54 protein-coding genes, 5 tRNA genes, 1 pseudogene and 1 other annotated feature are annotated in these 53,336 nt (G+C 39.6%); of the genes and pseudogenes, 42 read left to right on the plus strand and 18 right to left on the minus strand.

Annotated features, from left to right (window positions below; translation table 11 throughout):
- From CFS04_RS12035 to CFS04_RS12070, 8 genes are all read left to right on the plus strand, one after another.
- On the plus strand, positions 1–662 hold a 662-nt coding region (locus CFS04_RS12035; protein ID WP_255377792.1), incomplete at its 5' end, for a hypothetical protein.
- An 11-nt stretch (positions 663–673) separates the two neighbouring features.
- A complete protein-coding gene (locus CFS04_RS12040; RefSeq protein WP_088810938.1) occupies positions 674–1,057 on the plus strand; it encodes a hypothetical protein in 384 nt (127 codons plus the stop codon).
- 403 nt (positions 1,058–1,460) lie between these two features.
- On the plus strand, positions 1,461–1,937 hold the full coding sequence (locus CFS04_RS12045; protein ID WP_159457910.1) for a hypothetical protein: 477 nt from the start codon (positions 1,461–1,463) through the stop codon (positions 1,935–1,937).
- Positions 1,938–2,211: 274 nt separating this feature from the next.
- Positions 2,212–2,502 carry a hypothetical protein gene (locus tag CFS04_RS12050; RefSeq protein WP_088810940.1) on the plus strand — a complete coding sequence of 97 codons (291 nt, stop codon included), beginning with the start codon at positions 2,212–2,214 and terminating at the stop codon, positions 2,500–2,502.
- 106 nt (positions 2,503–2,608) lie between these two features.
- Positions 2,609–2,956: a dihydroorotate dehydrogenase (quinone) gene (locus CFS04_RS12055; RefSeq protein WP_088810941.1), complete on the plus strand. Its 348-nt coding sequence runs from the start codon at positions 2,609–2,611 to the stop codon at positions 2,954–2,956.
- 375 nt (positions 2,957–3,331) lie between these two features.
- Positions 3,332–3,763: a hypothetical protein gene (locus tag CFS04_RS12060; protein ID WP_088810942.1), complete on the plus strand. Its 432-nt coding sequence runs from the start codon at positions 3,332–3,334 to the stop codon at positions 3,761–3,763.
- A gap of 140 nt (positions 3,764–3,903) precedes the next feature.
- Positions 3,904–4,335, plus strand: coding sequence for a hypothetical protein (locus tag CFS04_RS12065; protein WP_088810943.1), 432 nt, complete (start codon positions 3,904–3,906; stop codon positions 4,333–4,335).
- A gap of 232 nt (positions 4,336–4,567) precedes the next feature.
- Positions 4,568–4,822, plus strand: a complete 255-nt coding sequence (locus CFS04_RS12070; RefSeq protein WP_088810944.1) for a hypothetical protein — start codon at positions 4,568–4,570, stop codon at positions 4,820–4,822.
- Between the two features lie 402 nt (positions 4,823–5,224).
- On the opposite strand, the gene CFS04_RS12075 is transcribed toward CFS04_RS12070, so the two are convergent.
- From CFS04_RS12075 to CFS04_RS12085, 3 genes are read right to left on the minus strand one after another with little or no spacing between them, the layout of a single operon-like run.
- A complete protein-coding gene (locus CFS04_RS12075; RefSeq protein ID WP_088810945.1) occupies positions 5,225–5,698 on the minus strand; it encodes a GNAT family N-acetyltransferase in 474 nt (157 codons plus the stop codon).
- 13 nt (positions 5,699–5,711) lie between these two features.
- Entirely contained in the window at positions 5,712–6,947 is a 1,236-nt protein-coding gene (locus CFS04_RS12080; protein ID WP_088810946.1) for an ABC transporter permease, read from the minus strand.
- Positions 6,940–7,842, minus strand: a complete 903-nt coding sequence (locus CFS04_RS12085) for an ABC transporter ATP-binding protein (protein ID WP_088810947.1) — start codon at positions 7,840–7,842, stop codon at positions 6,940–6,942. Before CFS04_RS12085 ends, CFS04_RS12080 begins: the two co-directional genes overlap by 8 nt.
- A gap of 189 nt (positions 7,843–8,031) precedes the next feature.
- Here CFS04_RS12085 and CFS04_RS12090 point away from each other — a divergent pair, with 189 nt between their 5' ends.
- Positions 8,032–8,670 carry a GntR family transcriptional regulator gene (locus CFS04_RS12090; RefSeq protein ID WP_088810948.1) on the plus strand — a complete coding sequence of 213 codons (639 nt, stop codon included), beginning with the start codon at positions 8,032–8,034 and terminating at the stop codon, positions 8,668–8,670.
- Between the two features lie 44 nt (positions 8,671–8,714).
- Here the strand turns inward: CFS04_RS12090 and CFS04_RS12095 are convergent, their stop codons facing one another.
- The 7 genes from CFS04_RS12095 to CFS04_RS12125 all read right to left on the minus strand — a co-directional run bounded on the left by CFS04_RS12095 (position 8,715) and on the right by CFS04_RS12125 (position 11,129).
- A complete protein-coding gene (locus tag CFS04_RS12095) occupies positions 8,715–9,797 on the minus strand; it encodes an FAD:protein FMN transferase (RefSeq protein ID WP_088810949.1) in 1,083 nt (360 codons plus the stop codon).
- A gap of 73 nt (positions 9,798–9,870) precedes the next feature.
- Positions 9,871–10,524, minus strand: coding sequence for a phosphatase PAP2 family protein (locus CFS04_RS12100; protein ID WP_159457909.1), 654 nt, complete (start codon positions 10,522–10,524; stop codon positions 9,871–9,873).
- Between the two features lie 66 nt (positions 10,525–10,590).
- Positions 10,591–10,663: transfer RNA gene (locus tag CFS04_RS12105), tRNA-Lys, on the minus strand.
- A 5-nt stretch (positions 10,664–10,668) separates the two neighbouring features.
- Positions 10,669–10,743, minus strand: a tRNA-Gln gene (locus CFS04_RS12110).
- A gap of 4 nt (positions 10,744–10,747) precedes the next feature.
- Positions 10,748–10,831, minus strand: a tRNA-Tyr gene (locus tag CFS04_RS12115).
- Positions 10,832–10,842: 11 nt separating this feature from the next.
- Positions 10,843–10,916 (minus strand) — tRNA-Thr (locus CFS04_RS12120).
- 141 nt (positions 10,917–11,057) lie between these two features.
- A tRNA-Glu gene (locus CFS04_RS12125) sits at positions 11,058–11,129 on the minus strand.
- Positions 11,130–11,394: 265 nt separating this feature from the next.
- Here CFS04_RS12125 and CFS04_RS12130 point away from each other — a divergent pair.
- The 16 genes from CFS04_RS12130 to glmS all read left to right on the plus strand — a co-directional run bounded on the left by CFS04_RS12130 (position 11,395) and on the right by glmS (position 33,105).
- Positions 11,395–13,224 carry an APC family permease gene (locus CFS04_RS12130; RefSeq protein ID WP_088810951.1) on the plus strand — a complete coding sequence of 610 codons (1,830 nt, stop codon included), beginning with the start codon at positions 11,395–11,397 and terminating at the stop codon, positions 13,222–13,224.
- Between the two features lie 418 nt (positions 13,225–13,642).
- Positions 13,643–13,891: a hypothetical protein gene (locus CFS04_RS12135; RefSeq protein ID WP_088810952.1), complete on the plus strand. Its 249-nt coding sequence runs from the start codon at positions 13,643–13,645 to the stop codon at positions 13,889–13,891.
- A gap of 170 nt (positions 13,892–14,061) precedes the next feature.
- The gene (locus tag CFS04_RS12140) at positions 14,062–15,036 is read left to right on the plus strand and encodes a LacI family DNA-binding transcriptional regulator (RefSeq protein WP_088810953.1); all 975 of its coding nucleotides are present in this window, start codon (positions 14,062–14,064) and stop codon (positions 15,034–15,036) included.
- A gap of 230 nt (positions 15,037–15,266) precedes the next feature.
- Entirely contained in the window at positions 15,267–16,652 is a 1,386-nt protein-coding gene (locus CFS04_RS13190) for an immunoglobulin-like domain-containing protein (RefSeq protein WP_088810954.1), read from the plus strand.
- A gap of 134 nt (positions 16,653–16,786) precedes the next feature.
- Positions 16,787–18,544 (plus strand): glycoside hydrolase family 13 protein, encoded by a 1,758-nt coding sequence (locus CFS04_RS12150; RefSeq protein WP_088810955.1) that lies wholly within the window; start codon positions 16,787–16,789, stop codon positions 18,542–18,544.
- A 182-nt stretch (positions 18,545–18,726) separates the two neighbouring features.
- A complete protein-coding gene (locus tag CFS04_RS12155) occupies positions 18,727–19,986 on the plus strand; it encodes an extracellular solute-binding protein (RefSeq protein ID WP_088810956.1) in 1,260 nt (419 codons plus the stop codon).
- 65 nt (positions 19,987–20,051) lie between these two features.
- Positions 20,052–21,359: a sugar ABC transporter permease gene (locus tag CFS04_RS12160; protein ID WP_088810957.1), complete on the plus strand. Its 1,308-nt coding sequence runs from the start codon at positions 20,052–20,054 to the stop codon at positions 21,357–21,359.
- Positions 21,359–22,210 (plus strand): sugar ABC transporter permease, encoded by an 852-nt coding sequence (locus tag CFS04_RS12165; RefSeq protein WP_088810958.1) that lies wholly within the window; start codon positions 21,359–21,361, stop codon positions 22,208–22,210. The genes CFS04_RS12160 and CFS04_RS12165 overlap by 1 nt, the downstream gene beginning before the upstream one ends.
- Positions 22,211–22,234: 24 nt before the next feature.
- A complete protein-coding gene (locus tag CFS04_RS12170) occupies positions 22,235–23,035 on the plus strand; it encodes a DUF1189 family protein (protein ID WP_088810959.1) in 801 nt (266 codons plus the stop codon).
- Positions 23,036–23,046: 11 nt separating this feature from the next.
- The gene (locus tag CFS04_RS12175) at positions 23,047–25,305 is read left to right on the plus strand and encodes a glycoside hydrolase family 65 protein (protein ID WP_088810960.1); all 2,259 of its coding nucleotides are present in this window, start codon (positions 23,047–23,049) and stop codon (positions 25,303–25,305) included.
- 185 nt (positions 25,306–25,490) lie between these two features.
- Complete coding sequence (gene cdaA, locus CFS04_RS12180; RefSeq protein ID WP_088810961.1) at positions 25,491–26,312, plus strand: diadenylate cyclase CdaA; 822 nt, start codon at positions 25,491–25,493, stop codon at positions 26,310–26,312.
- Positions 26,309–27,649 (plus strand): YbbR-like domain-containing protein, encoded by a 1,341-nt coding sequence (locus tag CFS04_RS12185; RefSeq protein ID WP_088810962.1) that lies wholly within the window; start codon positions 26,309–26,311, stop codon positions 27,647–27,649. Before cdaA ends, CFS04_RS12185 begins: the two co-directional genes overlap by 4 nt.
- Before the next feature lie 175 nt (positions 27,650–27,824).
- The gene (glmM, locus tag CFS04_RS12190) at positions 27,825–29,174 is read left to right on the plus strand and encodes a phosphoglucosamine mutase (RefSeq protein WP_088810963.1); all 1,350 of its coding nucleotides are present in this window, start codon (positions 27,825–27,827) and stop codon (positions 29,172–29,174) included.
- Between the two features lie 64 nt (positions 29,175–29,238).
- Positions 29,239–30,069, plus strand: a complete 831-nt coding sequence (locus CFS04_RS12195; RefSeq protein ID WP_159457907.1) for a hypothetical protein — start codon at positions 29,239–29,241, stop codon at positions 30,067–30,069.
- Positions 30,070–30,246: 177 nt separating this feature from the next.
- A complete protein-coding gene (locus tag CFS04_RS12200; RefSeq protein WP_088810986.1) occupies positions 30,247–30,858 on the plus strand; it encodes a DUF5105 domain-containing protein in 612 nt (203 codons plus the stop codon).
- Between the two features lie 438 nt (positions 30,859–31,296).
- Positions 31,297–33,105 (plus strand): glutamine--fructose-6-phosphate transaminase (isomerizing), encoded by a 1,809-nt coding sequence (gene glmS / locus CFS04_RS12205; protein ID WP_088810965.1) that lies wholly within the window; start codon positions 31,297–31,299, stop codon positions 33,103–33,105.
- Between the two features lie 31 nt (positions 33,106–33,136).
- Here glmS and CFS04_RS12210 read toward each other — a convergent pair whose 3' ends face one another.
- Both CFS04_RS12210 and CFS04_RS12215 read right to left on the minus strand, forming a co-directional pair.
- Positions 33,137–33,343: a YdiK family protein gene (locus CFS04_RS12210; protein ID WP_088810966.1), complete on the minus strand. Its 207-nt coding sequence runs from the start codon at positions 33,341–33,343 to the stop codon at positions 33,137–33,139.
- A gap of 9 nt (positions 33,344–33,352) precedes the next feature.
- Positions 33,353–34,036, minus strand: a complete 684-nt coding sequence (locus tag CFS04_RS12215) for a CPBP family intramembrane glutamic endopeptidase (protein ID WP_088810967.1) — start codon at positions 34,034–34,036, stop codon at positions 33,353–33,355.
- A 206-nt stretch (positions 34,037–34,242) separates the two neighbouring features.
- Between CFS04_RS12215 and groES the strand changes: the two genes are divergently transcribed.
- The 12 genes from groES (at position 34,243) to rplT (ending at position 45,075) form a co-directional block, all read left to right on the plus strand.
- On the plus strand, positions 34,243–34,527 hold the full coding sequence (groES, locus tag CFS04_RS12220; RefSeq protein ID WP_007475470.1) for a co-chaperone GroES: 285 nt from the start codon (positions 34,243–34,245) through the stop codon (positions 34,525–34,527).
- A gap of 30 nt (positions 34,528–34,557) precedes the next feature.
- Positions 34,558–36,186, plus strand: coding sequence for a chaperonin GroEL (groL, locus tag CFS04_RS12225; RefSeq protein ID WP_088810968.1), 1,629 nt, complete (start codon positions 34,558–34,560; stop codon positions 36,184–36,186).
- 206 nt (positions 36,187–36,392) lie between these two features.
- On the plus strand, positions 36,393–36,632 hold the full coding sequence (locus CFS04_RS12230; protein ID WP_088810969.1) for a hypothetical protein: 240 nt from the start codon (positions 36,393–36,395) through the stop codon (positions 36,630–36,632).
- Positions 36,633–36,928: 296 nt separating this feature from the next.
- A complete protein-coding gene (locus CFS04_RS12235; protein WP_088810970.1) occupies positions 36,929–37,465 on the plus strand; it encodes a PRD domain-containing protein in 537 nt (178 codons plus the stop codon).
- A 56-nt stretch (positions 37,466–37,521) separates the two neighbouring features.
- A complete protein-coding gene (locus tag CFS04_RS12240; protein WP_088810971.1) occupies positions 37,522–37,920 on the plus strand; it encodes a VOC family protein in 399 nt (132 codons plus the stop codon).
- A gap of 72 nt (positions 37,921–37,992) precedes the next feature.
- On the plus strand, positions 37,993–39,561 hold the full coding sequence (locus tag CFS04_RS12245) for a PucR family transcriptional regulator (RefSeq protein ID WP_088810972.1): 1,569 nt from the start codon (positions 37,993–37,995) through the stop codon (positions 39,559–39,561).
- A gap of 131 nt (positions 39,562–39,692) precedes the next feature.
- Positions 39,693–40,973: a cytosine permease gene (locus CFS04_RS12250; protein WP_088810973.1), complete on the plus strand. Its 1,281-nt coding sequence runs from the start codon at positions 39,693–39,695 to the stop codon at positions 40,971–40,973.
- A gap of 17 nt (positions 40,974–40,990) precedes the next feature.
- Complete coding sequence (locus CFS04_RS12255; RefSeq protein WP_088810974.1) at positions 40,991–42,094, plus strand: DUF917 domain-containing protein; 1,104 nt, start codon at positions 40,991–40,993, stop codon at positions 42,092–42,094.
- Complete coding sequence (locus tag CFS04_RS12260; protein ID WP_088810975.1) at positions 42,087–43,637, plus strand: hydantoinase/oxoprolinase N-terminal domain-containing protein; 1,551 nt, start codon at positions 42,087–42,089, stop codon at positions 43,635–43,637. Before CFS04_RS12255 ends, CFS04_RS12260 begins: the two co-directional genes overlap by 8 nt.
- A gap of 92 nt (positions 43,638–43,729) precedes the next feature.
- Positions 43,730–43,871, plus strand: a sequence feature (ribosomal protein L20 leader region).
- A gap of 68 nt (positions 43,872–43,939) precedes the next feature.
- A complete protein-coding gene (infC, locus tag CFS04_RS12270) occupies positions 43,940–44,455 on the plus strand; it encodes a translation initiation factor IF-3 (RefSeq protein ID WP_088810987.1) in 516 nt (171 codons plus the stop codon).
- Positions 44,456–44,477: 22 nt separating this feature from the next.
- Positions 44,478–44,678 carry a 50S ribosomal protein L35 gene (rpmI, locus tag CFS04_RS12275; protein ID WP_007477029.1) on the plus strand — a complete coding sequence of 67 codons (201 nt, stop codon included), beginning with the start codon at positions 44,478–44,480 and terminating at the stop codon, positions 44,676–44,678.
- 37 nt (positions 44,679–44,715) lie between these two features.
- Positions 44,716–45,075, plus strand: coding sequence for a 50S ribosomal protein L20 (gene rplT / locus CFS04_RS12280; RefSeq protein ID WP_007477027.1), 360 nt, complete (start codon positions 44,716–44,718; stop codon positions 45,073–45,075).
- A gap of 40 nt (positions 45,076–45,115) precedes the next feature.
- Here rplT and msrA read toward each other — a convergent pair whose 3' ends face one another.
- The gene (msrA, locus tag CFS04_RS12285) at positions 45,116–45,682 is read right to left on the minus strand and encodes a peptide-methionine (S)-S-oxide reductase MsrA (RefSeq protein ID WP_304441197.1); all 567 of its coding nucleotides are present in this window, start codon (positions 45,680–45,682) and stop codon (positions 45,116–45,118) included.
- Positions 45,683–45,727: 45 nt separating this feature from the next.
- Positions 45,728–45,934: pseudogene (locus tag CFS04_RS13165) on the minus strand (bacteriocin immunity protein); the annotation flags it as partial.
- A 201-nt stretch (positions 45,935–46,135) separates the two neighbouring features.
- Between CFS04_RS13165 and CFS04_RS12290 the strand changes: the two are divergent.
- Positions 46,136–47,335: an MFS transporter gene (locus CFS04_RS12290; RefSeq protein WP_088810977.1), complete on the plus strand. Its 1,200-nt coding sequence runs from the start codon at positions 46,136–46,138 to the stop codon at positions 47,333–47,335.
- A gap of 227 nt (positions 47,336–47,562) precedes the next feature.
- Here CFS04_RS12290 and CFS04_RS12295 read toward each other — a convergent pair whose 3' ends face one another.
- On the minus strand, positions 47,563–48,318 hold the full coding sequence (locus CFS04_RS12295) for an exodeoxyribonuclease III (RefSeq protein ID WP_088810978.1): 756 nt from the start codon (positions 48,316–48,318) through the stop codon (positions 47,563–47,565).
- Between the two features lie 87 nt (positions 48,319–48,405).
- Here CFS04_RS12295 and CFS04_RS12300 point away from each other — a divergent pair, with 87 nt between their 5' ends.
- Entirely contained in the window at positions 48,406–48,933 is a 528-nt protein-coding gene (locus CFS04_RS12300; protein WP_088810979.1) for a DUF1697 domain-containing protein, read from the plus strand.
- Between the two features lie 26 nt (positions 48,934–48,959).
- Positions 48,960–50,186, plus strand: coding sequence for a peptidase T (gene pepT / locus CFS04_RS12305; protein ID WP_088810980.1), 1,227 nt, complete (start codon positions 48,960–48,962; stop codon positions 50,184–50,186).
- 89 nt (positions 50,187–50,275) lie between these two features.
- On the opposite strand, the gene CFS04_RS12310 is transcribed toward pepT, so the two are convergent.
- Positions 50,276–50,638 carry a MerR family transcriptional regulator gene (locus tag CFS04_RS12310; RefSeq protein WP_088810981.1) on the minus strand — a complete coding sequence of 121 codons (363 nt, stop codon included), beginning with the start codon at positions 50,636–50,638 and terminating at the stop codon, positions 50,276–50,278.
- Between the two features lie 71 nt (positions 50,639–50,709).
- On the opposite strand from CFS04_RS12310, the gene CFS04_RS12315 reads away from it, so the two are divergent.
- Positions 50,710–51,087 carry a carboxymuconolactone decarboxylase family protein gene (locus CFS04_RS12315; protein ID WP_179946393.1) on the plus strand — a complete coding sequence of 126 codons (378 nt, stop codon included), beginning with the start codon at positions 50,710–50,712 and terminating at the stop codon, positions 51,085–51,087.
- A gap of 68 nt (positions 51,088–51,155) precedes the next feature.
- Here CFS04_RS12315 and CFS04_RS12320 read toward each other — a convergent pair whose 3' ends face one another.
- Together CFS04_RS12320 and CFS04_RS12325 are read right to left on the minus strand one after the other, a co-directional pair.
- Complete coding sequence (locus CFS04_RS12320; protein ID WP_240310407.1) at positions 51,156–51,515, minus strand: hypothetical protein; 360 nt, start codon at positions 51,513–51,515, stop codon at positions 51,156–51,158.
- Positions 51,516–51,529: 14 nt separating this feature from the next.
- Positions 51,530–52,312, minus strand: coding sequence for an ABC transporter ATP-binding protein (locus CFS04_RS12325; RefSeq protein ID WP_088810983.1), 783 nt, complete (start codon positions 52,310–52,312; stop codon positions 51,530–51,532).
- Between the two features lie 58 nt (positions 52,313–52,370).
- Between CFS04_RS12325 and CFS04_RS12330 the strand changes: the two genes are divergently transcribed.
- Positions 52,371–52,979 (plus strand): HD domain-containing protein, encoded by a 609-nt coding sequence (locus CFS04_RS12330; RefSeq protein WP_088810984.1) that lies wholly within the window; start codon positions 52,371–52,373, stop codon positions 52,977–52,979.
- Positions 52,980–53,336: the final 357 nt, after the last annotated feature.

The raw sequence follows: 53,336 nt of genomic DNA on the forward strand, positions 1-53,336 counted from the left end.
ACTACCAAGATGAGGATAAATATACTATACTAACGTTAGAAGAGTTAAACGAGAAAATCATGAAAGCTTGGCAAGATAAGACGTATTACATGGACGGAAAAGTGTATTCAGGCGCGGCAGGGAGCATCTTACAAGCTTCTGCGTATGTGGAGGATTGGGAAGGCCAACTAGCCGAATCCGGCATTATGTCAGCATTATCAGGCGTAGGCCTAGGCGCTGCGATAGCTCGTGGGAGTAAGGCGTATAAGGGTGGTAGTGGGGCTATAAGTCCATCGGAGATTGCAAAAAGTTGGCAAGGCTCCGGAAAATATCCGGGAGTTGATAAGTATAAAGATATAACCCTAAAAGAAGGCAAAATCGTGTATAGGGGAGAACCTAATGGAACAGATTACTTTACGACCAAATCTGCAGTTGAACGTTCAGGGAGAGATGCAACAAAGATCTATGAAGGGCTACAAGTTGAGAAAAATCCAGTTCATGGGTATAGGGGTGAAATGCAGGGCTATAAAGTAACAAAAAATACAGATGCAGCTTTTGGAAAAACAAAGGCAAATCCTCAATACGGAAAGGGAGGTTTACCACAAGTCTTTGTACCTGATGCAAATGAGTTGATAGAGAAAGGAATCTTAGTCCCAGTTGATAAGATTATACTCAAAAAATAAAGGAGAAGAGAATGATAGATGTAAACGATGGAAGATTTGTAATCAGTAACACATTAATATTGTATCCGGGTTATAAATTTGATGATTTTAAAAGAAGTAAATATTATAATGGGCAGGATGGTATAAGAATTATATATTTGGATGATAAGCAAATAATTGATGGGAAAAAGTACCATGTAAGTTTATTTTTTAGAAATAATAAAATATATCTTGTCTCTTTAATTAATTGTGATAGCGAGATTTCCGAATCAAAAGAAGAAGAAAGAAAAATGCTACATGATAGAATATTGGAAGAAAACAATATCCTAAGTGGACATCAATATGAGTGGGGGAAAATCGTGTCTGAATATGACGCAAGGAGTAATATAAGCAGCATAGATATATATTACAAATAATTTCTATTTCTTCATACCATGGTGTATTTGTACAAATTAATAGTGTTTTATCTTAAAAATCCCAGCCACGCCGAGCCGCCCCGGAAGGAAGCGGCAACGGTAGTGTCAAGGCGTGGCTGGGAGAGAGCGGAGCGAACGACCAAAAAGGTCGGAAAAGTAACACCGCCCTACGCCTACAAACAAAAAGACGGAAAAAGCCCGAAATACAGGCATTTTAGAAACACATCTAACTAAGACATTCAATGATAGGAAGAGCGTATTACAAGTTCAAGATAATGGTAAAACAGTGCGAGAGTCGCTTTTAGTTGGTCCGAACGGCTCAGTTAAAATTGAGTCTATCTGGGATAATGAGAAGTTAATAACGGCTAAAATATATGGAGGGGGTATTATTAGAGGGAGAAAATTGCAATTATTTAAAGTCGGTACGAAATCTGAACTAATGGAATATCCAGTTCTAGAAATACTAGAGGGAGAAGCACAAGCAGGCAAAGCTTTTTATATTTTACGGTTTGCTAATGATTTGGAAATAGGTTTGATAAGTGATGACCAAGGAATTTTCCCAGTTATTCAAATGGTTTCTGACTATATCTGTGTGTTTTCTTTAGACACAAATATTTATAGATTAGATACTAAAACCCAAGATATCACAAGTGCCTGTTTAGACTCTTTGATTTTTGAAATTTACGTAATAGGGGATACAAGTTTTATCGTTTGTGAAATAGATATTTATGCTTTTAATACCTATTCTTTAGTGGAGAAATGGCATATATCGCTAAAAGATATTGTCATAGATTCTCAAGTAGATGGAGAAATTTTAGTAGTTGATACAGATGAGAAGAAATATAAGATTGATTTAATTAAAGGAACATATAATTTATAAACTTAAAAGACTCGCAGTTGTAACCCTCGCTGTGAGTCTTTTTCAGGATTATTATCAGGAGGAAGAATATTGATGTGCTCCAATTCTTTTTTGCACACGTGCTTTTTCCGAAGTCATGGCAACCTGCCGAACTCTCTACCGCCTGTAGGCAAAGCTTTAAAAACCAAGAGCGAGGAAAGCGTGGAATCTTATAATGTGCTAAACTAAACAAATATCAAGCACTTTTCTCCCCATTCCCAGCCCCAAGGGAGGTAGTGTACTTAAACTTTCCAGTTTGTCAGAAGATGAAAAACTTAAAATTGCTAATCAATATAAGAAAAAGTCACCCATAGACATTCCGAATACGGCAGATATAAAAGCACAATCAAAAAATGGGCACGAACAAATATCCTATAAGTGGAAAGAAAATGACGAGACTATTGAAGTGCGTTGGCATACTAAAACTCCAGGTGCACCAGAAGGACAGGGAAATACTTTTGTTGTTGAAAAAACTATCCCGGGTAATTCTGAAGGAAAAAGACGAACTCAGCAAATTTTAATAGGAACGGATAAATTGGGTAAGTAAAAACGAGTGGCAAAGAGCGATAACAGATAGGCAGAATGGTGTTAGTACATCTGAGCAAGAGAAGATGTTATCGGCAGGTCACTGGAAAGAGTAGGAAGAAGTATACATGGACAATTACTATAAAGGTTTTGAGGGATATCCAGAAGTTTATATTTATACTTTGTCGAAGGGGCAAAAAGAAGGGATTAAGATGTGGGAAGTGTATTTTGATAATATTATGGAGAAGATTGAGCCAACTGATGGTAAATGGGTTTCACTGGCATACTATTATCACTTGTATGAAGGCTGGTATGATGAAAGCCCTTGGGAAATTCCCGATAATAAAGGAGCATTAAAACAGTTTGAATCAGTTATTGAATCGGAAATAGAAGGGGTTTGTAAACAAATTCTAACGAAACTAATTGCGTTAGTAAAAAATAATATCTCAAATAGAATTTTTATAGAGTACTCCTAAAGTGTAATTGACTGTCTTTTAAATGAATAAAAACGGGAAGTAAATTTCAATATAAGAAATGCTTCTCGTTTTTTATTCCCATCATTTTCTTTTTAAGCCAACTGAATACTCGTATCAAAAAAAGAGCAAGTTATGTTAAACTAAAAAGTGAAAAGCTGCGGTTATTTAGTTTGCTTCAGCCCCAAGGGTGGTAGTGGGGCTACAAAAGCAATTCAACCTGATTGTGGAGGAAGACATGGGGATTTACCATATACTAAAATTAGTACAACAAGTGCAGATGTGGGTAAGATAAAAATTGTATATGGAGAAGAGTTTTTGTATATCTTGAATGGCGAAAAAAATGTAACAGTTGTTTTTTGAAGGAGGAAGATAAAAATGATAGATATTAATGCGCCGATTGTTCCATATGAAAGTATAGGAGGAATAAAGCTATATAGTACCATTAAAGAGTTGAAAGAGATTGTTACTGGAAAGAATGTTGAAGTACAGGTGTTTAACAAAGTACGGATTATCTATACTATAGGTGATTCGTTAAAACTGTTTTTTGATCTATTGACAGGAAAGCTTTTTAAAATTGTGACGCTGGCAGGATACAAAGGGGCTCTTTTTGGCGAAATAAAAGTAGGTATGAAAAGTGAAGAATTTTTAAAGATAGAGCCGTCTTTTGTATATGACGACTTTGAGGAAGTGTATGAAACTGAAAAGGGAGTATATATTGAAACCGAGGCACGGAATGATACAGTAAGATGGATATCTATTTTTGTAAAAGAACTAGGAACGGAGGCATTTAAAAAAGGTGAATGGTAGACGTATTATATTAACAAGATTGTAATAATAAGAAATTAATCTTAATTAAATCAAAAAATAGAACTTTCACTTTCCCCTCTCGGAAAGAGATAGTGGGTTATAAAAGCTTTCCAAATTATTTTTGAAGGGAGACAAGTGAAATGATAGATGTAAATGCACCCATCATTCCATATGAAAGTATGGGGGGAGTAAAGCTATATAGTACTATCAAAGATGTGAAAGAGATAATAACTGGAAAAAATGTGGAAACAAAGGTATTTCACAATACATGGATTGTTTATAGTATAGACGATTCATTGGAATTATTTTTTGATCTATTGACAGGAAAGCTTTTTAAAATTGTAACGCTTGGAGGATATAAAGGAACTCTTTTTGGTAAAATAAAGGTAGGGATGAAGAGCGAGGAGTTTTTAAAGATAGAACCATCTTTCGTGTATGATGATTTTGAAGAAATATATGAAACTAAAAAAGGAGTATATATTGAAACTGAGGTTGTGAATGATACGGCAAAATGGATATCCATTTTTGTAAAAGAAATTGATAGTGAAAGTTTTCGTTTAGGGGAATGGTAAGACAAATCGAGAAAGGGAGCTGTTAATTTAGCTCCCTTTTAATACTATTCATCCGAATTAATCTCATCCAAATAATTCTCAAAAATGTCATCTAAGACAGTTAAAAGTACTTCCTTACTTTGCCTGTATGCGAGCTCATGCTTATCTGTGAACGCTGTATGATTATGGGAGTGTAAAGTATGTGGACGTCTAAACCTGGTAAAAAAAGTAGTTTTTAAGAGGAGTTAAAAACATGCAATGGATTATTTTAATTGGCGATGAGAACTTTAATCTTGAGGTAGTAAAGGCAATTAAATATGATAAGAAAAATAAAATGGCGGATGTAGATAGAAATAGAATCGTTGTAGACTTTGGAGAAGAACATATTTTTTATGATTATGTTGAAAATCTATTGGAAGAGTATGAAGAGGAGGAGAATAAAAATATTCCCTATAGTCACCCATATTTTATTATACTAACCTATTCTTCAGTCTCATTACTAAAGTAAATTTTTTCACAAAAGAATTTTTTGAATGATATTTATGTGGATGATGATTATGGGAGGATTATGAAAATCGAAAAATTTAAAGACGTTTTATGTAATAGTTGATGGATTCGTATAAATATGTTGCAAGCAGGGAGTTATTGATTTAATTGTTACAATAACTAAAAAAGAGAAACAAATCCTAACACAGGAAATGTTTCTCTTTTTTCACAGATTTTATTCTGCATTTGTGACAGAAAAAATGCCAATTGGTTACATCAAGTGACTTTGAAAACGAGCTATCCCACAATGGTGGTTACAATTCTTTAATAATTGGACTAAAAAAAGAAACGAATCCTAATGCAGGAAATGCGTCTCTTTTTTTCAATCTATTTCTCTATCCGCCATTTTTAGTGGAAGTTCTCTTTACAAAAAATACGCCATAATAATATCGTCCACATATTCCCCGTTTATTAGAAATTCCTTCTCCAAGCGTCCTTCCACGTGAAAGCCATTTTTCGTATAGAACGAAATCGCTTTTTCATTTTTGGAAAGGACACGCAATTGGAGTTTGGTGTAACCTTCTTTTTTGGCATTTTCTTTTAGGAAGGTCATCAATTGGCTGGCGATGCCTTGTTTTTGGTAGTCTGGGTGCACGGCGATGTCGAGTGTTGCGACATGTTTGTTTGATGGCAGTGGAATCGGAGAGTGGTAGCCGAGAATGCCGACAACTTGGTCCCCGTTAACTGCCACAAATTTGTCGCCAGCAGGGTTTTTCGCTAAGTAATCAGCGGGGGAGTCAAAATGAATTTCGCTAGGTGTAGTCCCGGGTGTCCAAACTAAATGTTCCAGCGCCATCATTGACGCAGCATCTTCTTTTTTTGAATGTCTAATTTCCAAATTTTGTCACCTTCTAATTTAATTTTTTAGCATAAGAAAAAGATTTTCTTAAGGTTTTGATAAGCCCATCATTCGAGTAAAGCAGCACGTTTCCTTTGTAAAGCTTGAGCGTAAGGAAGAAAGCGAGCGCTGTTGTGAGTATTAAAATACCGAGTGAAATGAAAATGCCCGTGTTCGAAACAGAAAGTAAATCCATGCGCGCAAGCATCATCATCGGTGAGAACATCGGAATGTAGGAGCCGATAATCACGAGAATGTTGTCTGGCACGTTGCTCGCCGCAATCGAACCCCAATAGCCGAGAATCGAGAGCATCGTAAGCGGATAAATAAACTGTGCGACCGTCTCGACGTTTGGTACCATCGACCCGACCATCGCGGATAAAATAATATAAAGCAGTAAACCAAACAAAATAAAGAGCAAGTTTAGGATTAAATAGTAGGTTGGGAATGCCGCTAATTGATCTAAAATGTTTTGCACAACATCCGTGTTTTTCATCACGAGCATAACGGAAACCGAAACCACAATGTAAAAGCCAATTTGCGTGAGAAGCATTAAAATAATCGCAGTGAGCTTAGCGAGCAAATGCGTTGTCGCAGAAACGCTCGACAAAATGACTTCCATGATGCGCGTCCCTTTTTCAGTTGCAATTTCAGACGCCACAATATTCGCGTAACTGACAACAAAAATAAAGATGACGAGGGTTAAAACTAAAATGGCGGCGCTCATCACTTCTTTTTGTTTATTCGTCAGCTGGTCAGTTGATTCAACATGATTTTTGACGGGCACAGGAGCAGTAATGTCTTGTAGCTGGGCTTCCGTAATCTTGTAATTTTCTGCCTTTGTAGCAACCTTTGCAGCAGTTAAGTCGGTCGTAATACGTGCAAGCACCTCTTGACCGGCCGTTTCTTCAGTAGTGTATACGGCTGAAACTTGCCCGTTTGTATCCGTAATCGTGAGATAGCCGTCTAGTTTGCCATTTGAAAGAGCCTTCTTCGCTGCGTCTTCCGTCTTAACATCGGTTTGTACTTTAAAATAATCCTTATCTTTTTGAAAAGCCGAAACAAAAGCTTCGTTATCACTTAAAACCGCAATTTTAGTCATATCATCACTATTAAAATAATCCATAATTTTTGGCAAGCCGACAATAAAAGCGGCGATTAAAATGGGAAACAACAGTGAAAAGAGAAAAGACTTCGTTTTGACGCGCCGCTTATAAACTTGCTTCGTGATGACCGAAAACTTACTCATTTTCTTCACCCGCTTTCCATTTGAAAATTTCTTCGAGCGTTGGCGGCTCCAAGCTAAACATTGGAATAAAGCCGTCTTTTGTCACATGTTCGAAAACCGCTTTTGCAAACGATTCATCGGCTAATTCAAGCTGTAAAATACCGTCGCGTTTCGCTTCGACTTGCTTAACACCAGGCAAAACCTGTAATTCTTCTTTTGAAAAAGGAGATTTTAAGCGAATCCTTTTACTTCCAAAACTAAGCTTCACCGAATCCGTATCACCGTGTAAGACCGTTTTTCCTTTTTTCAGCATGATTAATGAATCGCAGAGTTCTTCGACATTTTCCATGCGATGACTTGAAAAAATAATGGCTGTCCCGCGCGCCTTCATTTCAAAAACAATGCTTTTAAGAATTTCAGCATTTACAGGATCAAGTCCACTAAAGGGTTCGTCTAAAATAAGCAATTTGGGGTTGTGTAAAACAGTGCTTATGAGCTGGATTTTTTGCTGATTTCCTTTAGACAATGTCTTCACCAAATCACTTTTCTTACCGACGACTTCTGCTCGTTCCAACCAGCGATCAATTTCTGGTAGAACATTTTTTTTGCTCATTCCTTTTAGTTCAGCAAAAAAAAGCAACTGGTCTTCAATTGTAACGTTCGGATAAAGTCCACGCTCTTCAGGCAGGTAGCCAATTAAATTAGGATTTATTTTAGTAGTTGGTTGCCCGTCCCAAGTAATTTGCCCACTTGTTGCTTCTATAAAATGCAAAACAAGTCGGAAAGTCGTCGTTTTGCCGGCCCCGTTTTGGCCAATTAAACCAAGTATTTCGCCAGGTTCGATTTTAAAAGATAAGTCATCAACAGCTATCTTCTGACCAAATTGTTTTGTAACATGCTGTAATTCGAGTGACATTTGCTCTCCTCCTTTTTTTTCTACACATTCTATTCTACCAAAAAAATGCAGAATTGCTTGCGTAAATTTACGGATAATGTAAATTTTTTCCTTTTATAGTGAAAAGATTGATTTAAAAATGAGCGAATAATTCGATATGATAACAGTATCTCAAAATATTTTTATTTTTTTAAAGAAGAAGGTAGTTATATGAGGAAAAAATTAACTTTCGTTGCAGACGAAATTTATGCAGAATTAAAAAAAGATATTTTGAACCATAAGTTCAAGCGAGAAGAAAAGATTTCAGTGGAATACGTCATGCGCAGATTTAATGTTTGCCGACCTTTTGCGATGGATGCACTTGAAAATTTAGTGGAAACTGGCTTGCTTAGCTTTGATTACAAGATACTTACAACTGACTATGCAGATTTTCGCCTAATATCAAGGCTAAAAATGACTTTTTATAATTTAAATTATGCTGTTCAAAAATTAGAAGAAAAAGATGTTCCCGTTTGTTTTGATTGTTTAAAACAGGAACTTATGAAAATTAAACTAGCTGTTCGCGAACAAAATTTTGATGTTCTAACAAGTGGAATCCGTAATTTTTACGGCTGCATGATTGAGCATACAGAAATGCCCAGTCTAGAAAAAAATACGGATTATTTAATTGCTCTTTTAATCTCTTTAGAAAAGGAAGATAGGCAGGCGTTTTTTAATGTGCAAGCACGTGGCATAATCGACTACTTGGACACGCTAATTGATTCACTCGATAAGCGAGAATTTGAAAAATGTCATCAAACGCTCAATCAATTTTATGTGCATAACGTAAATTTACTTTTTGGTTCATAAAAAATAGTTTGGAACAAAATTTAACGTTGTTCCAAACTATTTTTTTAATTTCCCATCTTAAAATCGTCATTCGTCAATTCGAATTCCCCTTTTAAGCCGGATGTAATATAGACTTTTTTATCTTTGCTTACAAAAATGGCTTCTACACCATCGTGCGATTCAATGAATTTAAGTCCTTCTTTAATGCCTTTTGAGAAAGCTGCAGAGGAGAGGCCATCACCAGTAATTGATTTTTTACTAATAATGGAAACACCCGCAATATCATTATCAAACGGATAACCCGTTTTAGGATCAAATAAATGGTGGTATTTTTTGCCATCTACTTCTAAATAGCGCTCGTAAATCCCGGAAGTAACAATCGATTTATTTTGTTCAGGCACTTTGCCGAGAATCGTATTGCGTGGGGAGAAGGGGTCTTGAATCCCAACATTCCAATCGCCACCTTTAGGACTTTCTCCTTGAAGCAAAATATTTCCGCCTAAATCAATGATGGCCGTTGTGACGCCATTTTCTTTAAACACTTTTCCAACTTCATCAGCGATAAACCCTTTGGCGATACCACCTAAATCAAGTTCCATACCTTTTTCTTTTAAATAAACCGTTTTATCGTCCTCATTTAGTTCTACATTTTTATAGTTGATAAGCGGTAATTTAGCATCGATTTCGCTTTGAGACGGCTTTCTCGCGTCTGGAAAACCAATATGCCAAAGAGAAGTAATCGGGCCAATTGTAATATCTTTCGTACCACTTGTTTGATCACTATATTTAATGCCTTCTTTTATGAGGTAGAAAATATCATCATCAACTTTAACGGGTGCAACACCGCTTTGTTCGTTGATTTTATCAATTTCAGATGCTCTTTCTTGTTCATCATTTACATCAATTTTATTTGCGAGTTCGCGAACGCGGTCAAATCCTTTATCTAAAACAGCTTCTTTTCCATCATCATATATTGTAAGCGTTACAACGGTCCCCATCAGGAACTCCGTTTTCGTGTACGGATTAGAAGCTAAATGGCGCTCTGCTTGACTCGTTTCGCTTTTTGCCTCTTTCGGAGCTTCCCCGCAACTAGACAAGAGAAGAACTGAGCAAGTCGCAATACTAACAAGCAATCTTCTTTTTTTCATTATGTCACCTCGAATTTTTTCCTACGCTATTAATGTAACTTGTTAAACAAATGAAGTCAATAAGGCTAGTGGACTACTTTTTAATCCGGAAATAACCCCGTTCATAAATAAAAGTCGCAAGGAAAATCGTCCCCAAACCAAGTAAGCACCCAGCGAGAACATCACTCGGATAATGCACCGATAAGTACACCCGAGAAATCATCACCAGTATCACGAAAAAGCCAAATAGAAGTGGCACAATAACTTTACTGCTTTTTTTCTTTAGGTAAAAAAGAATAAGTAAGATGGCTAAAAACCCGTAGAAAGTCGTGGAGCCTGTCGCATGACCACTTGGGAAACTGTAGCCGGAAATAGGAATTAGCGGTTCATCTGGCCGCGGACGTAAAGTGATATGTTTAAAAATTTGTGGCAGCAAAAGCTCACCTAAAAAAAATGTCGCACCCGTCCAGACCGCAATTTTCACGCCTAATTTGCGCCACACAATGATAACCGTAATAAGAGAGAAAATAATCATAGCTACAGTGCCACCAAATTGTGTAAGTATTGTAAAGAATTGGGTTTTTACATCTGTCATGTTTCCTTGAACAAGAGGGATAAGCGTATCATCCAGCTTTGAGATGAAAGAGAGTTGAAACATCACACCAATCCATAGAAAAAGAAAAAGTAAGTAGCAAATAATACTAATCATTAAAAACGAATATTTTTGAGTAGCTTTGTCAGCCATCATATTCACCTCGCCCTTTTTTGTTTTATAGTAAGAAAAAAGGATGAAAGAAAAATCTTTCATCCTTGATGAGCCATGATGGGCTCGAACCATCGACCCTCTGATTAAAAGTCAGATGCTCTACCAACTGAGCTAATGGCTCAAAAATGGCTGGGCTAGCTGGATTCGAACCAGCGCATGACGGAATCAAAATCCGTTGCCTTACCGCTTGGCTATAGCCCATTACTGGTGGAGGAGAGTGGATTCGAACCACTGAACCCTAAGGAACGGATTTACAGTCCGTCGCGTTTAGCCACTTCGCTACTCCTCCAAATATTAAGATGCCGACTGCAGGAATTGAACCCGCAACCTACTGATTACGATTCAGTTGCTCTACCAGATTGAGCTAAGTCGGCGTAAGCACATCTGAACGTTGAGGCAACACATATCAGTCTCTTTTAAAATTTCAGATGTAAACACAACTTCCATTAAAAGTTACTTCATCATAATATAACATTTTCTTAAATAAAGCTAGTTTTAAGAAATAAGTATTACGATGACCCGTACGGGATTCGAACCCGTGTTACCGCCGTGAAAGGGCGGTGTCTTAACCGCTTGACCAACGGGCCAAAAATAAAAAGTAATTTTACAGCCAAAATCTATTATATAAACACTTTATAGATTTGTAAATACCTAAAATAAAGTTTCACTTTTCTGAAAATAAAAATACGTTTTCTTATTGAAAAGAGGGTATTAATCTATAAATTTGATTGCAATATGGGCACTTTATTAGGAAGAATAAAAAAACTCGTTACTTCTATGGCTAGCTATGCTATAATTTGTCATATTGTTTTTTGCTTATTTTAAATTAAACTAAAAAAGGTAGGGAATATCATGGCTTCGCCTCTTAAAAGATTATTAATTGGGCGCCCGCTTAAAAGTTCAGAAGCAGGGGAACAAAAATTAGGGAAATTAAAAGCACTCGCAGTTTTATCATCAGATGCACTTTCATCTATTGCTTATGGGACAGAACAAATTTTGCTTGTTCTTGTTACCGTCAGTGCAGCGGCAATGTGGTATTCACTTCCAATCGCACTTTGTGTACTTATCTTATTACTAGCGTTAAATTTATCCTACAAACAAATCATTTATTCCTACCCTCACGGGGGCGGGGCGTATGTTGTTTCAAGAGAAAATTTAGGAAAAAATGCTGGCTTAGTGGCCGGAGGTTCACTCCTTGTCGATTATATGTTAACGGTCGCTGTAAGTGTATCTTCTGGTACCGATGCAATCATATCGGCAATCCCTTCTTTATTTCCTTTTGCGGTTCCAATTGCTATTGTATTAGTCATTATCGTGACAATCATTAATTTACGTGGGATTACAGAATCCGCAAGCATATTAGCAATTCCCGTTTATTTATTTGTTTTTTCTATTGTCGTTTTAATATTTACGGGACTATTTAAACTAATAATGGGTGTTGATGCCACTCACGAAACAGCATCCGTCGGGACACACGTTCAAGGTGTTACCGTATTCTTGTTACTACGAGCTTTTGCATCAGGTTCTGCCTCTTTGACAGGTATCGAAGCCATTTCAAATGCAGTACCTCTATTTAAAAAGCCGCAAGCTAAAAATGCAGCGAAGACTTTGACGATTATGGCTTCATTATTAGGTTTTTTCTTTTTAGGAATTACCTTGCTTGCCTTTATGTACGGAACAGTACCCGAACTTAAGGTGACAGTGCTATCTCAAATCGCTGAAAATGTTTTCGGACGTAATTTCATGTTTTACTTTATTCAAGCAACTACTGCGCTCATTTTAGTACTCGCAGCAAACACCGGTTTTTCAGCTTTCCCGCTGCTTGCTTTTAATTTGGCTAAGGATAAATACATGCCAAGAATGTATTTAGCGCGTGGCGATCGTTTAGGTTATTCGAACGGGATTATCACACTTGCAGTTGGCTCCATCGTGTTGATCATTTTATTTAAAGGAAAAACTGAATTACTTGTGCCATTATATTCTGTCGGGGTGTTTATTCCGTTTACATTATCGCAATCGGGCATGATTGTAAAATGGTGGAAAGAAAAGTCAGAAGGTTGGAAGAAAAAACTTGCAGCGAATCTGCTCGGAGCAGTCATTTCATTTACTGTTTTAATTGTGCTCTTTCTAACACGAATTGAATCTGTTTGGCCGGTTTTCATTTTCTTGCCAATCATGATTTATGTATTCCACAGGACGAGAAGGCATTATGTGAAGCTTGGTCCGCAACTTAGAGTCGATGAGTCGATGGATCTTGATATGCCTGACTTTAAAGGAAATGCCGTTATTATTGCAGTTTCAGATACGACAAGAGTTGTAGAAGGGGCATTAAAATATGCGAAATCAATTGGAGACACAGTCATAGCGGTTCATGTATCTGTGGACCGTGTACAAGGGAAGGAGTTTGTTGAAAGGTGGAATCGGGTTCATCCCGAAGTTAGAATTGCCCACTTATATTCAACATATAGGTCCATCTCCGAACCGCTGATGAAGTTTATTGATACCGCAAAACAAAAAGCGGATCAGGATAATTATTCATTAACTGTGCTCATTCCGCAGTTTATTCCTAAAAAAGGCTGGGAGAATGTTCTGCATAATCAGACTAGCCTTATGATACGAACGAAGCTTATGATGAAACGCGATGTCGTTGTTGCTACGTATCCATACCATTTGAAGGAATAGTTTTTCTTCGGGGGAAAGAAAAAGTAATTTGTGGAACAGCTATAGAATAACAACTTCTTTTGGCTTTGTAAAAAGCAGGAAATCCCGTTTTTAAAATGACATTCGTTCGAAAATCCTCTTTTTGTCTTAACAAAAAGAGGATTTTTTGTAGCCTTATATACAATGAAATACAAAATTGGGCATTTAGTAACAATTTGGTTTTACAAAAAGATAACAATTGTATCATTTTGATGTCGTAAACAAAGTTAGCTTGTAAGGAAGTTGAAAAGCGTGTTATTGTCCCATTTGTCGAAAAAAAAGCGCAAACTTGACAAATTTGTGACGTTTTGAAAAACCCTTGAAAAATGCCATTTATCGGAGTATACTAAAGTTGTAAGTGAGAGATTTTCACAAAGTTATGAAAGTAGGGGTGCGTTGAATGTCGGAACAGGATATTAGATATTTTGTATTACCAGCTTGTATCATTTTTATTCTTGGTATTGCGGCTATGAATAGCGTGGCTTCCCCGCTACTAAACTTTTTTATTGTGGCACTCATCTCATGTATAGCAGGCGTTATTATAGGTACAACGCATCAGTTGTGTAAACTTGTCGCAGAAAACGTGCGTACATATCGCGCGAAAGAGTCACCCAAGAAGAAAATGGGGACACAGTACAACAAGGCCTAACGGATTACTTTTGCCTGAATACTTCGGTTTGTAGAAAAATTATAAGATAAATTAAAGTCAGATTGCTGTTAAAAGTTATTTATCAGTAGTCTGATATTTTTTATTTTCTTGTCCTAATCGGAAAAAATGATACAATTAAAGTACAAGATTTGAATTGGAAGGGGATTTTGATGGCCACATTAGCAGATGTCGCAAAAAAAGCGAATGTCTCAAAAATGACAGTTTCGCGCGTTATCAATCATCCTGATCAAGTTTCTGATGAATTAAAAACCCTTGTTTTTAAAGCGATGAAAGAGCTTGACTACGTACCTAACTTTGCTGCAAGAGCACTTGTACAAAACCGGACGCAGGTGATAAAATTTTTGATTTTAGAAGAAATTGATACGGTTGAGCCATACTACATGAATTTACTGACGGGGATTAGCAGGGAGTTAGATAAGCATTTTTATTCCTTACAGCTCGTTACACGAAAATCCAAAAATATCGGTTCTTACGATGGCTTGATTGTGACAGGTATTCGAAACGAGGATTTTGATTTAGGCGTGTTAGATATTGAAAAGCCTGTCATTTTGTATGGGGAAAATACGCGTGGTTATGATTTTATCGATGTGGATAATAAAAAAGGAACGCGACTTGCAACGGAACATGTTATCAATTTAGGCTTTAAACGTATCGTTTTTTTAGGGATTGATTTATTAGAAGAACAATTTATGGTTTCACGTTTGGCGGGGTTTGAAGAAACGATGCGCCGGCATGGGCTCACTCCAGAATCCTATTTTTTAAAAAACAGTTCACGTGTGGCAGAGCAGAAAGGGATTGATTTGCTCCGCTACAACTCCAATGATATTGCGTATGTTTGCGCTTCTGACCGAATTGCAATCGGAGTCGTTCGAGCAGGACTGAGTTTTGGACGGAAATTTGGTGAGAATTTTGCGGTCACTGGTTTTGACGGTGTTTTCTTAGATCGTATTTCTTCGCCGCATATTACGACTGTTCAATCGCCTGTTATTGAGATGGGGGAGGAACTGGCGCGCATGCTTCTTCGGAAAATAAATGACGCCGGAGCTCCTCAAGATAATATCTTATTCGAACCGCAATTAATCGTCCGCGGTTCAACTACCGGGGCAGAACAATCTTTCTACTAGGCTATTTAATGCTCTTAACGTTTAGTTCTCGAGCTAGAGGTTAAGAGTATTTTTTTGTTTAAAAATGTGAATTTACTCTGGCTACTATTAATAAGCTTTTAGAATATCTCATGTGATTTTAAGTAAAGTCAAAGCGCGTTATCAATTTTATTCTTTATAATGAAGTTATCTAAAATAGAGGATTTAGCAGTTAAACTTCGGCAACTAAATATAGGAGGCAAATAAACCGGATGAAAAAAAGATATTATCTTGGATTAGTATTTTTTTGCACAACGAGTTTAGTAGCCCTTCCAATTGCGAATCAAGTTTCCGCGGAGACATCTCATGCAGAAAATATAATTCAGACTACGAGCGAAACTGAAAAAACTAATCTTCTAGAAAACACTGAATTTATGAATACAACAGGGTGGACAGGTTGGCGAAAAGAAGGGGAAGACAAGGTAAAACAAAGCTTTATTGGTATTAACTTTAACCAAGACGGCTCTATGAAAATGATTCCAGAAACATTGCGAAAGGATGGGGTTTATGAAAATCATCATTTGCAGCAAACTTTTGAGACAGAGCCAGGAAAAGTATATGAATTAAAGGCTGACGCCGAGAATATAAATATTCAATTTGTCGATGGTGGAATTTATGCACCCAATACGACGCCAACTATTATTCCACAAGAAACGAAAGACGGTAAAATTCAATTTAGAGCTATGTCGGAAGAAACAACGATTAATATCACTACTGAAGGGACAGGGAGCTCATTGGAAGGTACGGTATCAAATTTAAGTGTAACCCGAGCAGACGTGGCGCCTATAACTGTCAATCCGGTGAATAGCAGTAGTACTGAAATAACTGGAACTGGTGAACCAGGTGAAACGGTGATACTCACACCAGCACCTAGCTCTAAAGAAACCTTTTCAAGTGAATATGCAGAAATGGAGTCATGGCAAAAATCAAGTCAATCGGAAGCGAGAGCAACCGTTGATGAAAGTGGTCATTTTTCGATGATGCTACCATCGAAACTCCCGGCAAATTTTAGCTTTTATGTTAATTATGCAGCGTTTAGTGATGATGGAAGTGTTACCCCGCTAGATGTAAATGGCGATGGTTCGGTTGAGACATCTCCTCTAGTGACGGTTATTCAAAACGAAGCCCCTGTTATTTCAGGTGTAGAGGATGAAACAGTAGCTTCTGGAAGCGAAATCAACTTGAAAGAGAATGTGACAGCTTATGATAAAGAAGATGGTGATTTGACGGACAAAATTGAGATTAGCGAAGCTGTCGATACCTCAAAAGCAGGAGATTATGTCGTCCAATATAAAGTCTCAGATAATGATAAGAATGTGACAACGGCAACGAGTGAAGTTCATGTTGTAGATTCGGCTCAGGCGGATAAAGAAGGTTCTAAGCCAGAAGAGGTAACCGAAGAGAATTCGAAAAAGCAAGCGACCTATTCCAGTGAAAATACAAGCCCAAATAATGAAAGCCCCCTAAGTGATAGCGATGCGCAGGAGGAAACAAACCTTACATTACCTCAAACGGGTGACGACAAGGAAGGCGCTTATGTTTTGGCAGGAGCTGCATTTGTCTACGGTGCGTGGAAGCTTTCTAGAAGAAAATTATAGTATACGAAATACGCCTACCTTTTATTTAAAAAGTTAGGTGTATTTTTTTGTTACCGTTAACGAGGAAAAAAAGATTGCGAGCGGTTACATTGTTTGCTAACGTTGGGGTAGAAAATAAAAAGGAGGACGTATTAGTGGAAAAAGCTGCAATTTATCATCAACCGGCAAGTCACTATGCATTTAGTTATGATGGTTTTGATTTACATATCCGCATTCGGGCAAAAAAGGACGATATTAAAAAGGTTACGCTAATTTGTGCAGATCCGTATGATTATGAAAACGAGAAATGGATGAGCGAGCGCCTTGAAATGAAAAAAATCGCCACGACGGAAGAGCACGACTATTTTGCTTTTGTATTAAAACCGGAGCGTAGACGTGTGCAATATGGTTTTATTCTAGAGGATTTCGAAGGAGATACAATATTTTACGGCGGACGTGGTTTTTTTGAAGATACGCTCGTTAATTTGAACACGATGGACTATTATTTTAAATTTCCATTCATTCATGAGGTGGATACTTTTAAAGCGCCGGAGTGGGTTAAAAACACTATCTGGTACCAAATTTTCCCAGAACGGTTTGCAAACGGAGAGCCAAGTTTATCACCAGAAAATGCACTTCCTTGGGGCAGTAAGGACCCAAGCACGACCGACTTTTTTGGCGGTGATTTAGTGGGGATAATCGAGCACTTAGATTATTTGGAAAATCTCGGAATTAACGGGATTTATATGACGCCGATTTTTGAGGCGCCTACGAATCACAAGTACGATACACTCGACTATATGAAAATTGATCCGCATTTTGGCGATAAAGAAACGTTCAGAAAGCTTGTTGATGAAGCGCATAAACGCGGGATAAAAGTGATGCTTGATGCTGTCTTTAACCACATTGGGGATACGAGTGAAATGTGGCAAGATGTCGTTCAAAATGAGGAGAAATCGCGCTATAAAGACTGGTTCCACGTGCATAGTTTTCCAGTTCGTTACGGAGAAAATGGGAATGTGGAGAATGCGACGTCGATTTCATATGATACCTTCGCCTTTACTACACACATGCCAAAATTAAATACGAGTCATCCAGACGTGCAAAAATACTTACTTGATATTGCGGCTTACTGGATTCGTGAGTTTGATATTGACGGCTGGCGCCTTGATGTTGCGAACGAAGTCGACCATGCTTTTTGGAAAAAATTCCGCCAAGTGGTGCGAAACGAAAAAGAAGATGTGTATATTTTAGGTGAAATTTGGCATGATTCGTGGATTTGGTTACTTGGCGATGAATTTGATGCGGTGATGAACTATCCGTTCACACAAACAATTATTGAAAACTTTATTGAAAATAAAATTTCGCCTGAGAAGATGGTTGCAAGTATTAATGAGCAATATATGCGCTATCCGAAACAAGTGAGCGAAGTCATGTTTAATATGCTTGACAGTCATGATACGGCGCGAATTTTAACGCGAGCAGATGGAAATAAAGATAAAGTAAAACAGGCACTTGCGTTCATGTTTGCCCACACAGGTTCACCGTGCATTTATTACGGAACGGAAATCGGCATGGACGGCGCGAACGATCCGCTGTGCAGAAAATGTATGGTTTGGGAAGAAGCGCAACAAGATTTAGAGATGTTGGCCTTTACAAAACGGTTAATTGCGATTCGAAAAGAGTATCAAGCACTCATTTCACGCGGCGAACTGATTTGGGATATTAGTCGGGTTCAGGAAGGCTTGGTTATTTTTAAACGCGAACTAGACGGAGAAGCGCTCACCTTTATTTTTAACCAAGCAAAAGAAGAGAAAGCAGTGCGCGTGGAAGCGGGCGTTGACGTTTTTCACGATGAGAAGTTGGGTGCGGAAGTTATCGTGCCAAAAGAAGGTTTCCGGATTGTGAAATAGGAAGCAGGTTTTGGAAACGAGTTTGCGTATTTTTCACAAATAAGTTTCCGAAATTCTGTTATCGGTAACATGAAAATTTGTGTTGAAAACGTTTTCTTGAAGAGGATATAATACATGTAAGGTTAACCTAGTTTTACAAAGAAGCGTCAAACTGATTTTTTAAATTTGAGGAGGAAAAGGTAATGGATTTGAAAAAGAAACTTGGTGTTTTAGGACTGGCAACTGGTCTTGTTCTAAGTCTAGCAGCATGTGGCGGGGGAGCATCTGATGATAAAGCAAGTGGTGGGGATACGAAAACATTAACTGTTTCAGTTGATAGCGGCTACAAAAAATATATAGACTCGATAAAAGGCGATTTTGAGAAAGAAAATGATGCGAAAATCAAAATTGTTGAAAAAGATATGTTTGAACAATTAGAGGCGCTGCCACTTGATGGGCCAGCTGGAACGGCACCAGACGTTATGATGTCTGCTTATGACCGAATCGGGGGACTTGGACAACAAGGGCACTTGGCGGAAGTGAAACTAGGAAATAAAGATCAATATGATGAAAAAGATGCAAAACAAGTCACAATAGACGGAAAAATATACGGAGCACCAGCGATTATTGAAACGGTTGTGCTTTATTATAATAAAGACTTGTTAGATAAGGCGCCTGAAACATTTGGCGATTTAGAAAACATCTCGAAAGACGCGCGATTTGATTTTAGTTCAGAAAAAGGTAAAAATATTGGTTTCTTAGCGAAATGGACTGATTTCTACTTCTCTTATGGACTTTTAGCTGGATACGGTGGCTATGTTTTTGGTGATGATGGTACGAATCCACAAGATATTGGTTTAAATAATAAAGGCTCTGTAGAAGGTATTACTTACGCTACGAAATGGTTCCAAGATGTATGGCCAAAAGGAATGCAAGATAATAAGAGTGCCGATGACTTTATTCAAGACCAATTTGTTAAAGGGAAAACAGCGGCAATCATTGGTGGTCCTTGGTCGGCAGCAAACTACAAAGAAGCGAAATTAAATTACGGGGTTGCTAAAATTCCAACGCTTCCAAATGGCAAAGAATACTCGCCGTTTGCAGGTGGTAAAGGCTGGGTGATTAGCAACTACTCGAAAAACAAAGATTTAGCACAAAAATTCTTAGATTATGTAACAAATGAAAAAAATCAATCTACACTTTATGATTTAACAAATGAAGTACCAGCAAATACTGCGGCAAGAAAAGCTGCTCTTGATAAAAATGATGAATTAACCAATGCAGTTATCGAACAATATGAAAATGCGCAACCTATGCCAAATATTCCAGAGATGGCTGAAGTTTGGACAGGGGCAGAAAACTTAATGTTTGATGCAGCTTCTGGCAAGAAAACACCTCAAAAATCAGCAGATGATGCTGTAAAAGTAATTGAAGATAACATTTCACAAAAATACACGAAATAAAATGACGTCTGGGAAAGCTGCCACGCTTTCCCAGACGGACTATAAAGAAGTGAGAGGGTCACAAAATGGATATCGAACAAAAGGAAATAAAAAATGTCCGTAAAGCGACTTTGTTATCAATCATTCCCGGTCTAGGCCAGTTTTATAATAAGCAAAATTTTAAAGGAATCATCTTTTTACTTATTTTCGTTTTGTTTGTCATAGAGCTTGTCATGTTCGGTTTTCGAGCTTTATATAATTTGATTACGCTTGGATCTATTCCTGGTGTCGATCATTCGCTCTTTCTCTTGATTGAAGGCACGTTGCAACTCATTATCACAATGATTTTTATTGGCTTTTACATACTTAATTTATACGATGCAAATCGAGTAGCCAAACAGTGGAACCTCGGTGAAAGTGTCAATGTTAGCACAAAAGCCATCTTAAAAAATATGGTGGATAAAGGCTTTCCATATCTCTTTACGATGCCAGCTTATATTGTGATGACATTTGTTATCATTTTCCCCGTACTAGTTACACTTTTCATGGCATTCACGAATTACGATTTTTACCATATCCCACCAGCGAATCTAATCGACTGGGTAGGGTTTAAAAACTTCTTTAATATTTTCTTCTTGAGCGCTTACCGCGACACATTCCTAAGCGTGTTCTCATGGACGATTGTTTGGACACTTTGTGCGACCACGTTACAAATCGTGATAGGTGTATTCACCGCAATCGTTGCCAACCAAAGCTTTATTAAAGGAAAACGCCTTTTTGGTGTTATCTTCCTGTTACCATGGGCGGTTCCGGCTTTCATTACGATTATGAGTTTTTCAAACATGTTTAATGACAGCATTGGCGCGATTAATTCGCAAGTCATTCCGCTACTCAATCATTTGCCATTTGTTGATATTGGCGCCATTTCATGGAAGACGGATCCATTTTGGACAAAGGTAGCCCTCATTTCTATCCAAGGATGGCTCGGTTTCCCGTACATTTACGTGATGGTGACAGGCGTCTTGCAAGCCATTCCGGGCGAGCTCTACGAAGCGGCGCGAATTGACGGCGCAAGCGCGATGGCGCGTTTTAGAAAGATTACGCTGCCGATGATTTTATTTGTCACGGCACCCGTTTTTATTACGCAGTACACGTTTAATTTTAACAATTTCTCAATTATATACCTCTTTAATGAAGGGGGACCAGGCAGTGTCGGTGGTGGTGCCGGCTCGACCGATATTTTAATTTCATGGATTTACAAACTTACGACGGGGACGTCCCCGCAATATGCACTGGCAGCGGCTGTGACGCTTATTATTTCAGCGATTGTCATCGGGGTTTCCATGATTGCCTTTAAGAAAACCAATGCATTCGGAAATGAGGAGATGATGTAATGAAAGCATTTTTTAAAGATCAACGCACAACGAACTTTTTAACGAAGTTTTTCACGTATTTGTTTTTACTCGCGCTTTCTGTCGTTATCCTTTATCCAATCTTGATTACAGCATCCTCAGCGTTTAAACCGGGCAACATTGCGGCCTTCTCACTCGAATGGTCGGACGACTGGACGCTAAATAATTTTGTGCGTCTGTTTAATGAAACACTTTACCTCGATTGGTATAAAAACACGCTAATTATTGCGACGTTCACAATGATTTTGCAGGTTACAATCGTCACATTTGCCGGCTACACGTATAGCAGATACCGTTTTAAAGGGCGTAAAAACAGCCTCGTATTCTTTTTAATCATTCAAATGGTGCCAACAATGGCGGCGCTAACTGCTTTTTACGTGCTAGCGATGCTCCTTGGGGCGCTTGATCACTACTGGTTCCTAACGCTTATTTATATCGGCGGCGGGATTCCGATGAACACGTGGCTCATGAAAGGCTACTTCGACACCGTCCCGCGCGATTTGGACGAATCGGCAAAACTAGACGGGGCCGGGCATTTCCGGATTTTCGGGCAAATTATTTTGCCGCTCGTAAGGCCGATGATTGCCGTTCAAGCGCTTTGGGCATTCATGGGACCGTTTGGCGACTTCCTACTCGCGAAATTTTTACTACGCACGCCAGAAAACTTAACGATTGCGGTCGGTTTGCAAAGCTTCATTTCAAACCCACAGCAACAAAAAGTGGCGCTGTTCGCGGCCGGAGCCATACTTGCGGCACTGCCAATTTGTCTCCTTTTCTTCTTCTTGCAAAAAAACTTTGTTTCTGGTTTGACGGCAGGCGGTACGAAAGGGTAATCATTTTTTGAAAGGAGTCCTAAAATGAAAAAGCAAACCTTCCCGGAACTATATTTTCCAAATATTTGGAGCCCTAAGCGGATTTTTGCAGCCCGAAAAAACCTTTCGTGGTTGAAAATGATTTTTTGCTTCATTTTGCTGAATGCGCTACTTCTGATACCAATTTCGCTCCACCAAGCGAAGCAAAATGACTTTGAAATTCTGAAATGGACGAGCGGTTTAGATGCGCTTGCGACAAATCAGGCGGCTAGTCAGTTTGACGGGCTTAAAATTGCAGACGGAAAACTAGTGAATGCAAGCGAAATGATTTTTCAAGACGACGCTTCTGTGTCTGGCGTTTTCGTCCCAAAAGAAACGTTTGATACGGCTAAAAACGCCATTTCATTTGGTGAAACCCGTTTAGACTTAAAAGATGCGTCAGGCTACCAGTTTTCCTTAGCCTATCCGGAATCTGGCGTCGTGACAAACTTGGAAGAGTTTATTAACACGACTTGGTACGCGCAGTACAAACCGATAGTATTTCTAGGAATGGTTTTCGTTTTAGGAACGCTAACGCTCGTGAGCTCGCTCATGCTCGTACTTTTTAGTGCCATTTGCTTGGCGCTCACGAAAAAGAGCTCTTTTTCAAAAATCAATTCGTTTAAAGAAGCGATGAATTTATCACTGAATGCAATTGGGCTACCAACGCTCATCGCGACCATTTTCGGTTTCATTTATTTTGATATTACAGTAATGATTGGGATTCAGTCACTCGGTGCGGTCTTACTCATTGCAATGACATTTTTAAAAACCCGTTTTTACAAAGAAGATGTGAGGTTAGTTTAGGAGGATTTAGCATGAGGCAACGATTATTCGAGATAGACGCATGGAAACTGAAAACGAAAGAATTAAATAAAGAACAAAAACGTTTGCAGGAAAGTTTAACATCGATTGGAAATGGCTACATGGGCATGCGTGGCAATTTTGAAGAAGGGTATTCAGGCGACACACACCAAGGCACTTATATTGCAGGTGTTTGGTTCCCAGATAAAACGCGCGTCGGTTGGTGGAAAAACGGTTATCCAGATTATTTCGGAAAAGTTATTAACGCACTTAATTTTATCGGCATTGAAGTGCTAATTGATGGGGAGAAACTGGATTTATACACGGATACATTAATCGATTTTGATATGACACTTGATATGCAAAAAGGGATTTTGACGCGGCAATTCACCGTACTAAAAAATGAGAAGCGCTACGAAATTCGCGCCACTCGATTTTTGAGCATTCAAACGCGCGAACTCGCGGTTATAACGTACACGGTTACAGCACTAGACGGCGACGCAGAACTTGTTTTAGCGCCATTTTTAGACGGAGAAGTCCACAATGAAGATGCCAACTATGACGAAATGTTTTGGGAAGCTGTCCATGTGACGGAAAATTCGTTAACCACACGGACTATCCCAAATGCATTTGATACGGAACGTTTTACGATTCATGCGTTGATGGAAAATAAAATTTCGGGTAAAGTTTTGGCGGAAACAGAACACTCAAGCGCGCTTTATACCGAAAAAAGGTTTAAGGTTTTAGCGAAGCAGAATGTAGCCGTCACCCTTGAAAAGCGTGTGATCATCACAACTTCGCGGGATACAACTGACTTGGAGCAACGCGCGCAAGCAATTCTAGCGAGCCAAGCGGCGAAAACGTTTGAAAATCTGTTCGATGAGCAAGTCGCAGCATGGGGCGAACGTTGGAATAAAGCCGATGTGGTGATATCGGGAGACGATTCTGTGCAACAAGGAATTCGTTTCAACATTTTCCAATTGTTTTCCACATACTACGGCGAAGATGCCCGTTTAAACATCGGTCCAAAAGGCTTCACAGGAGAAAAATACGGTGGTGCAACGTATTGGGACACAGAAGCGTTTGCGCTCCCAATGTATTTGGCACTAACGAGCGAAGAAGTGCCGCGCAACCTTCTGAAATACCGTTTTAACCAACTCGAACAAGCGAAACAAAACGCGCGAAAAATCGGTTTAGACGGCGCACTCTATCCGATGGTCACCTTCACCGGAATTGAATGCCACAACGAATGGGAAATCACATTCGAAGAAATCCATCGAAACGGCACAATTGCGTACGCGATATACAACTATGTGACCTATACGGGAGACAAAAACTATCTCGCCGAATACGGCCTTGACGTTTTAGTTGAAATTAGCCGCTTCTTTGCAGATCGTGTTCACCTATCCGACCGTTTAAGCAAATATATGATTCACGGCGTGACCGGACCAAATGAATATGAAAATAACGTCAACAATAACTGGTTCACCAACTACATGGCAAGTTGGACGCTACAATTTACGTTGCAACACGTAGATGCAGAAGCGGCAGAGCGCCTGCATATTAGCAAGCAAGAACTTGAAAAATGGCAAGACATCGTCAAACGCATGTATTTCCCGTACGATGAAAAGTGGCAAATCTTTATTCAACATGACACCTTCCTAGACAAGGAACTACGCGCAACCGACACGCTCAAAGATACCGATCTGCCTTTAAATCAAAATTGGTCTTGGGATAAAATCTTGCGCTCCTGCTTTATCAAGCAGGCGGACGTGCTACAAGGCATATACTATTTCCCGAATCAATTTGATTTCGACACCAAACAGCGTAACTTCGAGTTTTATGAGCCGCTAACCGTCCATGAATCTAGCTTGTCGCCGGCGATTCACGCCGTCCTCGCGTCTGAAATTGGCAAGTACGACAAAGCCGTCGAGATGTACGAACGGACAGCGCGCCTCGATTTAGATAACTACAACAACGACACAGAAGACGGCCTGCACATCACTTCAATGGCCGGCAGCTGGCTCGCCATCGTACAAGGATTTGCGGGCATGCGCACAACGCAAGAAAAACTAGAATTCGCTCCTTTCTTGCCAAAAACATGGAATGATTATGCCTTCAAAATTAATTACCGCCATACACTCGTTCAAGTTCGCGTAGAAAAGGACCAAGTAACCTTAAAACTCCTTGCGGGAGATGAAATTCCAGTTTTCGTTTACGGTGTTCAATACTTGCTCACATCTACAACAGAATTAAAAGTCGCATACCAATAAGAAAAAAGCTTTGCTAGAAATCTGGCAAAGCTTTTTTCTTATAAAAATCTTTAACAAACTGCCTTTTTGATTTCTTTTTATGGCTGTATACTTATGCTATAATGAAACTTATGAAAGAACAGTGTTCGAACTGTTGATAAAAACTAGCACAGATACTAAGTTGCTGTAGTAATGGAGGCGAAAAGATGAGCTTTGCGAACATTCCACTTTTACAATATTTAGCTAACATTGTAGATATACTTGTTGTTTGGTTTGTCATTTATAAATTAATTATGCTTGTCCGCGGAACAAAAGCGGTACAGCTTCTAAAAGGTATTTTTATTATCATCGTTGTGAAAGTGGCAAGTAGCTTCCTGCATTTGCAAACGGTTGAATGGATTACCGATCAAGCGTTAACATGGGGTTTTCTTGCGATTATCATTATTTTTCAACCGGAATTACGTCGCGCGCTTGAATCACTCGGGCGGGGGAATATTTTTATCCGACTCGGTTCGAGAATCGAGAAAGAGCAACACAATTTGGTTGACTCCATTATGAAATCAACGAAATACATGGCAAGGCGCCGAATCGGCGCGCTCATTTCCATTGCGAAAGATACGGGCATGGAAGATTATATTGAAACAGGGATACCGCTTCATGCGAATATTTCTTCCCAACTTTTAATCAATATTTTTATTCCGAATACGCCGCTTCATGACGGTGCAGTCATCATTCGTGGAAATGAAATTGCTTCTGCGGCAAGTTACTTGCCGCTATCTGATAGCCCCTTTTTATCCAAAGAGCTTGGAACAAGACACCGGGCAGCACTTGGAATTAGTGAGGTGACGGACAGTTTAACGATTGTCGTGTCGGAGGAAACGGGTGGCATTTCTGTAACGAAAAATGGCGAATTGTTCCGTGAAGTGTCAGAGGAACGGTTACAAGAAATTTTGGAAAAAGAATTAGTGACGCAAGTGGAAGCGAAAAAATCCTTCTTTTCACGTTTGAAAGGGGGGCATAAAAAATGATGGATCGCATTTTAAATAATAAATGGTCAATTCGTATTCTTTCACTCGTTTTAGCCGCCATTTTATTTACGTCGGTTACGTCCGAAAATAATGCGGGCGATGGCTCTTTTCAAACGGCTTCTCAGATGGATACGGAAACAATTCAAAATGTTCCAGTTGAGGTTTATTACGACAAAGAAAACCTGTATGTTTCTGGCGTGCCAGACACGGTAACAGTAACGCTTTCTGGACCTAGAAGTATCGTGCAAAATGCGCGCGCACAACAAGATTTTAAAGTATACGCCGATCTAAGAAATGCCAAAATTGGTGAACAAACGGTGGAATTCCAAGTGAAAGATATTTCGGAACGCTTAAAAGTGACAATTAGTCCTGAATCTGCGAAAGTCAATGTCCAAGAAAAAGTAACGAAGAAATTTTCTGTTGAGGCAGAGATTGGTAACTCGGTCATTGCAGACGGCTATGAGGCAGGTACACCAAAAGTAGATCCAGGCAAAGTGTCCATTACAGGGGCAAAAGATACGATTGAACAAATTGCTTACGTGAAAGCAAACGTTGAGACAAGTTCAGCGCATAAGGAAGATTTTACAGCGAAAGCTACGGTTTCTGCTTTTGACAATAATTTAAACAAACTAGATGTTGAAATTAGTCCTGAAAAAGTAGATGTTTCAGTTCCGGTAGAAAAAGTTGGTAAATCGGTGCCGCTAAAAATTAATCAAACCGGGACGCCTAGTGAGGACATTACGATTTCGAGCATAACGCCTGAAACGAAGGAAGTCGTGGTCGAAGGTGATGCAGATGTGCTCGCTAAAATTGATGAAATTAGTGTGAATGTAAATGTAAGTAACATTACGGCGGATACGGTACAAGAAGTGACAATTCCTGTTCCAAATGGTGCGAAATCTGTTCAACCGCAGACTGTCGAGGTGCGAATTAAGACGGTAAAAAAGTCGAATGATGATTCAAACGCTAATCAAAATGAGCCAGATTCAAATGATGACAATCCAAACTCAGATGACGGAACAGACGGGGATCAAACGGTTTCAAAGACTTTCCAGAGTTTAGACGTCTTTACAAGAGGCTTACCGTCCACGTACACGGCACAAATGATTACGCCAACTAATGGAAAAGTTAACGTAACTTTAAGCGGTCCGAGAAGTACCATCAATCAAATTAGTGCATCAAGTATTACCGCAGTAGCAGATTTATCTAACGCAAAAGAAGGCGAATATAGCACTAGAATTCAAGTGAATAATCTGCCTAATAAAGTGAGTTATAAACTTTCGGTAAGCACTGCTGACTTTTTAATTAAGCTAAAAGAAACGGCTGCTGTAAGCTGACAAATGGCATCTAAAGCTATGTTTTTCTTGAGAAGATGAAATTTTTAACAAAAAAAGGTATAATAGAACTTGCATTGTCTTTTGCATAGAAATGAAATAATTGACGAATGGAGCAGAAATCAATCTGCTGCTAGAAATGTAATCCAATGTTTTGATACAGAAGGAGAGAATTATAATGGGAAAATATTTTGGAACGGACGGAGTTCGCGGCGTAGCTAATCAGGAATTATCACCAGAACTTGCTTTCCGCTTAGGACGCATGGGGGGCTACGTTCTAACCAAACATGTGGGAGAACACCCAAGAGTATTGGTAGGAAGAGACACACGTATTTCTGGGGAAATGTTAGAATCTGCACTTATTGCAGGACTTGTTTCTGTAGGAATTGAAGTCATGCGTTTAGGTGTTATTTCAACACCAGGAGTTGCTTACTTAACACGTGCACAAGGTGCTTCAGCCAGTGTCATGATTTCCGCATCACATAACCCAGTTGAAGATAACGGCATTAAATTCTTCGGCTCAGATGGCTTCAAGCTGTCCGATGACCAAGAACTTGAAATCGAAGAACTACTTGATCAAGAAAAAGATGAGCTTCCGCGCCCGAGTTCTGACGGATTAGGAACAGTGAGCGATTATTTGGAAGGAAAGCAAAAGTATTTACAATTCTTGAAGCAAACGGTTGACCAAGACTTTTCAGGTGTCCTTGTAGCCCTGGACTGTGCAAACGGAGCCACATCTAGTTTAGCGAACCATTTGTTCGCAGATTTAGAAGCAGAAACGGTTTCAATGGGTGCCTCGCCAAACGGTTTAAACATTAATGACGGCGTCGGCTCAACACATCCAGAAAGTTTAGCTGCATTTGTAAAAGAAAAAGAAGCAAATGTTGGCTTAGCATTCGACGGTGATGGTGACCGCGTCATTGCAATTGATGAGAACGGCGAAATTGTCGATGGCGACAAAATCATGTTTATTTGTGCTAAATATTTAAATGAACATGGCTCGCTCAATCAAAATACAGTTGTCTCAACAGTTATGAGTAACCTAGGTTTCTATAAAGGATTAAAGGAATTGAATATCGCGGATGTGCAAACGGCTGTTGGTGACCGTTACGTCGTCGAAGCCATGCGCGCTGGTGATTATAATCTTGGCGGGGAACAATCCGGTCATATCATTTTCCTTGACCATAATACAACGGGGGATGGTTTATTATCAGGCATTCAACTTATCAACGTGATGAAAGCAACAGGTAAGAAATTATCGGAACTTGCTAGTGAGATGCAAACTTTCCCGCAAAAATTAGTGAACATTCGTGTGACAGATAAAAATGCGGTAGAAGAAAATCCTAAAGTAAGCGAAGCAATTCGTCTCGTTGAAAACGATATGGGAGATAACGGACGCGTTTTAGTTCGTCCTTCAGGAACAGAACCACTTGTTCGCGTAATGGTCGAAGCCGAAACAACCGAAAAAACTGAAGCTTATTGCGAGCAAATTGCAAGTGTTGTTCGCACAGAAATGGGCTTAAACTAAGTAACCTAAAAATCCCGTTATCGATTGCGATGACGGGATTTTTATGAAAGAAAGGATTTTTTTGTTGCAAAAATTACGCCAAGTGGCTGCAAGTTTCACAATCATGATCGGTTTCGCCCAACTATATAGCTTTTCTAGTGCCGTGTACGGCTATTTCATGAGCGACGCTGGAGATTATAACTTTGTGTGGAATTACTGGATTATCGGCCTATTTGCGCTACTCCTAATTGTGAGCGGAGCCGTCATGATTCAAAATGATATTTTCCGTTTAGCAGTAGCTGTTGTTCTACTAGCCTACACAGCGTTCCAAGCATTCTCAGTTTATTTTTACCAAATTCAACCTCTACTTGATAAAACAGAAGATATTCAAGGGCCATTTAATTACACCAATTCCATCTTGGCTGTCATTAGTCTCGTACTATTTTTTATCTTTATTTTTAACAAAAAAGGGCAACTTAGTACACAACTCAACCAAAATGAAAATTGGAAACGAAAATGGCTGATTACAAGTATTGTCTTTTTAGTAGCAAGTGCAGGGCTCGCGATTTGGCTCGCGGTCATTATTATTCAACATTTTCAAAACCCTAAAGCGAGTGATACATACATTTTTACAAATGACTTTGATGCACTGTTTGCTTGTGTAAGCGCACTTCTCTTACTGATAGCGGCAACATCGAGCTTAAAACGAGGCTCTTACTTCATGGCTGGAATCGTGCTCGGAATCGGTTTTTTATATTTGGTCAACTATACTTGGTTCGAACAATGGATGACTTTTGCGATAAAAAACGGGTATGACCTTGCCAAAAATGAAAATCGCTTATTCGGCATCCAATTTGTTGTGGGTGTTTCCAGTTTTCTTTCAGGAATATTGATTTTGATTGGAAGAAAACGTTAAAAATTCTGTTTTTTTGAAGTAAAACTACTTATTCTGTGTCTAATAAGTGAATTTTGCCACAAATCTATTGTGACTTTGCTTGAAAATGCTATACTGAACTAGAAAGTATATTATTGAATTTAGGGAGGAATTGTTTTGAAGAAAAAGGGTATTGTTAGCTTAATTTTAATTTTCGTAATGTCCATCTTTTTAACAGCATGTGGAAATGACCGTGTAGAGCCTAAGGAAGCAGCAGAAATTACTGTTAACGCGCTTGTGTACGGAAAAGACACAGACAAAGTAAAAGACGTTTATGGGGAAGACGGAACAGACACTGAAAAAGAGTTTGAAGAAGGTTTTAAAGAAAGCTTTACATCCACTTTAGCACGAATGACAGGTAGCGCTCTAGATATCGACAAAGAAGTGGATGACTTATATAGTGCGCTACGCAACCGTGTGAAAGAAAAAGCAACATATACGACAAAAGTAACCAACGACGATAAAGAAAATCCTGAAATTACTTTTTCCGTCAAAGGTCTTGATATGAAGGCCGTTCAACAAGGGTTAACAACGGAATTACAAAAAGAAGTTATAGCGGATCCATCACTAGCTACTGATAAAGATAAACTTGTTAAGAAAATGCTTGAAGTTTATACAGAGCAAATCAAAAAAGCAGATGTCGTATCAACACCAGTAGATGTCAAACTTAAACTTGAAGTTAATTCGAAAGATGAAAGCGAATGGAAAATAAGTAATCAAATTGCCTTTGTCCAAAGTTTAATGAAAGCTTTCTACATGGGTGGTATGTAAAACTAAGAAAAATGGAAATCAATTATGATTTCCATTTTTTTGATTTCTGGGAATATGTATATACCAATTCCTCTTAATTGGCTTAACAAAATGCTTGACCAACTATACAATTTAGTGTAGAATGATTTTGTTTCCTTGAAAAAAGGAAAGGAGGATCGTTTAAAACTAAATAAAAGCGCCAGAACTAATTGGACGGAACTAGCCGCTAGTGAAACTCTAGCTTGCTATGAAATTAGTTGACGAGGAGGAGATTAATCGAAATTTCGGCGGGAGTCTCCCGGCTGTACATGCAGTCGTTACGCTTTAGCTACAAACCATTTGGGCGACCAGATGAACAGAGCGCTAAAGAGCATGTGTTTTTCTCCAAGGAAACGAAAAATTTTCGGGGAGGGCAAAAATTGGATTCGTCTGCCCTTTTAACTATTGGAGGATAAAAGTATGTGTGGAATTGTTGGATTTATTGGAGAAAAAAATGCGAAAGATGTGTTACTAAACGGACTAGAAAAACTAGAATATCGTGGCTACGATTCAGCTGGAATTGCGCTTTTAGACAAAAATAATGTGTATGTTGTGAAGGAAAAAGGTAGAATTGCTGACCTAGCTAAAGCAGTAGCAAACGAGGCATACGGAGAAATCGGAATCGGGCATACGCGCTGGGCAACGCACGGGAAACCGAGTCATGAGAATGCGCATCCGCATCAAAGCCCGTCTGGGCGTTTTACGATGGTGCATAATGGCGTCATTGAAAACTATTCCCTTTTAAAAGAAAACTATTTAAAAGAGGCGACTTTCAAAAGTGACACCGACACAGAAGTTATCGTTCAATTAATTGAGAAATTCGCAAATGAAGGCTTAGCGACGCAAGAAGCGCTTCAGCAAACGCTTGCGCTCCTACAAGGCTCCTATGCAATTAGCTTAATTGACAACAAAGAAAGCCAAACGCTTTATGCAGCTAAAAGTAAAAGTCCGCTTCTAATCGGCAAAGGAAATGGCTTTAATATTATTGCAAGCGATGCGATGGCAGCTTTAAAAGAAACCGACGAGTTCATTGAGATTATGGACGGAGAAATGGTGATTTTAAAACGCTCTAGCATTCAAATCTTAAATCTTGAAGGGGAAGAAATTGAGCGTGCGCCTTACACCGCAACAATCGACGCGACAGACATTGAAAAGGGCACTTACCCACACTATATGTTAAAAGAAATCGATGAGCAACCGGCTGTCACACGCCGCATCATTCAGTCGTATCAAAATGAAGCTGGCGATCTTACCGTGGATGAAGCTATCCTAGACGCGATTTTAGCATCCGACCGCGTGCACATCATTGCGTGCGGCACAAGCTATCATGCTGGCCTAGTTGGAAAAAATCTAATTGAAAAGTTGGCGCACATTCCAGTAGAAGTCCATGTTTCCAGTGAATTTGGTTATAACATGCCACTCCTTTCCGAGCGCCCGCTATTTCTATTTATTACGCAAAGCGGGGAAACGGCGGACAGCCGTCAAGTTCTCGTGAAGGTGAAGAGTATGGGCTATCCAACGCTAACGCTTACGAATGTGGCAGGATCGACACTCGACCGTGAAGCGGACCATGCCATGTATTTGTTCGCCGGTCCCGAAATTGCCGTAGCTTCTACAAAGGCGTATACCGCACAAATCGCGGTTTTAAGTGTGCTGGCGGTTACACTTGGTCGGGCGAAAGGGATTCAAGACGCAAAAGAGTTGAATCTTGCTGCCGAGCTTGGTATCGTAGCGACAGCCATGGAAACGATGGTCACTTCAAAGGAATTAGTTGAACATATTGCAGGTGAGTTTCTCGCAACTACACGGAATGCTTTTTTCCTAGGAAGAAGTGTTGACTATTTTGTCGCGATGGAAGCGGCCTTAAAGCTGAAAGAAATTTCGTATATTCAAGCAGAAGGGTTTGCGAGCGGCGAGCTAAAACACGGAACAATCGCACTTATTGAGGACGAAACGCCTGTTTTAGCGATTATCACGCAGGAAAATATTAATTGGAATATCCGCGGAAATGTCAATGAGGTTTTAGCACGCGGAGCAAATGCTTGCGTATTTGCGATGGAAGGCCTAGAACAGCCTGGAGACCGTCTTGTAATTCCACAAGTCCATCCGTTATTAACTTCACTTGCTAGTGTTATTCCGTGCCAATTGCTCGCTTATTATGCGGCACTCCACCGCGGATGCGATGTGGACAAACCACGTAATTTAGCGAAAAGTGTTACAGTAGAATAAAGCAAAAGGCTTCCAAAAATTGGAAGCCTTTTTAATTTTCATCTGATGGTGGAACGTCTTTTTTAAATCCTTGAATAATAAAACGGGCGCCGGTCACAAAATCAACAGCAGCCATGCCGGCAATCACGTAGGCAAAAAAGCCCCAACCACTTGTATTTACTTGTTGTATAGCGAAATAAACGAATACGATACCTAAAATAATGTAAAGTAATCCTTGTAATAAAAAACGTCGATTCATATCCCTTTTTTACCCCCAAAAGAAAAGACTTAAGATTATAACGAAAGAATTCATTAAGATATGTGCAAACATCGGAACAATAATGCGCTTTGTTTTCGTATACAGATAACAAAGAATAAGGCCAATCAAGAAGTAAGAAAGTAAATATTGTATGTCACCATGTAGAAGGGCAAAAACAAACGAACTAATAACCGCCGCAACATGAATATTTATAATGTTTGCCAGTCCTCCGTACAACACTTTTCGAAATACTAACTCCTCTAAAATCGGACCGAGGATGCTGATAAAAATGAGGAAGATAGGCGCTGTTTTGGAATAGCCTAAAAGGTCTGCCGTATTTTCTGACCCACTAGGTAGGCCGGCAAAAATGGTAATGACAAAAACCGCCACGTATTGAGCAACAAGTAAAATGAAGAAGCCACCTACGGCCCAAAGAATGCTACTTGGAAGTCCCGCTTTTTGTCCGGTAGCAATTTTATTAAATTCAGGCTGGTTCCGAAGAAGCAACCAAATAATACATAATGAAGCGATATTTGCAAGAATACTCCAAATTACGACGGATAGATTTGCAATTTCAGTTTTTGAAGCTGAGCTAAATGAGTTTAAAATGGCCGCAACAAGAGGCACACCTAAAATTCCAGAAAATAGTAGAATAAAATAACTTATAATAATAGTGATATATCGTTTTGCCAAAAAACCGCTTCCTTCCAAGAAACCTAATGTTTCATTTCAATTCTGTTCTATTGTACTAAGAAATAGGTGGCAGTTGCAAATAAGAAAGAAATTTTAATAAAAACGAGCCCTTTATACTTGCAATTTTAACCTATTTTGACTAATATAAGAATTGTGTTAGCACTCAAGTGTATCGAGTGCTAAAAAGATTCAAGGAGGTTATGGAATTGTTAAAACCATTAGGAGATCGCGTTATTATTGAAGTTGTAGAGGCTGAAGAAAAAACAGCGAGCGGGATAGTTTTACCTGATTCAGCGAAAGAAAAGCCACAAGAAGGTAAAGTTGTCGCAGTAGGCTCTGGTCGAATTCTTGATAACGGTGCAAAAGAAGCGCTAGAAGTTGAAACAGGCGACCACATTATTTTCTCCAAGTACTCTGGGACGGAAGTAACCTTTGAAGGAAAAGACTTATTGATTATCCGCGAAAGCGACATTTTAGCAGTAATTAAATAGAATTTTGGATTAAAACGGAGGTATTGACTTATGGCAAAAGATATTAAATTTAGTGAAGACGCTCGTCGCGCAATGTTACGCGGCGTTGACCAATTAGCGAACGCAGTAAAAGTAACGCTTGGCCCAAAAGGACGTAACGTCGTTCTTGAGAAAAAATTTGGTTCACCTTTAATCACAAATGATGGTGTTACGATTGCTAAAGAAATCGAATTAGAAGATGCTTTTGAAAACATGGGAGCTAAACTTGTTTCTGAAGTGGCATCTAAAACAAATGACGTAGCTGGTGACGGAACAACAACGGCAACAGTTCTAGCTCAAGCAATGATTCAAGAAGGTCTTAAAAATGTAACTGCTGGCGCCAATCCTGTAGGCATTCGCCGCGGAATTGAAAAAGCTGTTGCAACAGCAATTGAAGAGCTTCAATCGATTTCAAAACCAATTGAAGGAAAAGATTCCATTGCGCAAGTTGCTGCTATTTCTTCTGGTGATGAGGAAGTTGGGAAATTAATTGCCGAAGCGATGGAACGAGTTGGTAATGACGGAGTTATTACGATTGAAGAATCAAAAGGCTTTGCAACTGAACTTGATGTTGTAGAGGGGATGCAATTTGACCGCGGCTATACAAGTCCGTACATGGTGACTGATTCTGATAAAATGGAAGCAGCACTCGAAAAACCTTATATTTTAATCACAGATAAAAAAATCTCTAATATTCAAGAAATTTTACCTGTCTTGGAGCAAGTAGTACAACAAGGGCGTCCGCTTCTCATTATTGCAGAAGATGTTGACGGCGAAGCACAAGCGACTCTTGTTTTAAACAAATTACGCGGAACCTTTAACGTGGTAGCAGTTAAAGCGCCTGGTTTTGGTGATCGTCGTAAAGCAATGCTTGAAGACATCAGTATTTTAACTGGTGCACAAGTGATTACAGAAGATTTAGGTCTTGAACTTAAATCAACAACGATGGAACAACTTGGAACTGCTCAAAAAGTAGTTGTAACAAAAGATGATACGACAATCGTTGAAGGAGCTGGCGATTCCGACCAAATTGCGGCACGTGTGAACCAAATTCGTGCGCAAATGGAGGAAACAACTTCTGAATTCGATAAAGAAAAACTTCAAGAACGCCTAGCAAAATTAGCTGGCGGTGTAGCTGTCATCAAAGTTGGTGCCGCTACTGAAACGGAATTAAAAGAGCGCAAACTTCGTATTGAAGATGCGTTAAACTCCACGCGTGCAGCTGTTGAAGAAGGTATCGTATCCGGTGGTGGTACGGCCCTTGTAAATGTCTACAATAAAGTAGCTGCTATCGAAGCAACTGGCGATGAAGCAACTGGTGTGAAAATTGTACTTCGCTCGCTTGAAGAACCAGTTCGTCAAATCGCGCACAATGCCGGCTTAGAAGGTTCTGTTATTGTTGAACGCTTGAAAGGCGAAAAAGTTGGCGTTGGTTTCAACGCAGCTAACGGCGAATGGGTCAACATGATTGAAGCTGGTATCGTGGATCCAACAAAAGTAACGCGTTCTGCGCTTCAAAATGCCTCTTCTGTTGCAGCTCTACTTCTTACAACTGAAGCAGTAGTCGCTGATCAACCAGAAGAAAACGCTCCTGCAGTACCTGATATGGGCGGCATGGGTGGAATGGGCGGTATGATGTAACTAGCCCAGCTATTTACAAGCTGCCTACTAAGAGATCTCCTCGGAGGTCTCTTTTTTTGATTAAAATCTTGATTCCCGCACCTTTCCAAGTTAAAATGAAATCAAAGCCATAAAAGGAGAGCGAAATCATGCAAAAAAGATTTACATGAAATAAAAGCTAGCAAGTTCACTCTAAGTAAAAGTTAAAACAAAAGGAGTGAACGGAAATGACGATTATGAAGACGGATTTATTAATTTTTGGATGGAAAATACAATTAGAAAACAATTTGAAGATTTATCAAAGCGTAGAAGATGTTTATTTGGTTGTAGATGAAGACGATGATGTACTCCTAAAATTTAGTTGTACAGAAAAAGAAATTTCACTCATTCGAACCGATTGGAATAACTTTGTTCGCGTTACGGCAGATAAAGAGCTTATTTTAACGAAAAGAAGTCGTATGGATTAAAAAAAGCCGGCAGATGCCAGCTAAAGTTAGGGAGTTTAAAGGTTACAAGTTCAAAGCTTGTAACCTTATTTTAGCGCAATTTTGTAAAGCCATTATGAACGATAGGTTGATTTCTAGTAAAGAAATGGTCAAAAAAACTCAGGTTGTAATCGCTTACTAATTATGATACACTATAGGAAATTAATGGATTGTGACTGGTAAAGCAGGCAAAACCCGTGTTAGTACATACTGTTTGTTTAGGAACGCAGTGTGTCAACTAATACGGGTTTTATTTCGTGCAAAAGGAGATTTTTCAGATGCTCATTACAAAAATTTTAAATAACAATGTTGTTTTTTCAGTCAATCAAGTGAAAGAGGAAGTTATCGTCACAGGACTTGGCGTGGGGTTTAATCGTAAAATTGGCGATACAATCCCGACAGAAAAGATTGAGAAAATATTTACAACAGACAATGACCCTTCGAACAAACAACTTATTCAGCTTCTGGAAGAAATACCATTTGATTACTTCTCGTTGGCAGATGATATTATTTGCTATACGGAAAAAGAACTCGTAAAATCATTAAATAAGATTATTTATGTCACGTTAACCGATCATATCCATTACGCTGTATCACGTTTTAAACAAGGCATCTTTTTTGAAAATCGGTTGCTTTGGGAAATAAAAAAGTTTTATCCGGAAGAATTTGCTATTGCAAAAACATGTTTGGCGCGAATCAATGAGCATGCGGATGTTGACTTGCCAGAAGACGAAGCGGGTTTCATGGACAAACTAGGTTTATTCCCACAAGCAGAAGATGTGATTCGTGAAATGGCCGAATTTACAAAAAGGTAGCTTAGAACGCCGTTTTGCAGTATGATAAAGAAAAATGGAGCAAGCGAGGTGCTAGCATGAAACAAATTATTCCTTATTTTACGATGGACAACTGCGCAGAAGCGGTTTCTTTCTACCAAACCGTATTTGGGGGCGAAATTCTGCACGCCTCCTACGGAAAAGATGTCCCCGGGTTTGAAAAATTCCCAAATAAACTCATCCACGCCGAACTGCACATTGCTGAAAATTTAGTCCTTTTTTTCAACGATTTACAACTCGGCGAAATGACTCACGGGAACACGCTAATCATTGGGCTAGAATGTGATTCAAACGAAGAACTTCTCCGCTATATGGAAATACTTCAAATTGGCGGACGCGTCGAAATGGAAGTCGCGAACATGTTTTGGGGAGCGACACATGCCAAAGTGGAAGACAAGTTCGGTTACATGTGGGAATTAAATTATACACATGTTTAATAGCAAACTCTCTTTTGCAAAGCAAAAGAGAGTTTATTTCGTGTTCATTTAACAAAGGAAGGAGGCATAAAAATGAGCGTTAAGTTAGAAGAATTACTTAAATTACCATCTTTACGAGAAGCAAAAGTGGTCGCCGGAAAGACCGGGCTAAAAAAATTAGTTTCTTCCATATCCGTTTTAGAACATACCGATGTTGAAATTTTGGAAGACGCGTTATTCGATAATGATGAATTTTATGGCAGTGAAATTGTGATTTCCGCCTTTATCAATATAAAAGATAATGTGGATGCTCAGTGCAATATGATAGAAAGGCTACATCATGCAGGCGAAGTGGCATTAATTCTTTACTATGTCGGTATTTTTATGCCAAAAGTAGATGAGAAATTAATCCGATTAGCCAACAAACTGGATTTCACGCTTATTGTTATGCCTGAAAATGAAATGACGCTCAGATATAGCGAAGTGATTTATGAAGTTGTAGAAGCAATCGTAAAACAAGAAATGCGCGTCACCCATTTTGCAAGTGAACTTCTCGAACAAATTTCAAACTTACCAAATAATCAGCGAAATATTGATACAATGCTTAAAATTTTAACAGACCGCACCCGTTCTTCGATTGTGTTAACCGATAATTCAGGCGAAATTGTACATGCCGTAACCTGGCCGCGCATCAATACGATTGCTTTAGACAAAGTAATCCACCTTCCTATTACAGAAAAAATCGAGCAACATGACCAGCTGTTCATCACGAAACGACCACTTATGCAAGATGGTATTAAGATGCTACAGCTTTTTTTGATTAAAGAAAACGAAGCTTTGACGGAGGAGCTCGCCGCACAAATGACGGAAGTGGTTCAAGTCTTTATGAACCTTTGGGGTGAAAAATATAGCGAGATTAGCACGTCTGAACTTGTGAAAGCGATCTTAAATAATGAGAGTGTCAAAATGCGTCGCCTAGCGAAAATCCTAGGAATTGATGTGGCGAGCATTCAAACCATGTGGCTTATCGAAGCACAAAATGCGCAAGCAAATGAACAAGCACTACAAAAAATTCAGTCTTACTTTTCGGCCCATTTCCAAGTTTCGCTCGTTGATTTTCATGATGATTTCATTGTGGCGTTAATGGATAATAGTTTAACGCAAGGGGAGTATGATGAACTGGCGAAGCATTTGCTAAAAGAGCTTGAGGTCCAAATTATTATATGCGGTGGGCAGGAAAACACGACTGATGTGCAGCAAAGTTATGCGACAGTTTCAAGCTATTTTGAGGCCGCGAAAATCATTTATCCACTTAAAACCATTTTTTCTATTCAAGAAGTGATGTTTGCTGCAGAATGCTATGAAATTGTCAACAGAGGTGAAAGAGCCATTTCTGAGCAGCTTAAATTGGTACAGCCTCTCTTCCAAATGCAAAGTCAAGGTGAAGAATTATTACAGACATTGGCGGTTTTTCTACTTGATACAGAAAACAATATGGGAAAAGCAGCAGACGTTTTATTCCTTCACAAAAACACAATTAAGTACCGCTTAGCACGGTTACATGAAATTTTGCAATATCCGGTCACTAAACTTCCGGAAAGCTATAATCTATACACATCTGTTGCTATTTGGCGCTTACTTCAGGAAATGAACCAAACGTAAATTTTAAATAAAATAAGCTTTCGTTGTCCAATTGAACAATGAAAGCTTATTTTATTTTGTGTTTTTAACAATTACAACAGTATAACGTTTCTATATAATAAAAATATTAAAAAAATTGGAGGTACAAAATCATGACAAACAAGAATTTAGAACAAGCCCAGTCGTGGGGAAGTCTAGCTTTTGTATGGACTGGCGCAATGATCTGTGTACCTGCCCTCTTGGTAGGTGGAACGTTAATTGGAGGTATGCCTTTCTGGGAGGCGATTCTAACCGCTTGTGTCGGTTATGGAATCATCGTCTTATTTATGATTTTTCAAGGAATCCAAGGGAGTGATTTAAAACTTCCGACTGTGAAAGCGGCAGCGCAAGTTTTTGGTGAGCAAGGTTCTAAAAAAATCATTTCTATCATTTTAGCTATTGCTTGCCTCGGTTGGTTTGGTATTCAAGCCAATGTTTGTGGCGTTGCGTTTTCAGGTTTCTTAGCCGTGTACGGTATTGATTTTCCTGTTTGGCTGGCATCGCTCATCTGGGGGATTATCATGCTATTATCTGCCTTATACGGAATACGAATTTTGAATATTTTAAATTATGTTGCGGTACCGATTCTATTAATCGTTTGTCTATACGCCCTTATCACTTCGCTACAAAGCGGGGGCTTAGCTCAAATTACAAACTATACGCCGAAGACGACATTACCGTTTTTATCTGGCTTATCTGTAACAGTCGGGTCATTTGCGCTTGGTGCAGTTATCGCTGGGGACTATGCGCAATATACAAAAGGACGAGCAAACATTATGAAAGCCGCTATTAGCGGAATCCTACCATCTGGCATTTTGATGATAGGCGTAGGCGCAATTCTTACTTTAACTTCAGGAACAGCCGATATTACATCTGTTTTTAATGAACTAGGTATGCCCGTTTTAGGCGTTGTAGCCCTAATTCTAGCTGCTTGGACAACTAATGCCGTCAATGCTTTTTCTGGCGGAATAGCGATTGTCAATGTCTTTAATATTTCTAAAAAGCGCGAAAAAGTAGCAGTTGCAATAGCTGGCGGAATAGGCACACTCTTAGCTGTTTTCGGCATTTTAAACTATTTTATCCCCATTATGTCAGTCCTCTCCGCTATGGTGCCGCCAGTCGCAGGAGTCATGATTGCCTCTTACTGGATTGTTCAAAAAGGAGATCCAAACAAATGGCAACTTGTAGAAGGTGTAAACTGGCTAGGCGTTCTAGCTTGGTCTGTTGGTGCTGTATTTGCAGCACTCCCAGTTATTTTCTCCTTTTTCCCTGAAACGTTGCCACAGTTACCGAACCAACCGCTAATTGGGATTGTTATTTCGCTAGCCCTTTATCTTATTGGACAAAAGCTAGTTGGAAATACAGCCCAAGGAAGCGTTAAGAAAAATTATTAAGCGTTGGAGGAATGATGATGCGTTATTTAGACGAACAAGCAATTGAAGATATTGCAGTGGGTGCTGCATTTTTAGGAACAGGCGGGGGCGGAGACCCCTACATCGGAAAAATGATGGCCCTTTCGGCAATCAAAAAATATGGCCCAGTCGAGCTTTTATCAACAGAAGAAGTAGCAGACGAAGACTTTTTTATCCCAGCAGCAATGATGGGTGCGCCTTCTGTCTTGATTGAAAAATTTCCAAAAGGCGACGAGTTTACGCGCGTTTTCCAAAAGTTAGGCCGCTATTTAGGGCGAGAAGTAAAAGGAACATTCCCGATGGAAGCGGGCGGGGTCAATTCAATGATTCCAATTGTGGTAGCTGCTCAATTAGGTTTGCCGCTAATCGATTGTGACGGAATGGGCCGCGCGTTTCCTGAACTCCAAATGGTGACGTTCCATTTGCACGACATTCCTTCGACACCAATGGCTATCACAGATGAAAAAGGAAATATTGGCATTATGGAAACGATTGATAATAAATGGACAGAACGTTTAGCGCGTGTTTCGACAGTTGAAATGGGTGCCAGCTCATTGGTTAGCATTTATCCGTGTACAGGAAACCAGCTTAAAACAGCTAGTGTGAAAAATATTGTGACGCTCTCTGAAAAAATTGGTCGAATCATTCGTTCCAACCAACAAGATGAGCAAGTGAAACTAAACGAGCTTTTAGAAGCGACAGGGGGCTTTCACTTATTTGACGGCAAAATTGTTGACGTTGAACGTGGCACAACGGGTGGATTTAATCGCGGCTGTGTGACCATTGAGGGCTTACATGCATATGCAGACCATCAAGTGAAAATCTTTTTCCAAAATGAAAATTTAGTCGCCGAAATGGACGGCAAGCCCATTGCATTAACGCCTGATTTAATTTGCCTTGTCGATTTAGAAACACTAAACCCAGTTACAACCGAAGGATTAAAATACGGAAAAAGAGTGCGCGTACTAGCCCTTCCTTGCGACTTGGAATGGCGTACAGCTAAAGGCATCGAAACTGTTGGCCCGCGTTATTTCGGCTACGACTATCCGTATACACCTGTTGAAGAACTTGTTGGAAAGGTAGGGAAACTTAATCATGTATAAAATAGGAATTGATGTTGGCGGAACAAATACCGATGCCGTCATTTTAGATGGAAACTTAAATTTAATTCACAGTGTCAAAATCCCAACAAGTGAAGATATTGAAACGGGCATTGCGCGCGCCTTAAAACAAGTTTTAGCGGAAACAGGTATCGACCGCAAATTAGTGACGCACGCCATGCTTGGCACAACCCAATGTACAAATGCCATCGTAGAGCGCAAAAAGCTAGCCAAAGTCGGTGTCTTGCGCCTAGGCTACCCAGCGACAGCTTCTGTCCTCCCCTACACGGCATGGCCAGAAGATATGATTGAAACCCTTTCAGGCACATATGCACTCGCCAAAGGTGGTTACGAATATGATGGGAGCGAACTTTCCGCATTTTCAGAAGCTGAGATTCGTGATGTCTTTAAAAAGTGGCAAAATGAAGTGGAATCTATCGCCGTTGTTGGCGTTTTCTCGTCACTTAAAAATGAGCAGGAAGAAAAGGTTGCTGAACTTGCAAAAGAAGTATTAGGTAGTGCCATCCCTGTTTCGCTGTCTTCCTCCATCGGCTCGGTCGGCTTAATCGAACGGGAAAATGCAACGATTTTAAATGCAGCTCTCATGAAAGTGATGGCTTTAACTTCAAATGGGTTTGAAAAAGCGCTTCAACAAGAAGGGGTGGAAGATGCGGCCATTTATCTTTGTCAAAATGACGGGACGCTCATGTCGCTTGATTATGCGCGCCAGTTTCCGATTTTGACGATTGCTTGTGGTCCAACGAACAGTATTCGCGGGGCGGCGTATCTTGCTGGCCTTGAAAATGCGATGGTGCTTGATGTCGGCGGGACGACTTCGGATATTGGCGTGCTTTCAGGCGGATTCCCGCGTGAGTCTTCGCTAGCTGTTGACGTTGGAGGCGTGCGTACTAATTTCAGAATGCCAGATATTATTTCCATCGGTCTCGGTGGTGGCAGTCTCGTTCGTGAAGTAAACGGCGAAGTGACGGTCGGACCAGATAGCGTAGGTTATCAAATTACAGAAAAGGCTCTTGTTTTTGGCGGTAGCGATTTAACAGCAACGGATATTGCCGTGCGACTAGGAAAAGTCGCGATTGGAGATGCAGAACTAGTTGCGCATATCAGTCAAGATTTTGCGGAAAAAGCCTATGCGCAGATGGCAGAAATGACCGAAGACGCAATTGATAAAATGAAGACGAATTCAGGCGATGTGACACTTATTCTTGTCGGCGGTGGCAGCGTTATTATCCCTGAAGAACTAAATGGCGTTTCAAAAATTATCCGCAATCCAAACGGCGCTGTTGCAAACGCAATTGGTGCCTCCATCTCACAAATTAGCGGCCAATATGAGCAAATTTATATTTATGCCAAGCAACCACGCGAAGAAGCACTCCAAGATGCCGAAAATAAAGCGCGTGCGCAGGCAACTTTAGCAGGAGCCATTGAAAATACCATTGAAGTGGTGGAAATCGATGAAATTCCGCTCGCCTATCACCCAGATAACGCAAACCGATTGCGAATAAAAGTGGTTGGAAACTTAGTCTAAAAAATGTTTCTTTGTATAAAACGAGCAAGACTAGGCAAAATGAATGGTTGACAATCCCTTTCCATCTATGCTATAGTTACTAAGGTTATTAAACAAGAAAGAAGAAGCAACCCGCTTCTCGCCTCGTTAACGAGTGTTTTCAGGCAAAAAGTTCAATTTTTCGTTGCGCCAGTCTTGGTGTGACTTTGAATCGGCGGGTTTGCAAAGTTTGCAGACTCGCTTTTTGTATGTCTGCCGCTGGTAGACGCATGATTTGCTCTTTTCTGACTTGTTGTACCAATAAACTACGGAGGTGGCTCGCCATTAGCAAAGACATGTTGGTAAATGATGGGATTCGTGCACGTGAAGTGAGATTGATCGATCAACACGGTGAACAATTGGGTGTAAAAAGTAAATTTGACGCACTTGGTATTGCTGAGGCGGCTAATCTTGATCTTGTGCTTGTTGCGCCAAACGCGAAACCGCCAGTAGCTCGTATCATGGACTACGGTAAATTCCGTTTTGAACAACAAAAGAAAGAAAAAGAAGCCCGCAAAAACCAAAAAGTCATCGTGTTAAAAGAAGTGCGACTCAGCCCAACAATTGATGAGCATGATTTCAATACGAAGCTACGTAATGCGCGTAAATTCCTTGAAAAAGGCGATAAAGTAAAATGCTCTATCCGCTTTAAGGGTCGTGCAATCACCCACAAAGAAATCGGTCAAAAGGTGCTTGACCGTTTTGCAGACGAGTGTAAAGATGTAAGCACAGTCGAGCAAAAAGCGAAAATGGACGGACGTTCAATGTTCTTAGTCCTAGCACCACTTCAAGAAAAGTAAAAGTTTTGAGGAGGAAAATTTCATGCCAAAAATGAAGACTCACCGCGGTTCCGCTAAACGTTTCAAAAGAACAGGATCTGGAAAATTAAAACGCAGACATGGTTTTACTAGCCATATGTTTGCTAACAAATCTCAAAAACAAAAACGTAAACTGCGTAAAGCGGCAATGGTATCAGCTGGCGATTTTAAACGTATTCGTCAAATGGTCGCTAAAATGAAATAATAAAAAATAATTTTCTAAATTCTAGGAGGTAGACAATATGCCACGCGTAAAAGGCGGAACAGTAACTCGCAAACGTCGTAAAAAGGTCATTAAATTAGCCAAAGGATATTATGGCTCTAAACATACACTATTTAAAGTAGCTAACCAAGCGGTAATGAAATCTTACCAATATGCTTACAGAGATCGTCGTCAAAAGAAACGTGATTTCCGTAAATTATGGATTGCTCGTATTAATGCAGCAGCACGTCTAAACGACTTATCTTACAGCAAATTAATGCACGGCTTAAAATTAGCTGGTATTGACATTAACCGTAAAATGCTTGCTGATTTAGCTGTAAACGATGCACAAGCTTTCACTTCATTAGCTGATGCAGCGAAAAAAGAATTAGCGAAATAAATGAATAAAAGCGACTTGACACTTTGTCAGGCCGCTTTTTTTATTTTTGACGAAAATGACGCAGCTTCATTTGCAGATGCTGAAGTAACAAAAACTGCTTGCGAGCCCGTTTGATTTTCCGATACCTTTTCGGATTTTTTCGGTAAAATTGTTGATGGAAATTTTCTGCTGGCCAAAATGTACTTGCAGGCTCAATAGCAGTGACAATTGGCCGTTTATATAGGTTAGAGTCAATTAAATGCTGTTTATAATGTTCCGCAATTTCGCGTTGCTCGGCATTTATTACAAAAATAGCAGGTCGATAGTTGCTGCCACGGTCTGCCATTTGACCAAGCTCATCAGTTGGATCTGTCAATTGGAAATAAAGCGTTACAAGTTCCAAATAACTAACAATTTCAGTATCAAAAATAATTTCAACAGCTTCCGTATGTCCCGTATACCCGCCACTGACTTGCTCATAAGTCGGGTGAGGAACATGTCCGCCCGTATATCCTGACAAAACAGAAATAATACCCGGTTTCGTTTCAAACGGTTCCACCATGCACCAGAAACAGCCTCCCGCAAAGATGGCGCGTGCTTGATGGGGCTTTTTTTCGTAGTCATGAATAGAAAAATCAAAAGGTTTATTAGCATTGCCCGTTATTTTTAAATAAAAATCCGTCACATCAGGCGTTAAATTATTTCGTAAAGCAAGGGGACGTAAGCTCGCTTCAAGTTTTAAAAGCTGATTGTGAAAATTGGCTCCGTCTTCCAACGAATTTTTCGTTTTAGTTAAAAGGGAGCGTTCAAATTCACGTGTTCCAGGATTCAAAATTAAATTATATAAGTCATTTATAATTTCTGACGGCGTATATTTCATTGAAACATCCCTCACATAGCTATTTTTATTTTGAGTGCTGCTATTGAAATGTGTATTCTGTACATTTTTAGCAGTATTTTGGATAAAAAATACATATCTTTGTCACAGGCGAAGTGTGTTTTTTATTATATAATAAAGGTGCTTTAAAACGAAATGTTCAGCTTGTTTTGAGGAATACTCGAAGTAAAGGGGCTAATTCAAATGAACAAAGTGAAGGATAGAAATTCGTTACTTGTTTTACTCGTTCTATTCATAGGCTATACGAGCGTGTACGTCGATAAGTACACAATTGGAATCTCCCTTGTGCCTGTTGCGCAAGATTTAGGCTTCGATCCCAGTCAAAAAGGATTAATTTTAAGCGCTTTCTTTTTAGGTTATACACTTTTCCAAATTCCAATGGGCTATTTAAATAACCGTATTGGCGCGCGCCCTGTGCTAGCGCTATCCATCATTATCATCGGTTTGTTTTTAGCCATTTTTGGTTTTGGCTACTCACTCTTATTTTTAGTCGTCGTCCGCTTTTTAGCAGGCTCCCTCGGACACTCCGGCTATCCGCCTTCGGTCAGCAATTATATATCGCTTCATTTTCCTTTGAATAAAAGGGGATTTGCGCAGTCAGCGATGCTCGCCTCTTCTGGTTTTGCGGCATTCATTGGGCCGTTGCTAATTGCACCGCTACTCGTTTCGATTGGCTGGCGGCATACGTATTATATTATGGGCGCAATTGTCGTTTTCATCGGCCTTTGCATCTTCCTAGTCATTCCAAAATCGACCAAGGAAGAACGCCTTTCTTACAAAGAAAAAAATAAAGTTCCTTTTTCAGAACTATTGCGTGATAAGCAACTTTGGATTTTGTTATTGTCAGCCTTTTTCATTAACGCCGCTAATTACGGTTTAACCAGCTGGCTCGCTTCTTATTTAAACGAGGCAAGAGGGCTTTCACTTAGCCAAGTGAGCTATATTAGTTCCTTAGCTGGCCTTTGCATTCTTATCGCCGGAATTTTAGGTGGATATTTAATCAGTCGCTTTTTTATTGGAAAAGAACGGATGATAATTTTCGTTTTCAGTATTTTAGGTGCGTTAAATGTTTATGGCGTTTACTTGTCAAATCAATTAACCCTTTCCATTATTTGTTTATGTTTAGCCAACATTTTTCTTATCATGGCTTTCACAACTTTAATGGGATTGCCACACAAACTATTTAAACAAAGTCATATCGCAACTAAATATGCAGCTATCAACTCTGGTGGCGTTCTAGGTGGCTTCTTTGCCCCGATGGTTATTGGCGACTTAGTAGCTGCAACAAATTCCTATCAAACAGCCTTCTTATTCATGGCTCTTACCTTTTTACTATCTGGTATTATCATACTAGCAGCAAAAAGAACTAGAAACGCTGAATAAGTGAAAAATAATTTTAATAGCCTGAGTTTTGGTTAATCAAATTTTGAAATGGGCAAGACTAAGTTTTTCTTTGAACCATTAAATTAAAGAGAGTGTAATAATTAAACATGTCTATTTAATAAAAAGCAGGATATTAAGTTAAAAGAAAAGGGATAAACCTAGCAGATATGAATAGGCAATAAAACTAAAAACGCGGGAAGAATCGAAAATGATTCTTCCCGCGTTTTTTATAGTTTAATTTCAAGCTCAACCGGACAATGATCCGACCCGAGCACATCAGCATGGATTTTCGCATCAACAAGCTGACTTTCCAAACGGCTTGACACGACAAAATAGTCAATCCGCCACCCCGTATTGCGCGCCCGGGCGTTCATGCGGTAAGACCACCAAGAATAAGCACTTTCTTTTTCGGGATAAAAATAGCGAAATGTATCGGTGAAGCCAGCCGAAAGCACCGTCGTAAATTTAGCGCGCTCCTCATCCGTAAACCCAGCATTCTTCCGATTTGTTTTCGGATTCTTTAAATCAATTTCGTTATGCGCAACGTTTAAATCCCCACAAAAAACAACCGGCTTTTCTGCGTCCAAACTTTTAATGTAGTTTAGGAAAGCTTCTTCCCAAGTCATGCGGTAGGCGAGGCGCGCTAATTCAGGTTGCGAATTTGGCGTGTAGACGGTAATGAAAAAGAAATTTTCGAACTCGAGCGTAATGACGCGGCCTTCTTGGTCATGCTCATCAGCCCCAATGCCGTAAAAGACGTTTAGCGGTTCTTGTTTCGTGAAAATCGCCGTACCTGAATAGCCTTTTTTGACGGCATAATTCCAATAATCATGGTAGCCCGTTAAATCGAGCTCAATTTGACCTTCTTGCAGTTTCGTTTCCTGCAAACAAAAAATATCAGCATCGACCTCATGAAAATAATCCATAAACCCTTTTTTGACAGCCGCGCGCAAACCGTTCACATTCCAAGAAATCAATTTCAAAAAAATCACCCTCCAAGTCTTTTTTTCATTATACCGCAGATTGCTTTTAAGATATAATATAATAACTAGTAATAAAGGGGGATTAAAATGAGATTTGTAGTACTACTACGAGCTGTAAACGTGGGTGGACACAATAAAATAAAAATGGCAGAACTAAGAGAGAGCTTAGCGAAAGAGGGATTTCAAAATGTGATCACGTATATTCAAAGCGGCAACCTCATTTTAAACGCCCCTTTCAATGAGGCCGAAGTGCGCGCCAAAATGGAACAACATCTAGAGGCGTATTACGCCATCAAAAACCCAATTGTTGTGGTGCTAAATGAGGAAGCTTATCGGTTGACGCTAGCCGAAAATCCATTTCCAATCATTTCGGAGTCGGAGCGTTTGATGATTTTCTTTCATAACGGCCATTTGCCAAATGCCAAAATTGAAACGGCGGACGCGATTTATGTGGCGAGCGGTGCAGCTATTTTTGTTAAAATGTTCACCACAAAAGTTCATGAAGTTAAGACGGATAAAGTAATCAAAACTTGGACGGAAGAAGCGGTTACTGGGCGCAATTTAAAGACGAGTGAGAAGTTGCTTGATCTTTTGGAAAAGCCTATAATGGAGTAGACAATGAATTGAAGGAAGTGTAGAAAATGAGAGAAGAACTTATTAAGCGCTTTACTACATACGTAAAAGTGGATACGCAGTCGAACGAGGAAAGCACGACTTGCCCAACAACGGAAGGTCAGCTCGAACTTGGTCGCATTCTTGTGCAAGAACTTAAAGAAATCGGTATGAGCGATGTGACGGTTGACGAAAATGGCTACGTGATGGCGACTTTACCTGCAAATACGGATAAAGATGTGCCGGTGATTGGCTTTTTAGCGCATCTTGATACGGCTACGGATTTTACGGGGAAAGATGTAAATCCAATTGTGCACGAAAATTACGACGGCGGGGACATCATGCTAAACCCGAATTTGGCATTGTCACCGAAGCAGTTTCCAGAATTGACGGGCTATAAAGGGCAAACACTCATTACAACGGACGGCACAACGCTACTAGGCGCTGATGATAAGTCGGGTATCACGGAAATTATGGTTGCGATGAATTATCTTTTGAAGCACCCAGAACTAAAACACGGTAAAATTCGCGTTGCTTTTACACCAGACGAGGAAATCGGACGAGGCCCAGCGCTTTTTGATGTTGCTGCATTTGGCGCAAACTATGCGTTCACAATGGACGGCGGCCCGCGCGGACAACTGGAATATGAAAGTTTCAATGCCGCTGCCGCGAAAATCACCTTTAAAGGAAACAGTGTTCACCCCGGAACAGCCAAAAATAAAATGGTCAACGCAACAAAAATGGCGATGGAATTTAACGCACAGCTCCCACAAAATGAAGCACCAGAATATACGGAAGGTTACGACGGTTTCTATCACTTGATTTCTTTAAACAGCGAGGTAGAAGAAGCGAAAGCCACTTACATTATCCGTGATTTTGATCATTTGAAGTTTGTGGAGCGGAAAACAAAAGTTGCAGAAATCGTTTCTTCTATGCAGGAAAAATATGGGAAGGACAAAGTGGTCTTGGAACTAAATGACCAATACTACAACATGCGTGAGAAAATCGAACCCGTGAAGGGCATTGTCGATATTGCGTTTGATGCGATGAAAAACCTAGACATTGAGCCTCTTATCGAACCTATTCGCGGCGGTACAGACGGCTCCCAGCTATCTTTCAAAGGCTTACCAACGCCAAATATATTTGCCGGCGGGGAGAACATGCACGGTAAATTTGAATATGTTTCTGTTGAAAATATGGAACTAGCAACAAAAGTCATCATCGAGATGGTTCAATTATTTGAAAAACGCGCATAAAAAAAACAACCGCAAATGCATGCATTTGCGGTTGTTTTTTTGTTTCATAAGACAATTCAAATGGAGATTTCAAAAAATGAAAAGTTCGATTAGTTTCTTTTCCGAAGCATGTCTTGATAAACCAATTGTTTTTCTTTCAAAAAATGGATATGTTTTTCAATCTCCAGCTTTTTGCTTAGAAGCAGTTCTTCTTGGGCGTCTAACAAGGCCATCCTCGCTTCAATTGTTTGGTCCCCAAGATCTCTTAGTCGAGCATATTTCTGAATTTCGCTTAACTCCATTCCAGTTTGTTTTAAGCGGATAATGAACTGAATCCACTCTAAATCCTGTTCACTAAATTCACGGTAACCATTTTTATTTCGTTTAGGTTGAATCATTCCAAGCTCTTCGTAGTAGCGTAAAGTTGGAATTGTTAAGTCCACTAGTTTTGAAACTTCACTAATTTTATACATATTTTCCCCCTTGCTATAAAGTAGGCTTGATAGTTTACACTTAGTCTATCACAAACAAGGAGGAATTGGATATGGAAAATAATCGTTTTAAAATTGGACTAGAAAATTTGAATCGAATTGATGGTGAAGCAGGAGAGAGAGTCATTCAATCACTGGAGGAAATCGCGCCTGATATTGGTCGATATATCGTTGAATTCGCATTCGGAGAAATTTATGCTAGAGAAACTTTGACACTACAAGAGCGAGAAATCATTACAATCACCAGCTTACTTACTCAAGGAGATACTCATGATCAGTTACATGTTCATATCAATGCTGCTCTAAATGTTGGCATAACGCCAGAAAAGATTATCGAGGTCTTCATTCAGTGTATTCCTTATGTCGGCTTTCCAAAAGTATTAAATGCGGTGACCGCTTCAAAAGAAGTTTTTGTAGCTAGGAATAAGTGAAATTAAATCTATGGAAAACAAAAACGAGAAGAAGTTTGAGTGACAACTTCTTCTCGTTTTTAAATGAACTACGCATGATGTTGACGCTCTCGAACTGTTTGCACAAAGCGCTTGGCATCCTCTTGTTCCACAAGCATAGTGTATGTAGTACCGTCTAAAAGAGTAAACTTAATTTTTGGACTCATGGCCAGTAAACTTATATGTCTGGAGCAGTGGGCAATATCGTGATAAGAAAACATTTTATTGACGAAATAAGCTTCGGTTTCAGAGAAGAAAGTAACACCCGCTAAGTTGGCAATCCAAAGGCCGTCTAATTGGACTAATTCGCCTGCCACGCTGAAGGGAAAACTACCATAAACTGGCACGCTTGTTTGTTCAATTAAATTGTGCGTGAGCGCCTTCGCAATCATACTTTTATATGCCATCATACAATCAGCCTCCTCTAACCATTATAACTTTCCCGCGGATAAATCGCTATGCGGTTGTTCGCCACTTGAAATATCTCAATTGGATGTTCGTAAAAGCTCTCCATATTTTTAACCGAAAGCATCTCGCGAGTAGCTCCTTTTGCGAAAATCTCACCATCCTTAAGCAGGACGGTTTTTGTAAATTGTGGTAAAATTTCTTCAGTATGATGCGTGACAAACAGAATCGTCTTGTCGCTAGCCGCAATTTGCTCCACTTGATAAAGCAACTTTTCGCGCGCGAACAAATCAAGCCCACTACATGGTTCGTCTAAAATAAGCAATTTGGGATCCGCCATCAGTGCGCGGGCAATCAAAACAAGTTGGCGCTCACCTTGTGAGAGTGTCGCATAAACTTTGCCGATAAGCGACCCACCGTGCGCCGAGAGAAGCAACTCCTTCGCCTGATGGATATCCGCTTCTGTAAACGGCTGGTAAAGCCCGATGCTAGCATACTTACCGCTAAGTACAATTTGCTCCGCCGTTTCATACTCCTTCAGCTGATACTGCAAGGCGCTGCTCACCCAGCCAATTGATTTCCGAAGTTCAGGCAAAGAAGTCTGTCCAAACCACTGGCCAAGCACTTGTAACCGCCCGCTACTCGGCCAAATATAACCATTTAAAAGCTTTAAAAGCGTCGTCTTTCCGGCGCCATTTAAACCGAGCATTGCCCATTTTTCGCCTGTCTGCACAGCCCAATTAATATTTCTGATAATCTGTTTTTCTTTCCGAGTAAAAGTCACTTGTTGAAATTCAAACATCGTATCACCTCAATCTTTATTTTACACAATTATCTGAAAAAAGAAAGGAGAATGCGAAATGAATATAATAGAAGCAGCTAAACATTGGATGCAAGAAAAATTCGAGTCTGACCGCACTGGGCATGATTTCGAACACATTATGCGCGTCTTTCGAACTGCCAAACATTTGCAGAAAAAGGAGGGTGGTGACACGCTTATCATCGAACTAGCCGCGCTTTTCCACGATTACCCTGATGAAAAACTAACTACAGACCCTGCTTTGGCTAAAGCTGAGTTAAGCGACTGGATGAAAAAATCAGGCTTAGATCCAGACACTATTAAAAAGATTATGCGCGCAGTCGAATCTGTTTCCTACAAACAAGGTGAGAATCCCGTTTTGGCAGAAACGCTCGAAGAAAAAATTGTGCAAGACGCCGACCGCCTAGATGCCCTTGGAGCAATCGGAATCATCCGAGCATTTACTTACGGCGGCGCCAAAGCCCGCCAGGCACTCGATTACCATCTCGAAAATCCAAACACAACGCTGGCACACTTCTTTGATAAGCTTCTACTATTAAAAGATAAGATGCACACAAAAACCGCAATCAAAGCCGCAGAAAAACGGCATTCCTACATGCTAAAATTTCTTTCAGAACTACAAGACGAAAAAGTTATCAAAAACAAGTAGCTTTTCCTTGAATTATTTCATTGATTATTATATACTTAAAAAGCTCAAAAAAAGAGGTTAATAAAATATAAATTTTTTATTGACGTAGCAACCTAATCATGATATGATAATTAAGTTGTCTCGAAAGAGCAATGTGACCTTTGAAAACTGAACAAAACGAAGATGAAAAAGCGATGAAACAGATGTTTCACCAATCAATTCATAGGACAGGAAACAAAAAGATGTTTCCAAAAAAAGTAAGAAACAAGCTAGCAAAGTCAATTTGTGACGCTAAGGAAACTTATTCACGGTGTTGAATAAGTATTCAAATTCGATTTATTTTAAAGAGAGTTTGATCCTGGCTCAGGACGAACGCTG

Origin of the sequence: Listeria sp. ILCC796 (genome assembly GCF_900186175.1) — a bacterium.
GTDB classification, from domain to species: domain Bacteria; phylum Bacillota; class Bacilli; order Lactobacillales; family Listeriaceae; genus Listeria; species Listeria goaensis.

Coding starts and splice junctions, on each gene's coding strand:
- CFS04_RS12040 (WP_088810938.1), top strand. CDS start 674: ATGATAGATGTAAACGATGGAAGATTTGTAATCAGTAACACATTAATA.
- CFS04_RS12055 (WP_088810941.1), top strand. CDS start 2,609: ATGGACAATTACTATAAAGGTTTTGAGGGATATCCAGAAGTTTATATT.
- CFS04_RS12060 (WP_088810942.1), top strand. CDS start 3,332: ATGATAGATATTAATGCGCCGATTGTTCCATATGAAAGTATAGGAGGA.
- CFS04_RS12065 (WP_088810943.1), top strand. CDS start 3,904: ATGATAGATGTAAATGCACCCATCATTCCATATGAAAGTATGGGGGGA.
- CFS04_RS12070 (WP_088810944.1), top strand. CDS start 4,568: ATGCAATGGATTATTTTAATTGGCGATGAGAACTTTAATCTTGAGGTA.
- CFS04_RS12080 (WP_088810946.1), bottom strand. CDS start 6,947: ATGAGTAAGTTTTCGGTCATCACGAAGCAAGTTTATAAGCGGCGCGTC.
- CFS04_RS12085 (WP_088810947.1), bottom strand. CDS start 7,842: ATGTCACTCGAATTACAGCATGTTACAAAACAATTTGGTCAGAAGATA.
- CFS04_RS12090 (WP_088810948.1), top strand. CDS start 8,032: ATGAGGAAAAAATTAACTTTCGTTGCAGACGAAATTTATGCAGAATTA.
- CFS04_RS12095 (WP_088810949.1), bottom strand. CDS start 9,797: ATGAAAAAAAGAAGATTGCTTGTTAGTATTGCGACTTGCTCAGTTCTT.
- CFS04_RS12100 (WP_159457909.1), bottom strand. CDS start 10,524: ATGATGGCTGACAAAGCTACTCAAAAATATTCGTTTTTAATGATTAGT.
- CFS04_RS12130 (WP_088810951.1), top strand. CDS start 11,395: ATGGCTTCGCCTCTTAAAAGATTATTAATTGGGCGCCCGCTTAAAAGT.
- CFS04_RS12135 (WP_088810952.1), top strand. CDS start 13,643: ATGTCGGAACAGGATATTAGATATTTTGTATTACCAGCTTGTATCATT.
- CFS04_RS12140 (WP_088810953.1), top strand. CDS start 14,062: ATGGCCACATTAGCAGATGTCGCAAAAAAAGCGAATGTCTCAAAAATG.
- CFS04_RS13190 (WP_088810954.1), top strand. CDS start 15,267: ATGAAAAAAAGATATTATCTTGGATTAGTATTTTTTTGCACAACGAGT.
- CFS04_RS12155 (WP_088810956.1), top strand. CDS start 18,727: ATGGATTTGAAAAAGAAACTTGGTGTTTTAGGACTGGCAACTGGTCTT.
- CFS04_RS12160 (WP_088810957.1), top strand. CDS start 20,052: ATGGATATCGAACAAAAGGAAATAAAAAATGTCCGTAAAGCGACTTTG.
- CFS04_RS12165 (WP_088810958.1), top strand. CDS start 21,359: ATGAAAGCATTTTTTAAAGATCAACGCACAACGAACTTTTTAACGAAG.
- CFS04_RS12170 (WP_088810959.1), top strand. CDS start 22,235: ATGAAAAAGCAAACCTTCCCGGAACTATATTTTCCAAATATTTGGAGC.
- CFS04_RS12175 (WP_088810960.1), top strand. CDS start 23,047: ATGAGGCAACGATTATTCGAGATAGACGCATGGAAACTGAAAACGAAA.
- cdaA (WP_088810961.1), top strand. CDS start 25,491: ATGAGCTTTGCGAACATTCCACTTTTACAATATTTAGCTAACATTGTA.
- CFS04_RS12185 (WP_088810962.1), top strand. CDS start 26,309: ATGATGGATCGCATTTTAAATAATAAATGGTCAATTCGTATTCTTTCA.
- glmM (WP_088810963.1), top strand. CDS start 27,825: ATGGGAAAATATTTTGGAACGGACGGAGTTCGCGGCGTAGCTAATCAG.
- CFS04_RS12200 (WP_088810986.1), top strand. CDS start 30,247: ATGTCCATCTTTTTAACAGCATGTGGAAATGACCGTGTAGAGCCTAAG.
- glmS (WP_088810965.1), top strand. CDS start 31,297: ATGTGTGGAATTGTTGGATTTATTGGAGAAAAAAATGCGAAAGATGTG.
- CFS04_RS12210 (WP_088810966.1), bottom strand. CDS start 33,343: ATGAATCGACGTTTTTTATTACAAGGATTACTTTACATTATTTTAGGT.
- groL (WP_088810968.1), top strand. CDS start 34,558: ATGGCAAAAGATATTAAATTTAGTGAAGACGCTCGTCGCGCAATGTTA.
- CFS04_RS12230 (WP_088810969.1), top strand. CDS start 36,393: ATGACGATTATGAAGACGGATTTATTAATTTTTGGATGGAAAATACAA.
- CFS04_RS12235 (WP_088810970.1), top strand. CDS start 36,929: ATGCTCATTACAAAAATTTTAAATAACAATGTTGTTTTTTCAGTCAAT.
- CFS04_RS12240 (WP_088810971.1), top strand. CDS start 37,522: ATGAAACAAATTATTCCTTATTTTACGATGGACAACTGCGCAGAAGCG.
- CFS04_RS12245 (WP_088810972.1), top strand. CDS start 37,993: ATGAGCGTTAAGTTAGAAGAATTACTTAAATTACCATCTTTACGAGAA.
- CFS04_RS12250 (WP_088810973.1), top strand. CDS start 39,693: ATGACAAACAAGAATTTAGAACAAGCCCAGTCGTGGGGAAGTCTAGCT.
- CFS04_RS12255 (WP_088810974.1), top strand. CDS start 40,991: ATGCGTTATTTAGACGAACAAGCAATTGAAGATATTGCAGTGGGTGCT.
- CFS04_RS12260 (WP_088810975.1), top strand. CDS start 42,087: ATGTATAAAATAGGAATTGATGTTGGCGGAACAAATACCGATGCCGTC.
- rpmI (WP_007477029.1), top strand. CDS start 44,478: ATGCCAAAAATGAAGACTCACCGCGGTTCCGCTAAACGTTTCAAAAGA.
- rplT (WP_007477027.1), top strand. CDS start 44,716: ATGCCACGCGTAAAAGGCGGAACAGTAACTCGCAAACGTCGTAAAAAG.
- CFS04_RS12290 (WP_088810977.1), top strand. CDS start 46,136: ATGAACAAAGTGAAGGATAGAAATTCGTTACTTGTTTTACTCGTTCTA.
- CFS04_RS12300 (WP_088810979.1), top strand. CDS start 48,406: ATGAGATTTGTAGTACTACTACGAGCTGTAAACGTGGGTGGACACAAT.
- pepT (WP_088810980.1), top strand. CDS start 48,960: ATGAGAGAAGAACTTATTAAGCGCTTTACTACATACGTAAAAGTGGAT.
- CFS04_RS12310 (WP_088810981.1), bottom strand. CDS start 50,638: ATGTATAAAATTAGTGAAGTTTCAAAACTAGTGGACTTAACAATTCCA.
- CFS04_RS12315 (WP_179946393.1), top strand. CDS start 50,710: ATGGAAAATAATCGTTTTAAAATTGGACTAGAAAATTTGAATCGAATT.
- CFS04_RS12320 (WP_240310407.1), bottom strand. CDS start 51,515: ATGATGGCATATAAAAGTATGATTGCGAAGGCGCTCACGCACAATTTA.
- CFS04_RS12325 (WP_088810983.1), bottom strand. CDS start 52,312: ATGTTTGAATTTCAACAAGTGACTTTTACTCGGAAAGAAAAACAGATT.
- CFS04_RS12330 (WP_088810984.1), top strand. CDS start 52,371: ATGAATATAATAGAAGCAGCTAAACATTGGATGCAAGAAAAATTCGAG.